This window comes from Acidovorax sp. 69 (assembly GCF_002797445.1).
Taxonomy (GTDB): Bacteria; Pseudomonadota; Gammaproteobacteria; order Burkholderiales; family Burkholderiaceae_C; genus Acidovorax.
Genome location: NZ_PGEP01000001.1, coordinates 585898 through 643226 on the forward strand (window position 1 = coordinate 585898; position 57329 = coordinate 643226).

The following is a 57329-nucleotide window of genomic DNA, read 5'->3' on the forward strand; positions in this document are numbered from 1 at the left end:
TTGAAGTAAGCCGCAAGGAGAGAACCCCACTCTACGCTTTCAATTCGCTTCAACTGGGCTACCAGCGCAGCAGTAGATAAGGCCCAAACCGCGACGGTTCACTTTCGGCGCATCACCGTCAAGCATCTCCATGCGCACGATCCGGCCGTGTTTCAGTCAGGACACTAGCGCGCGGAGACGGAGACAAAACAGGCCCGATCGATTCTCGGGCCGCGAAGACCTCGTTAGAGATCGTCACTCTTTGAAGTTCAGCTTGCCATCCACCGCAATCCGCCGATACACCGTCACGTCCTGCTGCACGATATTCGCCAGGCGCGAGGGAGGGCCGCCAGTGGCGGAGATCCCCATTTCCAAAACTTGTTTCGCGAAAGAGGCGTCACTTACCGCAGCATTGGCTGCTTTATTGAGCTTGTCGATCACCGCTGAAGGTGTGCCTGGAGGAGCGAAAACGCCAAGCCATGATGTCAACACGAACTCGTTCAACCCGCTCTCCGCAGCAGTTGGCACATTGGGCATTCGCGGGTCACGTTGATCTCCACTCACGGCGACGATTTTGACCTTGCCGGCATCTGCATAAGTCTTGGCTGTGGCATCGAAGGTCATGTCCAGTACGCCGCTGGCTACGTCGAGAATTGCCCCTGAGGTGGACTTGTAGGGGATGTGCACCATCTCCGTTTTTGTGAGCATCATGAAAAATTCGCCCGCGAAGTGGGCTCCACTCCCCGCACCGGAACTTCCATAACTCAGCTTGCCAGGATTGTTCTTCGCATACGCAATGAACTCTTGTAGGGAACTGACGGGCAACTTGGCGCTTACAGCGATAGGGAGTCCATACTTTCCTATCAGCGCGACTGGCGCTAACGCCTTGGTGGGGTCGTACTTCACGCTGCTGTCAGTGATGGGGAGAATGCTGTAGCTGGGGTTGGTGAACAGCAACGTGTTCCCGTCCGGTGCGGCACGCATGACCAAATCCGAACCAATTCTCGAGCCGCCTCCTGGCTTGTTTTCAATAATCATGGTCCGGCCGAGTGTCTTTGACATGCGCTCAACCACGCCTCGGGCAACCTGGTCGGAAATACCTCCAGCGGTGTACGGAACAATGACTCTGATGACTTGTTGCGAGTTTTGCGCAGGGGATGTGCCTGCGCACGCGAGCAACACACTGCCAAACAGCAATTTTGAAAATATCTTGTTGAAATAGGTGACCATTTTTGCCTCTTTTTTTATATGTGATTGATGGTGGTCAGTCGTTCGAAAGACCGTCCCAACAGAGGTATTTGATTTCGAGGAATTCGTCTATTCCGTACTGAGATCCTTCACGACCCAGACCACTCTGTTTAACCCCTCCGAATGGCGCGACTTCAGTAGAAATGAGGCCTGTATTGATGCCAACCATGCCCGTCTCGAGCGCTTCGGATGTGCGCCAGATTCGTACCGCGTCCTTGCTGAATAGATAGGCTGCAAGTCCGAACTCGGTATCGTTGGCCATGGCGATCGCCTCGTCATCGGTCTTGAATCGAATCAGAGGGAGGACAGGACCAAATGTCTCTTCGACTGCGATGGTCATATCGGGGGTCACGTCGACAATCACGGTGGGTTGGAAGAAACATCCACCCATTGAGTGATGCTGTCCCCCGGTCAAGACACGCGCGCCGGCATTGACAGCGCTGCTCACATGTTCTGCGACCTTGCCCACAGCGGCGGAGTCGATCAAGGGTCCTATCTGCACACCATCGTCCAGACCGTTGCCGACCAAGAGTTTCGATACGCGGTTGGCCAGCCGTTCTGCAAGCGCGTCATAGATGCCATCCTGAACCATCACCCGGTTAGCCGCGATGCATGACTGTCCTGTGTTGCGAAACTTCGCCACAAGAATGCCCTCTACCGCCAGATCAATCGAAGCATCGTCGAACACGATACACGGCGCATTGCCACCAAGCTCCATCGAGCATTTCTTGATAGTGGATGCAGACTGCTGGAGAAGTAGTCGCCCTACCTCTGTAGACCCGGTGAATGTGATCTTGCGCACCAAGGGGTGAGAGGTCAGCACGCCGCCGATCGCGCGGGTGTCGTTGCCTGTGACAACATTGAACACTCCTGCCGGTATTCCAGCGCGTAGAGCGAGTTCCCCCAAGGCAAGCGCTGTCAGCGGGGTTTGACTTGCTGGCTTCACTACCATGGTGCATCCCGCGGCCAACGCTGGACCCGCTTTGCGGGCGATCATCGCTGCGGGAAAATTCCAGGGCGTGATGGCTGCGCAAACGCCTATTGCCTGCTTGAGGGTAACGATTCTCTGCGTGTCTTTGGACGAGGGAATGACATCTCCGCGAATGCGCTTGGCCTCCTCGGCGAACCACTGGATGAAGCCGGCTGCATAGTCAATCTCACCCCTGGCTTCGGCAATCGGTTTGCCTTCTTCCAGCGTTATCAAGGTGGCCAGATCGTTTTTGTTCTCAACGATCAGTTGCCACCAGCGGTACAACACCTGGGAGCGGTGCTTCGCAGTAGTTGTTCTCCATTTGCGAAAGGCCCTGTCAGCGGCCAGAACGGCGTTGGTGGTTTCCTCTTCCTTGCACCGGGGTAGGGTGGCCAGCAAGTCTCCGTTGGCAGGGTTGCGCAATTCCGTCGTGCCGTGTGGAGTGGCTGCAATCCACTCGCCGTCAATCAACGCTGCCTCGCGCCAGAGCGATGGATCTTTGAGAATGGAGTTCATGGCGGTCTTCAGCATGGGAATCGACCTACCATGAACTCGTTGTCAGGATCGTCGGTCACGGGCAGCTTTGATGCCAGAAGGCCCTGACGCATCTGTTTCATGAACCTGTCTGGAATTCGCATGGCAGGTGCTCGCAAAGGGCCCCCATTGAATCCAGCCAACCAGTCTTGGTATTTCCACATCGTTCTGTTGAGCACGCCGGTCCCGCCCGCGTAGGACTGTGCGCCTGCGCCGTTGGCGTTGCGTGCTGGATTGACTTGCCAGAATAGTTTCATCGCCTCTTCCCATTGACCAGTCCTGGCAAGCTCGAACGCGCGGGGATAGTAGTCGCTCATCCAAGCGGTATTGCTCGTGCCAGAAAACTGCAGGTCCATCAGGCTCATAAGGGGGATTGCATCGCTTTCGATCGGGACGCTGATGACCACTTCGCTTCGGAAATGGCGATACATCTCGGTGGCACCCGCGATCAGCGGAAAACCTTGCTCAGACTTGATCGCCACGATGTTGGGGCAGTCATCAAGTACGCGGCGCACGAACTCCACCGACATGCCAGCGGGGTGAACTCGCTCGAAGCCCCACAACGGGATGGGGAAAAGCATTACAGCGAGATTTGTCGAGTCGCAGAATTTCTTGGTGTAGTCATAGATTTCCTGCTCGCTCGTGGGCCAAAATTGCGAGGGATAGGACAGCAGAACGATGTCCGCGCCAGCTGCTTCGGCCAACTGCGCGGCGAAGATGTTCTCCTCCAAAGTTCCAAATGAGGCGTGGAAGAACAAGCCGAAATCGCTTCCTGCTGTGTCCCGCGCCCAGGCCGTGAATTGGGCGTTTTCTTCTGGCGTGATCGCCACCTCAGAACACAGCAGCGTGTACGTGTAACCCAGCTTTTGAACCGATGCGATATCGTGGCGAATCCCGCGTTCATTGAGATTTTTGAGATCGGACGAGTAACTTGGGATAGTTACTGCTGAGCATCCGACGAGGCGTTCTCGTGCCCAAGCGCGCGCGTCTTTTTTCTTGTAGGAAGCCATAAAGTCTTTCTTTGAATCGTTACTTGGAAACTGGAACAATGCTGCTCAGCAATTCAGTGCCGACGCCTTTTGCGCGGGCCCTTGCCAACAGCATCTCTGCGGTAACTACGTCTTGGAGCGCTGAGCCCACCGATTTGTAGAGAACGATGTCACCAGGCTGTCGGCCTGGCGTGCGACCTCCTACAAAGTCCGAAAGCGCAAACAGCTTGTCGTCGAAGTTCACCCCGGCCTTCTTTGCCGCGATCATGTCGCCGGTGTCGTGCGCTACCTCCTCCACCATGTCGGCTACGATGAGGGCGGCACGAGCGATCACCTGCTCGTCCACTTCGCGCTGCTCTGGCAGCGTGGAGCCTATGGATACGACTGTCATGTCGGGCTCTAGCCATTCGCCGACCAGTACCGGGGATTCATCCCGGCTGCGTGCCGCACACAACACCACGTCAGCCCCGCGGATGGCATCCTGCGCAGAGGTCGATGGATCAATATGGAGCGAGAGATCGTGGCGCATTTCGTCTGCGAAACGTTCGCGGCTTGCAGGCGTTGGGCTGTACACCTTCACATGCGCGACTTCTCGTATTGAGGCCAATGCCAGCAGAAGGCCACGTGCCTCGAATCCGGAGCCGATAACGCCAACCCGAAGTGCCCGGTGGGGTGCCGCGCAGTCGACGGCAACCGCCGCAGTGGCTGCCGTGCGGATTCCTGTCACGCGGTTACCGTCGATCAGCGCAGCCAGTCCCATTGTGGTCTGGTCAAACAAGGAAATGAGGTAGCTCGCCCGACGCATCTTCATTGAGGCGGAGATCAGTTTGCTACCCATGTGTCCGCCGGTTGGGGACACGGCAGACAACCCTCGGAGCCACATGCCGTCACCGCGTGCCATGGAGCGGGGCGGCACCATGCTTGGTGCAATCTCACTTTCGTAAGCTGCTCGCAGAGCCTGAATAGCCGACGGCCAGTCGGCCAAACTGGCAACCTCAGCGTCGGAAAGAAATAGAGTTGGCGGAACGGCGATGGCCGCTTCCGACGAGTGGTTTCCCAAAGCATGTCTCCTGTTGATAGGAGCTCATCCTAGGGAAGAACCTCTCCCTGAGCGACGCTACTGCAGCGAAAGCAGCTATCCGAAATTCGGTTGGCTTCTCATATTGGATCCTGTGATTTCAGCAAGTCCGGAACCCACTCAAGGACAAGGCGAGCAATCTCCCGCGAAGCGTGCGTGGAAGGGCGATGCAAAGTGGTGCCCAGCACAATCGACCGGGAGAAAACAGGTTGCACGATCTTCACAGTTGCCAATCGCTTGCGCTCTAGGGGAGTGAGCTGGCCCGCTGTAATGGCGAACCCGCCACCGTGGGCAGCGATCTCATGCTGAAGGTGGATGGAGTCCGCTTCGGCACCGATTCTCAGCACGGCGCCGTGCTGGCGCGCGAGTGCCGCGATCCGAGCGCGAAACGGATGCGGATCAGAAGGCAGCACCAGTGGCATCTTCAAAACGTCTTCGAATGGGATGGAACGACGTCCTGCCAGTTCGTGAGTGAGTGGGACAATCAAAACCAGGCGGAGCCTTGTCAATACCGGCTCGTCTTTCCGAGCACTATCTTCCTCGCGCAATAGGAACGCCAGGTCCAATCGCCCCTCTTTCAGCCACTCTTCAAGCTGGGCGCTGGACCCTTCCGTGATGTGCAGCTGCACTTCTGGGAACTGCTCTAGCGCCTTCGCATAAAGTCGACCGGCCAGCAAGCCGACCGTCGAGGGGAGCAAACCCAAACGCACTTCGCCCATTGGGATGCCGCGACTCGACCGGATGTCATCGGCCAATTGCTCGGCTTGGCGGATCATGGCTTTGATTCTTGGATACACCCTCTCTCCAAGTTCCGTCAACACGACACCTCGACCCGTGCGGCGAAAAAGGCGGCTGCCCGATTCCGTTTCAAGTTGGGCTATGTGCCGACTGACTACGGACTGCGGCATGTCGAGCGCGGCAGACGCGCGTGAAAGACTGCCAAGCTCGGCGACTTTCGCAAACAGGTGCCACTTGGCGTCAAGGATGGTTTGCACTGTGCCGTTGTCCGTTGTTCAGCGCGTCTGCTGGGCGCATCAAATAGGGGCCGAATATCGCCGATCGGTGTGCCCTCTGGCACGTGAGGCCGTGGTCGCGAGCTACCTGCGGCATTGACAAACGGCGAGATACGCAGGCCCAAGCTTGCGCGCACGCATAGTATTCGGTTCTGCCAACCTCACCTCGGCGATGTCGGCCCTTGCCGGCGAGCGAGTCCGCGACCGGCTTCCAGGTGTGCCCGCTTACAGGGAGGCTATTTGCTTCATTGGGGGAGTCTAGATCGTCTTACCCACCCGCAGTGCCAGCTCTCGCATCCAGGTCAGCGCGGGATCGGCATCTCGATGGCGATGCCATTGAAGTTTCTGTTCGAGGGTGGGGACCTCAAGCGGTGGCTCCCATAGGCGGATGGGCAGAATTGCTTCGGCTTGAATCGCCAATCGCTTGTGCACGGTTGCGATTCGATCCGTGCCAACAACCATGCGGGGAAGTGCGGCCATCGTCGGGGCGGACACTTCGACATGGCGCTTGATCCCAAATCGGTCCAGAAACCAACTGTCGAATGCCGCCCGTTGCTGTCCGGTCGCGTAGTTCGCAACAACATGGCCGCATTCCAGGTAGTCGTTGAAAGTCAACTCCTCCTTGATACGGCTGTTTCCCAACCAGGTCACGCAGAGATATTGCTCTTCGAAAAGTGCTTCGCTCGGATGATCAGGCGACACGTATTGGGCTGGGATGATGAGCAAGTCGGCATCACCCTGCTCCAGTTGCTCAATGGGCCGATCACTCAACATCCGGAGCTCGATTCCGATTCCTCTGGCCTCTTTGTAAAGCGCCTCCAACATGGCAGGGACAAAGACCGCTGTGGTGAAGTCCGAGAGCAGCAAAACGAAAGTCCGCGTTGCCTTGGCGGGATCGAAGACCGGTGGGTTGGTGATCGTGCTGTCAATGCGCATCAGCACCTCTCTAACAGGCTCAATGAGGCCAAGTGCGCGAGGAGTGAGCACCATCTGTCGCCCCTGCGCGGCGAGCAGCTCGTCACCAAAGTACTCGCGCAATCTGGCCAACGCGTTGCTCATCGCCGGCTGGCTTAAGTGCACCCTTTCACCGGCTCTGCTGATGTTGCGCTCCGCGAGTAGTGCATCCAATGCCACCAGCAAGTTGAGGTCAAGTTTGTTGAATCGCATGTCTCAGGGTTTCTATTGATATTTGTCGCGTGGATTCTAGGAATCTAAAGAATCCATTTCAGGAATACAAGCCAATTCTTTAGAGTTCGTCCTTGTCGCACTCGCCACAGAGCTTGGCGGCAGCAAAACAAACATAACGGAGACAAAGCCATGCGAAACAGCGCCGACCCGGCAGGTCGATCCACGTCCGTACGCCCCCGATACACCAGGATTGCAGCGGCAGCGACTCTCGCGATCGCTGGTGCTCAAACTGCGTCAGCCATAGAGATCGACACAGGAAACACCGACTGGAAGCTACGCTGGGACAACACCGTCAAGTACAGCCTTGCTGGTCGCGTGAAGTCGCCTCTTCCCTCCCTGTCGAACACCCTTCCGGTGACGGCGAACCAGGATGACGGTGACAACAATTTCAAGCGCGGGATCGTATCGAACCGTCTGGACCTGCTGAGTGAACTGGACCTCACCGGCCCCAGCTACGGTGCGAGAGTCAGCGCCGCCGCTTGGTATGACGAGGTCTACAACGGTCGTACAGACAACGTTGGCTTCACCTCCAACCACAGCCCGCGCGACGCATTCCCATCGGAAACGCGCGAGCTCATGGGCCGAAAGGCAGAAGTACTCGATGCGTTTGTCTATGGACGCTTCGATCTCGGTGCCACACCGGCAACCGTGCGCATCGGCCGCCACACGCTGCTCTGGGGCGAAAGTCTCTTCTTTGGTGCCAATGGCATCGCCGGCGGCCAGGCACCTCTGGACCTGATCAAATTGCTTTCGGTTCCCAATTCGCAGTTCAAGGAAGTGGCCAAGCCAACTGGCAAGGTCTCTGGCCAAGTGCAGCTGTCGTCCAACCTGGCGGTTGGTGCCTACGTAAATTACGAGTGGCAGAAAACACGCCTCATGCCCGTGGGTGCCTACCTGTCTTCCAGTGATTCATTGGGGCCTGGTGCGGAGCGCATCAATGCGGGACCTACCGGAGCGTTCATTCGCCAGGCCGATTTGGACGCCAAGGATTCTGGACAAGGCGGATTGCAGGTGCGCTGGCGCTCCGATGCACTGGACACTGATTTTGGCTTCTATGCCATCCGTTACCACGCGACCACGCCCAGCAACATCAACAACGTTCTGACAGGGTTCCCGCCGGCGCTGTCCGCCAGCTCCTATCGCTGGATGTACCACGAGGGAGTGCGCGCGTACGGTGCAAGCTTCGCCAAGACGTTGAACGAGTGGAGCTTCGCTGGGGAAGTATCCGTCCGCCACAACACTCCACTGGCAAGTTCTGGGCAGACCACGCTGGCCAACGTGGGGGTGAACGCGGGTCTGAACAACAGCAGCAACCCCGGCTATGCGGTGGGCGAGAGTGCCCACGCCCAGGTCTCGTGGATCGCCTCGCTCGGGCCGTCATTCATTGCTCGTGAATCTTCATTCGTGGGTGAAATCGCTTGGAACGAGCGCACCAAGGTCACGCGCAACGCTCAGATGCTCAATCCAAATGCGGACAAGTCTGCTGTCGGTACGCGGATGGTCTATGCACCCAGCTATCGGCAAGTGGTTCCCGGACTTGACCTGACGCCCTCGATCGGTCTGGGCTACACGTTTGGCGCTTCTTCAGCAGTGGGCCCGGGGTTCGGCGTAGACAAAGGGGGTGACATGAATCTTGGACTCTCCGGCGTCTACCTGGGGACGTGGACCTTTGCACTGAACTACGTGCACTACCTCGGAAAAGCGGCTCCGACGCTTGACGCTGCGAACAACGCGCAGTTCAAGCAAGCCCTGAAGGACCGGAACTCCCTGACGTTCTCGGTGCGCACCACTTTCTGACCTGGAATCCATCGTATGAAGAACACCATGCAATTTGTCGGTGGCCTGCTGTGCCTGTCGACCCTGACCGCAATGGCTGCGGCGACACCCGAAGAAGCCGCCAAGCTCAAAACCGAACTCACTCCCTTGGGCGGAGAGCGTGCTGGAAACAAAGAAGGCACCATTCCGCCTTGGACTGGTGGGTACACCACGGCCCAGGCCAATTTCAAGAACGGTGGCCGCCGTGACAATCCGTTTGCGGGGGAGAAGCCCTTGTTCAGCGTCACAGCCTCCAACATGGCACAGCACGCCGACAAGCTGACCGACGGCACGCAAGCGCTGATCAAGAAGTACCCACAGAGCTTTCGCGTCGATGTGTACAAGACGCAGCGTACCGCTGCGGCCCCGCAGTGGGTCTACGACAACACCGCGAAGAATGCCACCACGGCACGCCTGGAAGGCGAGATCGTGCGTGGAGCTCATGGCGGCATCCCGTTCCCAATCCCCAAGACAGCCAAGGAGATCCTCGCCAACCATGAGTTGCATTGGCGCGGGGAAGCTTGGCAGACCAACTTTCGGGGATACATGGGCACTGCCACTGGTCAACGTGTCATGGCAGTCGAGGGCGTGGGCGACTTTCAAATGCCGTACTACAACAAGGATGGCTCTGCTGAAAAGGCGAATGGCGAATACTGGATGATTCGCCTGATCAATTCGGGCCCTCCAGTGCGTGCTGGCGAAGCGATCACTGGTCGCCAAAACCTGGACCCGGACAAGACCGGCACATGGGTCTATCTCACGGGCCAACGCAGGGTGCGCAAGCTGCCGAACGCGTGCTGCGACACACCGACACCTGCCTCCAACGGCATCGCGAATTTCGATGAAGTCGACGTTGTCTCCGGCCGCAGCGATCGCTTCGACTGGACCATCGTGGGGAAGAAGGAGATGTACATCCCCTACAACGCAAACGGGATGCATGTGCCGGACAAGGACAGCGATTTGCTTCTGGCAAGCCACCTCAATCCTGACCACGTGCGCTGGGAGCTCCATCGGGTGTGGGTCATCGAAGCCAAGCTCAAGCAGGGGCAACGCCACCAGGCACCGCGCTCGCGCTACTACGTGGATGAAGACACATGGGTTGCCGTGCTCGGCGACCGCTGGGATGCGAAGGATCAACTGTGGCGCACCCTGTGGTCACATCCGATGGTGATGCCCGACCTGCCGGCTACCACGCCTCCTCAGCAGTGGGGGTTCAATGACCTGGTCGCCGGCACCTGGTATGCCAGCGGTGTGGTGAATGAGCGTCCGCAGCACTACAAGGTGGTGCCCCGCCGCCCCGACACTTTCTTCACCCCCGACGCCATGGCTGGCGAAGGCGTTCGTTGAACTGCAGGGCAGCCATGCACCATCTTGTTCAAGCTGCAATCCTGGCAGGGATGGCGACATCCGCATGCGCAGTCATTGCTGCCGGTGCTTTGCCTCAAGCAGTCGGCCCAGCCATCGATCGACCAGCGCTTGCCGGCGCTCACCCGGAGCGATCAGTGCTCTTAGGCGCTGCGCTGGCGGGGAAGCGCATTGTCGTTGTAGGAGAGCGAGGAATCATCCTGTGCTCGGACGACGGTGGCGTCAACTGGACGCAGTCGAAGTCGCCGGTCAGCGTCACGCTGACTTCCGTTCGATTCGCCAATGAGAAGGCAGGCTGGGCCGCAGGTCACGGGGGCACCATTCTCGCAACCCAAGACGGTGGCAAAACGTGGGTGCGCCAACTCGATGGCGTAAGGGCGGCAAAGCTGCTGCTCGCTCAGGCAGTGGCGCAGGGAAGCGAGAGGGCCATCAAGGATGCTCAGCGCCTTGTTGCTGACGGAGCCGACAAGCCGTTTCTAGATCTGCACTTCTTTGATGAGCGCCGCGGACTGGCTGTTGGCGCATACAACCTGGCCTTTCTGACAGGCGATGGCGGGGTGACGTGGGTGCCACTCAGTGGTCTCCTCGACAACCCGCAGGCAATGCACCTATACGCTGTGCGTGCAAGAGGCACTACCGTCGTCATTGCCGGGGAGCAGGGCCTGGTGCTGCTCTCCGGTGATGGTGGTGCGACCTTCCGCCGGATTGAAACCCCCTATTCGGGCACTTTTTTTACGGCTGAGATTCTCCACGACGGAGCCATCTGGCTGGGTGGTCTGCGTGGCAACGTCTGGCGCAGTGCCGACGCTGGCGGCAACTGGCAAGCGATGCATGGGCAAAGCAATGCCCCAACCGGTGCGTCGATCACAGCTTCAACGGTTGCCTCTGACGGCATGCTGCTGCTTGGCTCCCAGTCTGGGCAAACCCTGCAGGCTAACAGCGAGTCGTTGCGCCTGCGCCCCGGAGCTCCCGTAGGTCCTGTCACCGGCTTGCTTCCTCTGCCCGACGGGCGGCTGCTTACCTTGACCTTGCGAGGCGCGACTGTGCAAGCGGCGTCCGACAAGGGCTCTCAACACCCATGAACGCCAAAGAATTCGATCCCCGCAGTGGCTCAGCTCTTGAGCGCTTGCTGTTCAACCACCGCGCCGCGGTCGTTGTTTTATGTGCGCTGATCACCGCCATCCTCGGCTGGCAAGTGTCGCGCTTGGCGCTCAACGCCAGCTTCGAAAAGACCATCCCGACCTCGCACCCTTACATCCAGAACTACCTCGCCCACCAGGCTGAGCTGACGGGGCTAGGGAATGCCGTGCGCATTGCCGTTTCCAATCCCCGAGGGTCCATCTACGACGCGGCCTACCTGGACACGCTGCGGCAGCTGAGCGACGACGTGTTCCTGCTGCCAGGTGTTTCGCGCAACCAGATGAAGAGCCTTTGGACGCCGAATACCCGCTGGGTGGGCGTGACAGAAGACGGGCTTGAAGGTGGGCCCGTGATCCCCGATGGCTATGACGGTGGTGCCCAGAGCCTTCAGCGGCTGCAACTCAATGTGGCCCGCTCCGGCGAGATCGGGCAACTGGTTGCCGCAGATGCTCGATCCACGGTCATCTTTGTTCCATTGCTTGCCAAGGACGGCGCGGGCCAGCCCTTGAATTACGGGGCATTGGCCCAGCGGCTTGAAGCTTTGCGCAACGCATACGAGGCCAAAGGCGTCGAGCTGCACATCACAGGCTTTGCGAAGCTGGTGGGCGACCTGATCGAAGGGGTGCGTGCGGTACTGATGTTCTTCGCGTTGGCCGTGGCGATCTGCACTGCGATGGTGTATTGGTTCACCCGTTGCATCCGCTCGACTGGGCTGGTGGTTGCTGCCTCGCTGGTCGCGGTCGTGTGGCAGCTGGGACTGCTGCCGGTGCTGGGCTATTCGCTGGACCCCTATTCCATCCTGGTCCCCTTCCTGGTGTTTGCTATCGGCATGAGCCACGGCGCGCAGAAGATGAACGGGATCATGCAGGACGTGGGGCGCGGCATGGACCAGCTGGTGGCCGCTCGCTTCACCTTTAGGCGACTTTTCCTCGCCGGCTTGACCGCTTTGCTGGCGGATGCCGTGGGATTTGCCGTGCTGCTGGTGATCGATATCACCGTGATACGGGAGCTGGCAATTGCAGCGTCCATTGGTGTCGCAGCTCTGATCTTCACCAATCTGATCCTGTTGCCGATCATGCTCTCCTACACGGGAGTGAGCGCCAGGGCCGCAGAGCGCAGCCTGCGTGACGAGCGAGCCGTCGCCCAAGGAGCATCCGGGCATCCCTTGTGGTCCACCCTGGGCCGCTTCACACGGCGTGGCGCAGCCACAGCCGCGTTGGTTGTGGCCGTTGCCCTTGGCGCTGGGGGTCTCGCTCTGAGCACCCAGTTGAAGATCGGGGATCTTGGTGCGGGCGCGCCAGAGTTGCGCTCTGATAGCCGCTACAACCAGGACGTGGCCTTTATGGCGAAAAGCTATGGCGCCTCCAGCGATGTCATGGCCGTCATGGTCACCACTCCTCCTGGCCAGTGTGCGAACTACGAAACGCTCAATCGCGTCGACGCGCTGGAGTGGCAGTTGAGGCAGCTTGAGGGCGTGGAAAGCACGAACACCCTCGCCTTGCTCAATCGCCGGGTGCTCTCCGGGTTGAACGAGGGCAGTCCGAAGTGGTACGAGTTCCTGCCCAACCAGGACATGATCAACACGGTGACGGCGGGCGCACCACGTGGTCTGTACAACGACACCTGCAGCCTGCTGACGCTGTATGTGTTCCTGCGCGACCACAAGGCGCAGACATTGTCGCGCGTGGTTGCACATGTGGAGTCGTTTGCCCAGGCCAACGATACGAAGGATGCGAAGTTCCTCCTGGCCGCCGGCTCGGCGGGCATCGAGGCGGCCACCAACGTTGTGGTTGCCAAGGCCTGGTGGCAGATGCTGGGGCTGGTGTACGCCGCGGTCGTCGTGCTCTCGTTCATCACGTTCAGGTCCTGGCGTGCCGTGGTCGTGGCCATCTTGCCTTTGCTGTTGACCTCGGTTCTCGCCGAAGCGCTCATGGTGATGCTGGGTATCGGCGTGAAGGTGGCAACCCTGCCCGTGATCGCACTGGGCGTGGGCATCGGTATCGACTACGCCCTGTACATCCTCTCCATCACGCTGGCCCGTCTGCGCATGGGAGAGTCGCTCTCTGCCGCTTACCAGCATGCCCTGCTGTTCACCGGCAAGGTCGTCATGCTGACGGGCGTGACCCTGGCCGCCGGCGTCTTCACCTGGGTCTTCAGCCCGATCCAGTTCCAGGCCGACATGGGCCTGCTGCTGGCGTTCATGTTCCTTCTCAACATGCTGGGCGCCCTGGTCTTGGTACCCGCTCTCGCGCACTTTCTCCTCAGGCCATCGGTGCAACGCGCCACGGCCTCCAGCTCTTCCACCGTTACCGCCGCAGCAGCGGCCTAGTTCCCCATGTTCAAGTATTTCCCAACCAACTACGTCTGGAACCTGTCCGTCGATCTGGCCATCGAAATGGGCGCCCGCATGGGCGAGATCGAAGCAATGTGCGCTCCGTTGCAGGAGGCTGCCAAGGCACCAGACGCAGCAGGCACCGCAGCATTCCGCGAAACATGGGCGCGAATGGCAGACAAGCTGTGCGAACTCGCTGCCGAAGATGAGGCCGCAGGCCGCGCTCTGTCCGCCGGAGAGAAGTACAGCCGCGCAGCCACCTACTATCTGACCGCTGAGCGGTTGCAGGCCCACGGCGCACCTGGCAGGACGGCACTTTACGGCCGCTTTCTGGAGGTATTTGCGAAGGGGCTGCAGCTGGGCCGCGAGAACTGCACTCGTGTCGAGATTCCCTATGAGGGCAAGCACCTGTCCGCGCTCTATGTGCGGGCTGAAGGCGTGAACGGGCCTGCCCCGATCCTGGTGCAAGTCAATGGCCTGGACTCCACCAAGGAGATGAAATACCGCGTTGGCCTGCCAAGTTGGCTGTCGCGCCGTGGTGTGAGTTCACTCATCGTTGATCAGCCTGGAACCGGAGAAGCATTGCGCCTTCACGGCATGACAGCGCGCTTTGACAGTGAGCACTGGGCAAGCCGCATCGTCGACTGGCTCGAACAGCAGCCGGACGTGGACTGCAAGCGGATTGGCCTTGAAGGCGTGTCGCTCGGTGGCTACTACTGCCCGCGCGCGGTGGCGTTCGAACCGCGGTTCGCCTGCGGGGTCGTTTGGGGCGCGAACCACGATTGGCGGGATGTGCAGAAAAAGCGCCTCGCCAAGGAAGGCAGCCTCCCTGTCCCGCACTACTGGGAGCACGTGCGCTGGGTCTGGGGTGCGAAGGACATGGATGACTTCATGCGCATCGCTGAGCAAGTGCATCTGGACGGCGTCCTGGACCGCATCCACGTGCCTTTCCTCGTCACGCACGGAGAAAAAGACTCCCAGATTCCCCTGCAGTGGGCGCACCGGACTTACGAACAGCTGGTCAACAGCCCAAAGCGAGAACTCAAAGTCTTCACCGAGCGAGAAGGCGGCGTCCAGCACAGCAGCTTCGACAACAGCATCAACGCAGGCCACTACATCGCCGACTGGGTGGCCGAGACCCTGGGCGGTCATACCGCCTGAGCCCGAAAAGCAAGACCTAGGAAACACACAGATGAAAATCATCGGACCCGATGCACTCGTATTCGGAGTGGACGACGTAGCTGCCTGCGAGCAGTACCTGACCGACTATGGTCTCACCCGCAGCGACGCGCCGGGGCAACAGGGCCGCTTTGAGGCGCTCGACGGCACATCGGTGGTGGTACTCGCGAAGGATGATCCATCGCTGCCAGCCCCCATGGGCACGGCCAGCATGCTGCGCGAAACGGTGTACGGTGTAGCCAACCAGGAGAGCCTGGATGCCATCGAGGCTGAACTGGCGAAGGACCGGCAGGTCCGCCGCACGGACGGAGTGCTGCGCGCGGTCGATGACATGGGGTTCGCGCTCGCGTTCCAGGTGACCGTGCGCAAACCGATCTCCTTGCCAGCCGAATCGGTGAACGCACCTGGCGCGGCGCCGCAGCGTGGCGCCAATGCGCTGGGCCTTTCGACGGACATGGCGGCCAAGCCGCGATCCCTCTCTCACGTTGTCTACTTCGTTCCCGATGCGGTCAAGGCCGAGGCGTTCTACGAACGGCTGGGATTCGTATGCACCGACCGTTTCACCGGTGTCGGCCCTTTTCTGCGGCCTGCGGGTACCAGCGATCACCACACGCTGTTCATGATCCAGACGCCCCCTTTCATGAAGGGGTGCGAGCACTTCACCTTTCACATGGGCGGGCCTACCGAGGTCATGCTGGCCGGCACCCGCTTCGTGGAAAAGGGGTACCAGAGTTTCTGGGGGCCCGGGCGTCACCGCTTCGGCAGCAACTGGTTCTGGTACTTCAATTCGCCGCTGGGCTGCCATGTCGAGTACGACGCGGACATGGACCTGCACGACGAGGCCTGGGTGGCTCGGGAGGCTCCCATGAGCGCGGACGCTTCGCAATTGTTCTTGTTCCAGCACCGCGAGAAGTGGGCGCCTTCGGGGCCACCTCCAGGAGCTGGTGCGGCAAAGGGCTGATCGTGAGACTGTGCCATCTCCGGGACCTTCCTCGGAATGGAGCGCGCGGGTTCGATCCTCACGGCGAAGGGCAGGACAGCGTTTTCATCGTGATGTGCGAAGGAGAGCCACTCGCCTATGCCGATTCGTGCCCGCACCACGGGACACCGATGGCGTGGCGCAAGGACCAATACCTCAACGCGGCTGGAGATCGCATCGTCTGCGCCGCCCACGGCGCGCATTTCGAGATCTCGACGGGCATATGCACCTTGGGGCCCTGCCTGGGTGATGCGCTGACCCCCATTGAGATCCATGTTGAGCGTGGCGGAGAGATTCACGCCCGACTACAAAACTACAAGGAGACAAGTTCATGAGTTCACTGTTTCGCCGCATCCTGATCATTGGCGGCGGGTTTTCCGGGATGGCCGCTGCCATCGAGTTGCGCAAGCAAGGCATCGCGGTCGATCTGGTCGAGATCGATCCCGGTTGGCGCAGCTACGGCGCGGGCATCAGCCTGGGCGGTGCAACACTGCGAGCCTTTCGCCAACTGGGAGTTCTGGACGAATTTCTTTCTCAAGGCAGTGCCGCGGATGGAGTGCACCTATGCAGCCCCATGGGTGACAGGATTGGCAACTTGCCTACGCCGCGTATCGCCGGGCCCGATGTCCCCGGTGGTGGCGCCATCTTGCGTCCAATACTTGCGAAGATCCTTGCCGATGCAACGCGCGCCTCGGGCGCCGATGTGCGTCTGGGATGCAGCTTTACCAAGATCCACCAGGACGCTGAAGGTGCAGAAGTGCACTTCACTGACGGCCAAAGCCGTCGCTACGACTTGGTGATTGGCGCAGATGGGTTGTACTCCACGGTTCGCGAAGCGATCTTTCCCGACTCAGAAAAGCCGAAGTACAGCGGTCAGGCTGTATGGCGCGCCGTCTTGCCACGTCCCGCCGAGGTGGAGACGGCCACGATGTGGCTGGGCCCTCGGATAAAGCCAGGCGTCAACCCTGTGTCCAAGTCCGAGATGTACCTTTTCGTCACAGAGCCACGGCCAAGCAATGTGCACGTTGAGCCATCGACATTCGCGAGCCATCTGCGTGGGCTACTCGATGACTTCCCGGCGCCGGCACTGCAGCGAATCAAGTCGCAGATCGGGCCTGATTCGCAGATCGTCTATCGCCCCCTTGAAGGCCTGCTTCTGCCGCGGCCCTGGTTCAAGGGGCGGGTGGTGCTCATCGGTGACACCGTCCATGCGACCACGCCGCACCTGGCTTCTGGCGCCTGCATCGGTATTGAGGATGCACTGGTGCTCGCGGAGGAATTGGGCCGTGCTGTGGAGGTCGAGACCGCGCTTGCCTCATTCGAAAATCGTCGCTGGGAGCGCTGCCGTATGGTCGTCGAGAACTCGGCACGTCTGGGTGAGATCGAGATTGCCGGGGGTGACAAGGAAGAGCATTCGCGCATCATGCGCGAGTCGTTGATGACTTTGGCTCAGGCTATCTGAGGGTTTCAACATGGTTGCTACTACTTCGTTTCGAGGCCGTGCCGCCCTCATGGCGGGCCATTGCGCCGGCATGGTGGATCTTGTCGCCCTTCCTGTGTGGGTGGGAGTACTGATCTCTTTCTACCGCTTCGACCCGCAGCAAGCTGGCTTGCTGGCAACACTGTTTCTCGCCGGAGCGGTCGGCGCAAGCCTCTTTCTAGCGCCGATATTCCATCTGCTGGTTGGACGGTGGGTTGCAGCAGTTGGGTTTGGGTTGGCTGCTCTGGGGTTCGCTGTGGCGTCGACCACTTCGAGCTTCGGTGTGCTCGCTGTTTTGCACATCGGTGCGGGCGTGGCTGCGGGTGCTGCTTTGAGCGTGACGCATGGGACGATTGCCAGCAGCGCGAATCCACATCGGATGTTTGCTGTGGTTGGCATGGCGCTGGGCGTTTTCGGGATCGTGTTCATGGCAGCTGCGACCAACCTTGTCGCGGCGCGTGGTGGCGCAACGCTCTTTCAGATCTTCGCTGTGGTTATGGTCGCCGGCGCTGTGTTCGCGCTCCTCGGATTTCCTGAAAAGGACAAGGGGACGCTCGTCTCCCAAGATAAAGCTGCCTCCCTGAAACTGCCTCGCGCCGTCTGGTGGGGCGCTGCAGGCGTCGCCTCGATGGGTCTGGTGCAGTCGATGATGTTCAGCTTCCTGGAGAGGGTGGGGGCGGATCGAGGCTTCTCCGCACAAGCGGTGACGGCTGTGCTCATCGCACTTGGATTCGTCAATTTGATCCCTGCGGCACTTGCCGCGTGGCTGGAGAAGCGCTGGTCCGTCCGCAGCGTCCTGATGGCTGGACCTCTAGCGCAAGCGCTTCTGGTGCTAGTGATAGTCAATGGCTCGTCCTACGCCCCGTATGCAGCCGCTGCATCCGTGTTTGCAGCAGTCATGATCTTCACCCACACGTTTGCTTTCGGAGCACTTGCCCAACTCGATCCGAGTGGTCGAGCACTGTCGGCGACCCCCGCAATGTTGATGGTCGGTGCGGCCATCGGGCCCATTCTCGGCGGGACGCTGGTCAAGCAGTTTGGTTACGAAAGCCTTGGACTCGCTGCTGTCGCTATCGATGCCTTGGCCATCTACGCCTTCACACGTATTCCCAAATCGTCGGGACAAAAGAACCTTATTGGAGCAACCGTATGAGTAAACAACAACACACGACCACTCGGCCGGCATTGAGCCGGCGAGCCCTGCTTGTATCGCTGGCTGGTACCGGCCTGGGCTCCTTTGCCGTCGCCCAAGAGGGGCGCCACGTGACGATCATCGTTCCGCAGCCAGCAGGAAACCCCAGCGACGTGTTTGCCCGAAAGCTCCAGATCCAGCTTCAGAAGTCGCTGGGCCAGACGGTGATTGTGGAGAACATGCCCGGAGCAGGCGGCTCGATCGGAGTCCAAAAGATGCTTAACGCCCCTTTGGACGGACTGACCGCAGTGATGGTGTCTCAGACGGAGCCCATCCTCACACCTGCATCCCTCGCCAGCGTCCGCTACAAGCCCGAGCAGATGAAGCCTGTAGGCCTGCTTGGGCGCACAAGCTATGTGCTTGCCGGCCGGCCCGACCTGGCTGCGCAAAAGCATTCGGAGCTGTTGACCTTGGCGCGAGCGGCGGACAAAACCGGCAAACCCCTCACCTTCGGCCATATCGGACCCGGATCGATGATTCATCTGATGGGCGCGCAGTGGGCTCGCATGTGCGGCGTCCAACTCGTTCACGTTCCCTACCGTGGCGTTCCACCCGCCGTCCAGGATCTGGCAGGAGGACAGATTGACCTTTCATTTGTCCCCCTCGGCGGCCTGGCGCTTGATCTCATCACCACCGGCAAGCTGCGCGCTTTCGGCAGTACTGCGGACCAATCTCCCGCGCTTTTGCCGAAGGTTCCCCCACTGAAGACCCTGGATACTGCTTTGCAGTCGTTCGTCCACACGGCGTGGGGTGCGCTGCTGGTGTCTCGCGCGACGCCGGATGCCGCACTCAAACGCTTGCACCAGGCCTTCGAGGCGGCCATGCGGGATCAGGAAGTGCAAGCGTTCCTGAAAAGCCAGGGAACCGACCCGCAAGCTCCATTGTCACTGGCAGCGCTAGACAAATTTTACGAAGCGGAAGTCCAAAAGCACCAGGCGCTCGCCCGCGCCGTTGGTGTCGTTCCCGAATGACGTACTCCAAAGCATTGCCATGAAGAAGCCTCAGCACCGATTTGTAGACCTGTCGATCTACTTGGAGAACGACGTTCTGTCGGACCCTCCACCACTCGCCCCCAAGATCACGTACCAGAAGCATGCCGAGACGCTGCCGGAGTTCATGGCCATGATTCCGGGCACCACGCCGGAGGACTATCCTGATGGCGAAGCTGCAGCGGCCGAGTGGGTGACGCTTACGACGCACAATGGCACGCACCTGGATGCTCCCTGGCATTTCCACTCCACGCAAGACGCCAAACTGGGCGGATCACGCCCTTCGATAACGATTGACCAAGTCCCGCTTGAATGGTGCTTCCAGCCCGGGGTCAAGCTGGACTTCCGCCACTTCCCCGACGGCTATGTGGCGACGGCCGCCGATGTCGAGGCAGAGCTGCAACGCATAGGGTATGAGCTGCAACCACTGGACATCGTTGTCGTCAACACCCGTGCTGGAAGCCGATACGGCCACCCGGATTACCTTGGCGCTGGCTGCGGCATGGGGTACGAGGCGACGATGTATCTGCTGGAGCGCGGAGTACGTCTGACCGGCACGGATGCCTGGAGCTGGGATGCCCCGTTCTCGTACACGGCTGCCAAGATTGCCGAGACTGGAAACAAGGCGCTGATCTGGGAGGGCCACAAGGCTGGCCGCGACATTGGCTATTGCCACTTGGAGAAGCTGCACAACCTGGAGTCAATTCCCGCCACGGGCTTCACCATTAGCTGCTTCCCGCACAAGATCCGTGGCGCGTCTGCCGGATGGACCCGCGCGGTTGCCATTTTCAGTGAGGAGTCGGCGTGACTCTGCCCCCCATTCACCGCGTGGTCACCGGCCACAACGCGCAAGGCCAGGCGGTGGTCAGCAGCAGTGGGCCGTTGCCTAAGGTGGTCGAGCTCGATGCGGTGCCCGGCACCGTATTTCATGAGGTGTGGAGTACTTCCGAGACGCCGGCCCGCATTTCGAACGGCGCTGATCCCACCACTGGATCGTTGATCCTGCCTCCGCCAGCGGGCGGCACTCGCATCAGGTTTGTCGACATTCCGCCGGACACCGAAGAGTTCCTGTCGCGTGGCGCAGAGCGGATGCAGCAAGCGTTCGAACAAATCGGCGACGTGGAAGCTTCCACCGTGAAGCACAACTCTCCCCATCCCTTGATGCACCGGACTGAATCCGTCGACTACGGGGTGGTGATCGAGGGAGAGCTTACGCTGGTGCTCGACGAGGGCGAGGTGCAACTGCGCGCGGGGAGCGTGGTTGTCCAAAGAGGAACCAACCATGCCTGGGCGAACCGGTCGGATCGCATTTGCCGAATGCTATTTGTGCTCATCGCTGGTGAATACGAAGACGAAATTGGCGCTGCCTCGAAGGTAGCTTGAAAACAAGGTGGCAAGGCGAGGCCGCAACTTTGTGGCCTGCCCTGCAGGTCTGCAACAGCAGCTAAGGCCAAGCGCTCCACAACACATACAGGAGAGCAACAATGAACCCGAACCCCATCCGCCGTTCCATGGTGCTTGCAGCCTTGTCGGCGCCCGCATGGGCCGCCGCTGCATGGCCCACGAAGCCGGTCCGCATTGTGCTGCCCTTCGCTTCGGGGGGCAGTTCCGATGTCGTTGCACGTCTTCTGGCTGACAAGCTGACAGCCAGCCTGGGCAAGCCAGTGATCATCGAAGCGAAGCCCGGCGCGAACGGAATCATCGCCACTGAGGCTGTATTCCGTAGTACAGACGGCCATACGCTGCTCATGACCAGTGCCGCGCATGCCATCAATGCGAGCCTCTATCCGAAGCTGCCCTACGACAGCTTGCGGGACTTTGCACCGGTGTCAATGGTCGCCAGCCCTGGCCCGTTGGTGTTGGCAGTTCATTCAGGACTTCCGGTCAAAAATCTTGCAGAGCTGATCGAACTGGCCAAGCGTGAGCCTGGCACTCTGAGCTATGCGTCTGCCGGCATCGGCAACGTGTTGCACCTGGCCGGCGAAATGCTTTCACAGCAGGCGGGAGTTCAGTTGCTACATGTGCCCTACAAGGGCGCCGCACCAGCCTTGAACGACCTCGCAGGTGGCCAGGTCAAAATGATGTTCAACAGCGCCCTGGCATTGGCTCCCATGGTCAAGGATGGACGAGTGCGGCTTTTGGCGCAGACGGGTGACCGCCGGTCTGCGGCGCTTCCTTCGACATTGCCGACGGTTGCCGAGACCCGGAGCTTGGGCGGTTTTCAGATCAGCGCGTGGTTTGGCCTCCTCGCTCCTGCGTCGCTCCCGAGTGCCGCAGTGGGTGAACTGAATGCAGCGTGCGTGGCTGCGCTCGCGCAACCGGACATGATGGAGAAGCTGGCTTTGCTCGGTAGCGCTGAACCTGCGAAGCAGACCCCGCAGGAGTTCGGCAGCTTCCTCTCGGCTGAGATCGGGCGCTACTCGCAAGTCGTCAAGTCGGCGGGCCTGAAGCTCGATCAGCCTTGAGCGGTGCAGGGCCTCATACCGTGGCGCCCCGCCGTAAAATGCATCGATGACGTTCGACAAGGCTTATCGTGGTGCGCGCCCGCGAAGTGGTGCGATAGAGCTCGACGAGCGGCGTTGGCGAGCCGCTGAACACATGTACACGGAAGAGCCTCTGGATGCGGTCCCCTCAGAGCAGATCCGCAGCTCCAGCAAGGGGCGGCCCTGGCACGGGATGTCCCTGTGGCACCAGCTTGCGGGCAACGATGATCTGTACATTCCCGCGGCCGGAAAGCATTGCATCATCGTGCGGCGTGGTCCTTCTACGGGACTCATGCAGCGCCACGGTTCCGCTACACATGTCAGCCAGTGGAATACGGGTGAGATCGTCCTGCTGCCCGAGCGTACCCCGAGCTTCTGGCGCACGGAGTTGGACCGTGACAATATCCATCTTGATCTTTCCCCCTTGTGGCTTGAACGGGTGCAAGAGGGTGAAGGACGTGCCGTAGCGCTGCGTAGTTGCTTTGGCGCAAAAGACCCGCTCCTGAGCCGGATGGTGCACATGCTGATGCTTTCGCTCGATGACAACAGCTCCATGCAGCCTCGGTTTGCAGAAGGTATCGCCACCAGCGTTGCGGTGCATCTCCTTGAGCACTACCGGGATTCAGATCCTCAGACGGAGCGAATCGCCTTGCTGTCGGCCCGGCAACTGAAACGGGTTGAGGATCTCGTCGAGTCTCAGATGGATGAGGCAGTCCCGTTGGAGGCCATGGCAGCACAGACCGGCCTCAGCGTCTTTCATTTTTCCCGCTGCTTCAAGGCAACGAGCGGCGAGACTCCCCATCAGTTCGTACTGAATCGGCGCCTGGACCGCGCCAAGACGCTGCTCTTGGATTCACAACGATCTGTTGCCGAGGTCGCTGCAGCGATCGGCTTTTCAACACCGTCCCATTTCGCACAGGCCTTCAAACGGCGGTGGGGAGCAACACCGGGGCAGTTTCGTCGAGACCACTAGTTCGACCGCAGGTTTCAGACAAAACCCGCAAGATATCGATAGTTGAAAAGGTCAGGGTTCCCATACTGCTGTTCGCGCGCCAAGCTTATCGGTCCGGCATCCATGCTCGGGCGATGTGCTGGCGCCACAAGAACTTCATTTGGGGACATACATGATTTCTCGACGTGCTCTTCTGCAGTCTTCCGTCGCACTGCCATTCGCAACCAACACGCTCGCTCAGCCAGCATCCGCATTTCCTCGGAAAGCGATTACATGGGTGGTGCCTTATCCAGCTGGTGGGTTTGGTGATGCCGTGTCCCGAGTGCTCACGCAGCATTTGGCGACCACGCTAAAACAGCCTGTGATCGTGGACAACCGCCCTGGCGCGGGCGGGCAGATTGCTGCGGCCTACGTGAAGCAGCAACCGGCTGATGGCCACACGCTGTTCTACGGAGACATCGGGCCGTTCGCAATGAATGCGGCTCTCTACCCAAAGCTGAGCTACGACACTCTCAAGGACTTCGCGCCTTTGACGCGCCTGCTCACTTCTTCGCTCATCCTTGTGGTGCCCGCCAACAGCCCCTTCAAGACGCTGGACGACCTCATCAAGGCCGCAAAGTCAGCCAAAGACGACAAGAGCCTGATGTATGGCTCGTTCGGTATTGGCAGCCAGCCGCATATCTGGGTTGAGATGCTGAAGCGGGAGACCAAGGGCAAGTTCCAGCATGTGGCCTACAAGGGGGCGGCCCCTGCTGTCCAGGACCTCATGGGCGGCCACATCGACATGATGTTGGATGTGACGGCCAACAGCATGCCGTACGTGTTGGAAGGCAAGCTGCGGGCGCTTGCAGTGGTCGGCAGCGAAAAGCGGCTGGAAAAGCTCCCCCAGGTGCAGACCTTGTCTGAGCTCGGCTATCCGGCGCTCAACATCCCCGGTTGGACGGGCGTTGTTGTTCGTGCGGGCACGCCAACGGACATCATGACGCAGCTGCACACGGCCGTGGCACAGGCGGTTCAGTCGGATGAGATCAAACGCCGGTTTGGCGACCTCGGCGTTGTTCCAGCACCCCAAAGTTCGGTGGACTTTGCACGCTACATCCAGACGGAAACTGAGCGCTGGGGTTCGGTGATTCGGGGCGCTGGTGTGGTGCTTGAATAGGCGGGGGATCTGATGAGCTCCACGCTGTTCGACCTCAAAGGAAAGGTAGTACTGGTCACCGGTGCAACCGGCGGTCTCGGTCTGGCCATCGTTCAGGCGATGAGTGAACATGGCGCGATCGTCCTCGTCTCGGATCTGGACCCTGTGCTGTGCGCCAGGTCGGTAGATAGGATCCGGCGTGCGTGCGGTATCGCGCACGACTTGCCCGCTGATCTGTCGAGGCTCGACGCGGCTGCGGAACTCGCGGCTTCTGCACTGGCGCTATACGGCCGGGTAGACGTTCTGATCTGTAACGCAGGCATGCAGGGCCCTGCGGGGCCAATCGGGCAAGCATCACCCGCTGACTGGCAGCGCGTTGTCGACCTCAATCTACGAGCATCTGTGGAGTTGACGACTGCCCTGCTACCAAAGATGGCCATGCACCCTGGCAGCAGCGTCATTCTGATGTCGAGCATCGCTGGCCTGCGCGGGAACAAATCTATCGGCCTTTACGGCGTCTCCAAGGCAGCTCTTGCACAGTTCGCGCGTAATCTGGCAGTGGAGTGGGGGCCTCTTGGTGTTCGTGTGAACTCCATCTCGCCAGGCCTGATTCGCACACCTCTCTCGGCCTCGTTCATCGACAACCCCTCTGCCATTGAGCGGAGGCTGTCGCTCACGCCACTGCGCCGGGTTGGGGAGCCGCACGAAATCGCTGGTGTAGCCGTGATGCTGGCCAGCCCCGCAGGTGGCTTCATCACCGGGCACAACCTCGTCGTTGATGGTGGAACAACCATCAGCGACGGAAACTGAACGCACAGGACAACAGATCATGAAATTTGCAACTTTGAAATCAGAGAGTGAGGACGGGCGCCTGATCGTCGTCTCACGTGATTTGAAACACGCCGCCGACGCGTCCGCAGTGGCGCTGAATTTGCAAGAGGCTGTTCGCAACTGGGACAGCTGCGTCTCGCAACTGCGAGCGCTCTACGAGCAGCTCAACGCGGGTAGCCTTGCGAATGCATTTGCGTTCGATCCGAAGCAGTGTGCCGCTCCATTGCCGCGTTCTCCTCAGTGGTGCGATGCCTCGGCGTTCTTGAATCACGGTCGTTTGATGGAGCGTGCTTTCAATACGGCGCCCATTCCTGACATGGACACGATTCCCCTCATGTACCAGGGCGCGAGTGATGACTTCCTCGGCCCTCATCAGGACGTCCCGCTTCCCAGCGAGTCGGATGGCATCGACTTCGAGGGCGAATTCGGCGTCATCGTTGGGCCCGTCGAAATGGGTGCCACAGCGGAAAAAGCTGAGCAATCGATCCGGCTTCTGGTGCAGATCAACGATTGGAGCCTGCGCGTGCTGGGGCCTCGCGAGATGCGCACGGGCTTCGGGTTCCTTCAGGCGAAGCCGTCCTGCAGCTTTGCACCTGTCGCCGTCACGCCGGACGAGCTCGGCGATGCCTGGCGCGAGGGTCGGGTCCAGTTGCGGCTCCACGTCGCATGGAATGGTGAGCGCTTTGGCGAGCCGCATGGTGGGGAGATGAACTTCAGCTTCGGTCAGCTCATTGCCCATGCAGCGCGGACGCGCCGCCTGTCCGCGGGAACCATCGTTGGTTCGGGAACAGTTTCGAACGTCGAGCGAGGGGCTGGCTCAGCGTGCATCGCCGAGCGGCGTGTCATCGAAATGATCGATCAAGGGAAGGCGGAGACCGGCTTCATGAAATTCGGCGATCGGGTCCAGATGGTGGCCAGGTTCGCCGACGGTACTGCAGGGCCATTCGGCGAGATCGACCAGCGTGTCGTTGAGTTCTCTCGATGAGCCACGTCATGGTGACAGGAAGCCAAGGCTTCATAGCGCAAGTTCTGATCAGGCGGCTGTTGAAGGACGGTCTGGGGGGGCAATCCGTCACACGTCTCACTGCGGTCGATATGGCATTCGAAGAAGGCATGGTCGATGACTCCCGCATTGACCGAGTCGCAGGCAGCATTCATGACCAGGCTGTGCAGTTCGCAGCGCTTCGGGAGGCACCGGACGTCATCTTTCACCTGTCAAGCGTCCCTGGTGGCGCTGCAGAGCGCAACCCTGACCTTGGGCGCCGGGTCAACTTGGACGCGACACTCGCGTTGCTCGAAAGCTGCAGAACGCTTGCGCGACCACCGCGCTTTGTCTATGCGAGTTCAGTCGCGGTGTATGGCGAGCAGCTTCCAGCGTCCATGGATGAAGACGCACCGCCTGCCCCGGCGTTGACATACGGCGCGCACAAGCTCGCATGCGAAATCCTGCTTGCCGACGCAAGCCGTCGTGGCTGGGTGGATGGCTGCTCGCTCAGGCTGCCGGGCGTCGTGGCGCGGCCAGGGGATGGCGAGGGCCTGATGTCTTCCTTCATGAGCCAGATTTTCTGGCGCCTCGCGAATGGCGAGCCCATCACGCTTCCCGTCTCTGCGGGCGCAACCTGTTGGTGGATGTCGGTAGGTGCTTGCGTCGATAACTTGCTGCACACCGCTGCAATGGACTCATCAAAATGGGGTGCTCACAGGTGCTATCAATTGCCCGTGCTGCATCTGAGCATTGAGCAGGTGGTGGTCGGCCTGGAGGCGGAGTTTGGCCGCCCCGTTGCCGGCCTCGTGCAGTACGAGCCGAATCCGCTGATTGAACGTCTCTTTGGGTCTTCACCTCCAATGCGTACGCCATCGGCTGAAGCAATTGGCCTATGCCACGACGGAAACCTCTCGCGTCTGGTGCGTCGCGCCGTGACCCATGACTAGTCGCATGGACTAACCATGGCGATGAGAGGTGCCACCTCTCACCTCGATCCTTTAGCTGCACGACTCGTTTAAATCGGCAGCCTGTCTTCAGCAACTTCGAAGGAGTCTTCTGCATTGGCACGCAGAAGGCTCCTTCGTGTTTTCCAACGCGTCTTTCACGCTGACTATTTTGGGTCACGCTGCCGGGAAAACCCTAATAAGTTGACATTGCAACTGGTTGGCAAAGCAACCATAATTTGACGCATATCAACCGACTTGCGGCATCCTTTCCACGCAAGCGCCAAACCCTGGAGACTCTCCATGAACCCCATCCGTCGCACTGTCACCTGCGCGCTGCTTGCAGCGTCCGGCCTGGCCCTGGCATCCACTCAGGCCCTGGCGCAAAACACCGCCGTCAAGGTGGGGGTCGTGGGGCCGTTCTCGGGCCCGTTCGCGCACTACGGCGCACTGTTCAAGGCCGCGGCCGAGGCCTATGTGACCAGCCAGGGCGGCAAGCTTGCGGGCAAGGACATCGAGTTCATCTACCGCGACACGGGCGGCCCCAACCCCGGCCAGACCAAGACCCTGGTGCAGGAGCTGATCGTGAAGGACAAGGTGGACTACCTGGGCGGCTTCGTCTTCACGCCCAATGCACTGGCCGTGGCGCCGCTGATCCAGCAGTCGCAGACGCCGACCGTCATCTTCAACGCCGCGACCTCGGCCATCACCGAAAAATCGGAGTACTTCATCCGCACCAGCTACACGCTGTGGCAGGTCACGGTGCCCATCGCCCAGTGGGCGGCCAAGAAGGACATGAAGAAGGTGGTGACCGCCGTGACCGACTACGGCCCCGGCATCGACGCCGAGACGGCTTTCAAGGCCGAGTTCACCAAGCAGGGCGGCGCGGTCGTAGAGAGCATCCGCATGCCCATCGCCACCACCGATTTCGGGCCCTTCGTGCAGCGCATCAAGGCCAGCGGCGCGCAGGCGGTGTACACCTTCCTGCCCGGCGGCCCGCCCAACCTGGGCTTCGTCAAGGCCTACAACGAGAACGGCCTGGCCAAGGCGGGCGTGCAGTTCCTGGGCACGGCCGAGACCGACGAGTTCGACCTGCAGAAGTTCGGCGACTCGGCCCTGGGCCTGACCACCGCGTTCCACTACTCGGGCGCCCACGACTCGCCCGAGAACAAGAAATTCGTTGACGCCCTCAAGAAGCGCGACCCCGCCGCCGTGGCCAACTACGCCACGGTGGGGGCGTGGGACGGCATGTATGTGATCCACAAGATGATCGAAGCCACTGGCGGCAAGAAGGACGGCGCCAAAGCCCTGGCCACCGCGCGCAGCCTGCAGTGGGAAAGCCCGCGCGGCCCGGTGCGCATCGATGCGAAGACGCGCCACATCACGCAGAACGTCTACCTGCGCAAGGTGGAGCGAGCAACTGGACAAGGCGGCCAACTGGTCAACAAGGAGGTGCAGAGCTTCGGCCCGCACGGCGACTACGGGCTCGATGCCAAGTAAGGCACCGGTACCTGGGGCCCCATTGGATCAGCCGTCACCGTGAACACGCTTTTCAACATCCTCATCGACGGGCTGGCCTACGGCATGGTGCTGTTCGTCATCGCCGTCGGCCTGTCGGTCACGCTGGGTCTGATGCGCTTCGTGAACCTCAGCCATGGCGCCTTTGCCATGGTGGGCGGCTACTGCGCGGCCTGGCTCACCCGGGAGGCGCAATGGAGCTTCTGGCTCGCCGTGCCGCTGGCGATTGCCGCCACCGGGCTGCTGGGCGCCGTGCTCGAATCGCTGGTGCTGCGCCACCTGTACCGGCGCAAGGAGCTGGACCAGGTGCTCTTCACCATCGGCCTGAGCTTCGTGCTGATTGCCGCCACCAATGCCATTGCCGGGCCCCAGGTGCAGCTCATCACGCTGCCTCCGCTGCTGGCCGGCTCGGTGGACCTGGGCTTTCGCACGCTGCCCGCGCAGCGCCTGCTGGTCATTGCCGCAGGCCTGGCCGTGGCGGCAGCGGCCGCGTGGACCGTCGCACGCACCCGCTTTGGCGTGTGGCTGCGCGCCGCGGTGGACCACAGCGGCACCGCCTCGACCCTGGGCATACCGATCCGCACCGTGCAGTGCGCCAGCTTTGCGGCAGGCGCCGCGCTGGCCGGCTTCGGCGGCATCCTGGGGGCAGAGCTCATGCCGCTGGAGCCGTACTACGCCCTCAAGTACCTGGTGCTGGTGCTCGTGGTGGTGGCCGTGGGCGGCATGGGCAGCATCGCGGGCTCGCTCGCTGCGGCCGTGCTGCTGGGCACCATCGAGACGGCCAGCCGCTACCTGGCTTCCGAATGGGGCAGCCTGTTCTTCTTCGTCGCCATGGCCGCGCTGCTGGCCTGGCGCCCCCACGGTCTCCTGAAACGATGAACCCCACCATGCAAAACCCCGTGCAGGCAGGCGCTGCCGTGGCCGCGCCCGCGCAGCCACCCGCCGACCCTGCTGCGCCGCGCTGTGCGCCGCCCTGGCGCGCACCCCTGTTGCTGCTGGTCGCAGGCCTGGCGGCCTGCGCTCTGTTCCCGGACCAGTTGGGCCTCATCACGCGCATCTTCATCACCGGCCTGTTCGTGCTCTCGCTCGACCTGGTGGTGGGCGTGGCCGGCCTGGCCACGCTGGGGCATGCGGCCCTGTTCGGCCTGGGCGCCTATGCAGCCGGCATCTTTGCGCTGCATGCCCATGCCGATCCGCTGCTGGGCCTGGCCGTGGGCATGGCGGCCGGGGCGCTGCTGGCGCTGCTGTCGGGCGCCTTCCTGCTGCGCTACGAGGGCTTCACCTTCCTCATGCTGACGGTGGCGATCTCGCAGATCGTGCTCAACCTGGTGCAGAAGGCCCGCCACTGGACGGGCGGGGACGACGGCCTCTCGGGCTTCACCATGGCCCCGTTGCTGGGCCGCTTCACCTTCGATCTGGAGGGCAAGGTGGCCGCGGTGTATGCGCTGGTGGTGCTGGTGCTGCTGTTCTATGTGGCGCAGCGCTTCGTGCAGTCGCCATTCGGCCTGGCCGTGCGCGGCATCCACGAAAACCGCGCCCGCATGGCGGCCCTCGGCACGCCCGTGTTCCGCCGGCTGTGGCTGTTGTACACGGTGGCCGGTGCCCTGGCGGGCGCGGCCGGCGCCCTCTCGGCCCAGACCAACGCGGTGGTGGGCACCGACAGCCTGTCGTTCGCCCTGTCGGCCGAGGCGCTGGTGATGCTCGTCCTGGGCGGGGCAGGGCAGCTGACCGGTGCGCTTGTGGGCGCCACGGTGTTCACGCTGCTGCACCATACGGCCGCCTCCATCAACCCCTACCACTGGCTGTTCGTGGTGGGTGGGCTGCTGATGCTGGTGGTGCTGGTGCCGCCCGCGAAGGCCTGGGGCTGGCTGCGCCGCCTTGCAGGAGGTGTGCGATGAGCGGCGCTGCCACCATGGCCACACCCACCTTGCTCGACGTGCAGGCGCTGGATAAGCGCTTTGGCGGGCTGCACGTCACGCGCAAGGTGTCGTTCCAGCTGCGCGCGGGCGACCGTCTGGCCTTGATCGGCCCCAACGGTGCGGGCAAGACCACGCTGGTCAACCAGATCAGCGGCGTGCTGGCGCCCAGCGCCGGCCAGATCTGGCTGCGCGGCGCGGACGTCACGCGCACCAGCCAGGCCGAGCGTGTGCGCGCCGGCCTGGCCCGCACCTTCCAGATCACCACGCTGGCACCGCACTTTCCGGTGCAGCGCCAGGTGGAGCTGGCACTGTTTGAGCGCGAGGGCCTCACCGGCCGCCTGTGGCGCAGCATCGACGCCTACCCCGCGCTGGAGGCCGAGGCCCAGGACATCCTGGCCCGCTTCGGTCTGCGGGCGCATGCCGCCACGGCCACGCAGGACCTGGCCTATGGCGAGCAGCGCCTGATCGAAATGGCCTTGGCCCTGGCATTGCGACCCCAGGTGCTGCTGCTGGACGAGCCCATGGCCGGCGTGCCCAAGGGCGACGGCGCCCGTCTGCTGGCCGCGCTGGACGCGCTTCCCGTCGACCTGGCCGTGCTCATCATCGAGCACGACATGGACCTGGTGTTCCGCTTTGCCACCCGCATCGTGGTGCTGGCCGAGGGCGCCGTGCTGGCCGACGGCTCGCCCGACGAGATCCGCCGCGACCCGCGTGTGCGCGCCGCCTACCTGGGAGGTTGAGAACCATGACCACGACGACCACAGCTCCTCCCATGCTGAGCCTGCGAAACGGAGTGGCCGGCTACGGCCCCACCACCGTGCTGGACGGCCTTTCCTTCGACGTCCACCCCGGCGAGCGCCTGGCCATGATCGGCCGCAACGGCGTGGGCAAGACCACCGCGCTGCGCGCCGTGATGGGCCTGGTGCCCCTGCGCAGCGGCAGCCTGCACTTTCTGGGGCAGGACATCGCCAAGCTGCAGCCCCACCAGCGCGCCGACCTGGGCCTGGGCTATGTGCCGCAGACCCGCGACATCTTCCCTTCGCTGACGGTGGAGGAAAACCTGCTGGCCGGCCTCAAGCGCCGCCCACGCAGTGCGCTGGACGAGGCCTACACGCTGTTCCCGCGCCTGGCCGAGCGCAGGCGCAACGGCGGCACGCAACTGTCGGGCGGCGAGCAGCAGATGCTGTCGGTGGCGCGGGCGCTGCTGGGCCGGCCCCGCCTGCTGCTGCTGGACGAACCCCTGGAAGGCCTGGCCCCGCTGATCCGCCTGGAGCTGTTGCGCGCGTTTGCGCAGATGGCCGAGCAGACGGGCATCGCCACCATCATCGTGGAGCAGCAGGTGGACGAAGCCCTGCAATACGCCCAGCGCGCGGTGATCCTGGACCACGGCACGGTCGTGCACACGGCCCCTGCCAATGAACTGTTGAACGACGGAGATACTCTGGAGCGATGGGTCGGCATGGCCGTCCACTGAGCAACCACCGATCTCGAACTGACTGAACATGAGCAAAAAGAAAGCCAGCAAACCTTCCGACGTGCAACTTCCCGACGCGCAGAGCGTGGTGGACCTGGAACGCTACGTTCCGGCCTACCTGACCTGGATCGCCAACAAGCTCTCGCGCGGAGCCTCGCAGTACTACCTGGACATTTTCGACGTGGGCATCGAGACCTGGCGCTGCCTGGTGCTGCTGGCCATCGAGGGCTCCATCTCCGCACAGCAGGTGTCCAAGGTCATGGGCATGGACAAGGGCTCGGTGAGCCGCTGCTTCAAGGGCATGCAGGAGCGTGGCCTGATCACCACCGAACTCGACAAGACCGACGGCCGCCTGCGCATTGCCGTGCTCACGCCCGCCGGGCGCGCGCTGCACGGCCAGATCTTGGGCATGGCGCTGGAGCGCGAACGCGCCTTCCTATCCGTCCTTGGCGCGAATGAGGTGGACATGCTGATCGGTCTGCTTCAGCGCCTGCACGAGAACTTGCCTGCCGTCGAGGTCGCCACGCAGGCGTATGCGAAGAAACATTTCCCCAAGTCCATCGGCACAAGCCTGCGGAAAGCCGAGGACTGAAGGCCTCAAGAACGTTTGAACGCGCATCCCATCATGAATCCATTGAAAGTCATCGTCCGCAGCCGGCGCGCAGAAGCCGAAGGCATCTGCAGCTTCGAGCTGGCTCACCCTGAGGGGCTGCCCCTGCCGGCATTCACTGCTGGCGCGCACATTGATGTGCACGTGACCCCCGAGATTGTTCGCCAGTACTCGCTGTGCGGCCAGTCTGCAAATGGTGACTTCTATCGGATCGCTGTTCTTCTGGAGGCGGAGTCACGAGGCGGTTCAGCCGGGATGCACGAACTTGTCCAGGTCGGCCAACTGCTGACCATCAGTGCGCCGCGCAATCACTTTGAACTGGATAGGACGGCGCAGCACAGCATGCTCTTTGCTGGCGGTATTGGCATCACCCCGATTCTGGCAATGGCAAACGACCTTCATGCGCAAGGTAAGAGCTTTCAACTGCATTACTGCGGCAGGGCTGCAGACAGGATGGCGTTTCTTGCTGAGATTTCGCACAGCTCATTTGCTTCGCATGTCTTCGTGCATACCAGTACTGACGCCCAACGCTTCAACGCAACGCCGATCTTGGTGAACCCCCAACATGGCGGGCATCTGTATGTCTGTGGCCCGGTGGGCTTCATGGAGCATGTTCTTGATGCCGCTCGCGCCAGTGGTTGGTCTGAGGCTCAGTTGCATCGCGAGTTCTTCGCGGGAACGGCGAAACCCCTCGACACCGATGGCACGTTTGCTGTGCGTCTTGCCAGCTCTGGAACCACGTATCAGATTCCCAAGGGGAAGAGCGTGATCGAGGTACTTACCTCTGCAGGTATTGATGTGCCGTATTCGTGCGAATCCGGCGTTTGCGGTACCTGCCTCACCCCTGTGCTGGAGGGAGTTCCAGACCACAGGGATACCTTTCTGACAGAGGCTGAGCGTGCCGCCAACGACCAGTTCACACCTTGCTGCTCGAGGGCGCTGACTCCCCTGCTTGTGCTTGATCTGTAGCCGCGACTTTCAATACCAAACGACATTACAGGAGCCTATCGATGACTTCCACAGCCTGTGTCCCTCTTGCTGAGATCGGCAAGACACCCTCCAAGTCCAGTACCCCTGATCCAAGCCGCTTCCCGCTGGACCAGTGGTACGTCGCCGGCTTCTCTTCAGAGCTGACTGACAAGCCAATTGCGCGCACTTTCCTCGGTCAGAAAGTGGTGCTCTTTCGAACTGGTGACGGGGTCGTCGCTGCTTTGGAAGATAGATGCTGCCATCGGTCGCTTCCATTGTCGTGCGGCACGGTGGAGAACGCTGGTGTGCGATGCGGCTACCACGGCATGCTGTATGCGCCCAGTGGCCAGTGCATCGAAATTCCTGGACAAGAGCGCATTCCGTCAAAAGCCAAAGTGAAGGCTTACAACGTGATGGAGCAGAACCAGATCGTCTGGATCTGGATGCCATTGGTTGACGGAGCTGAGCCTAAGAGCTTGCCACCCCAATATCCGCACCATGACGATCCTCGCTACAAGTTTGGTAGCGGCAACTACCACTACAACGCGCCATGGCAGCTGATCCACGACAACCTGCTGGATCTTAGCCACCTGGGTTATGTGCACCTGCAAACCATCGGGGGCAATGCTCGGTTGCATATGAATGCAGAGATGAAGGTGACCTCTGAAGGTGATCATGTCAAGGTGGTGCGTTTCATGCCTGGCTCGGCGCCGCCCCCCACTTACAAGGCTGCATGGCCCTTTGGAGAAAAGATCGACCGCTGGCAGGAGATCGAGTTTCACCTCAGCCATCTGCGCATCTGGACCGGTGCCGTAGAGCCCGGAACGGACGCGATTGATGATCCCTCGCGCGGCGGCTTTCACATGCGGGGGTTTCATGGCGTCACGCCCGAGACGGATGAAACTGCGCACTACTTCTGGAGCATGGCCAGCAATAAGCATCCAGACATGCCCGAGAACATCGATGCGGTCGTACAACAAACTGCCTTCACATTCGATGAAGACCGTGCGGTGATTGAAGCCCAGTACCAAACATGCTGGAGTTCGGCGACAGGGCTACATGGACGGATATCCATGTCGACGTCGGTGCGAACCGGGCGCGACGCATCGTCGCCAAGCTGCTGCAGCAACCCAACTAACCGTCAAAAAGCGGGATTCCAGTCAGCCTTACCTGTCTGGATGAGGGTGATCCCTTTAGAAAAATTCAACCGATGGAGACAAAACGATGGCTACAAACAGAGGTGTTGTTTACGTATCGCAGGGCAAAGTTGAGGTGCGCCCAATTGATTTCCCGAAGCTGCTCAATCCAAAAGGTCGAACGGCGAATCATGGTGTCATCCTAAAAGTCCTCACCACCAATATCTGTGGTTCGGATCAGCACATGGTCCGCGGCAGAACGACGGCTCCCGAGGGGCTGGTCCTTGGGCATGAGATTACCGGCGAAGTAATTGAAGCAGGAAAGGATGTTGAAACCCTTTCGGTGGGCGACATCGTCTCTGTCCCCTTCAACGTGGCTTGTGGCCGGTGCCGACTTTGCAAGGAGCGGCAGACCGGAGTTTGCCTTACGGTGAACGAGTCTCGGCCAGGTGGCGCATACGGCTACGTGGACATGGGCGGGTGGGTGGGAGGGCAGGCCGAGTACGTGATGATCCCGTATGCCGATTTCAATCTTTTGAAGTTTCCTGATCGTGAGCAGGCCATTGAGAAGATCCGCGACCTCACTTGCCTCTCTGACATTCTGCCCACCGGGTACCACGGCGCAGTCACTGCGGGCGTCGGACCAGGTAGCACGGTCTACATTGCGGGAGCTGGCCCTGTGGGCTTGGCCGCCGCCGCGTCGGCCCGTCTGCTTGGCGCTGCAGTAGTTATCGTCGGCGATGTAAACCCGGCGCGCATTCAACACGCAAAGAGTGTGGGGTTTGAAGCCGTCGATCTATCTCTGGATACGCCGCTAGGCGACCAAATCGCGGGTATCTTGGGCGTGCCGGAGGTCGACAGCGCGGTGGATGCGGTTGGATTCGAAGCGCGTGGTCACGGCCATGAGGGTGCACAGCACGAAGCGCCTGCCACGGTCCTGAATTCGCTGATGGAAGTAACCCGAGCTGCGGGAAAGATCGGAATTCCTGGACTGTACGTTACCGATGATCCAGGTGGTGTCGACAGCGCCGCGAAGAAGGGAGCACTCAGCATTCGTCTTGGCCTGGGCTGGGCAAAGTCGCATAGCTTCATGACTGGTCAAACGCCGGTCATGCAATACAACCGCGCACTGATGCAAGCGATTCTTTGGAATCGCATTGATATTGCCAGTGTCGTGGGCGTCAAACTGATATCCCTCGATCAAGCGCCTGAAGGATACGCGCAGTTCGACGCAGGTGCGCCTACGAAATTCGTGATCGATCCCCATGGACAGCTCTCGCGCTAACTAGGCGGGACTTTCGATCAGCCACTTCATGTGGGTGGCTTCGGCAGTTTGAAAGCGTGCGCATGCACGCTTGGCTGTCTTTTCTCAAAACCAATCTCTGGCTGGAACTGCTTCACGCGGTCTCGGCTTGGGTGCCTGCGTCTGTCGTGGACTCGGCGTCGCACACCCTTATCCCAAATTCACAAAAGGAGACAAAATGAAAACGGCCTACAAATCCATTGGGAAGTCCCAACGGGGACTTCTTCCAGTTGCTGTCCTGGCATTAGCAGCAACGGCTTCGCCAAGCATATATGCGCAAGCACCGAGCGGGTCGAGCTTGCACCTGTACGGTTTGGTCGATGCGGCATTTGGTAACTTTGAGGGGCCAACCACCGGCGTGAACGCGCAAGACCGGGCGGTACGCAAAATTGACGGTGGAGCTATGTCTACCAGTCATTGGGGTGTGCGGGGGAACGAAGATCTAGGCGACGGGCTATCTGCTTCCTTCGACTTATCTTCTTTTGTGAGAAACGACAGCGGTGCGACAGGGCGCAGCGATGCGTTGCCTGCACCGGTCAACGTTGCTGCAGACCCCGTTTTCTCTCGAGCTGCCTGGGTTGGTTTAGCCCACCCAGCATGGGGACGTGTGCGCCTAGGCAACATCACTTCGCTGTTTTTCGTCAACAGTGTCAGCTCGAATGCCTTTGGCGACTCGACAGTTCTTGCGCCGCTGAATCTCATCACGTTCATCGGAAGCCCGCTCTCCGGCGGCACTGGCTGGACCAACTCCGTAGCCTACGATAGTCCGTCGTGGGGAGGGATGAATTTCTCAGCGACGCATGCGATCTCTGAAGGACAAGGTGGTGGCAACACTGCTGTCCGCGCGGCGTTCAGCCAAGGTCCTTTTTCAGCCTCGATCGTTGGGCAGAGCGTGAAGAAGAATCCGCTCACGTTTGCGGATGGCACGTCCTCGAACGACACTCGAGCTTGGCAGCTTGCTACTTCGTATGACTTCACCGTGGTGAAGGTGTTTGCACATTTGGGGGGAATTGAGAATCGAGGAACCGCCGCTGCACCTCTCGATGCATCCTATCGACTCTGGGACTTGAGCGCCGCCGTGCCACTGGGAGCAGGACGCGTGCTGGCTGGTTACGCGTCTCGACGCACCAATGACAAAGTGGGTGCGGTTCCCGCAACTGCCGCGGGAGGCAACTTGCAACGTCGCGTCCTAACAGTTGGCTATGACTACTTCTTGTCCAAGAGCACGGACTTGTATCTCATGGCTATTCGTGATCGGACGGTCACGCAAACCTTGGGAAATCCGCAAGCGATGTTAGCCACTGGTACCGGTTTGGCGGTAGGCATGCGCCACAGGTTCTAGTCCGCATTGAGGCTGACTGCCACAAAGCGGCCGTTCCAAGCTGGCTTGAGCGAAATACCATGCAGGCCTCTTTATGATGACCACCACACCATCAGACTAAGGCTTACGCCAATACCTGACCGACCAGACCAGCGCACGATGCCAGTCGTGGTTGCCAAAGCGTCGCAATGACACCTGCACTCCGCCAAGCTTCAGATCCACTGCGAGGCCACTTTGCATAGACGAAGTGCGCTACGCCTCGAAACTGAGTTCGAGGCATGAGCATGCTTCTCTCCGGTTTAATCCGAGTCGATTTAGAGTCTTAAACAAGCTGGTTGCGGTCGCTCATTTTCCGGGATTGAATGTCGGCGGCTGCATAGACCAGCCACCGGAAATCCGTCTTGCCAAGTGACAACCGTGCACTCGGTACCCGTCATTCGGAGCTTTTGACACGGGCTAATAGGAGCCAGCAGCCGCTCTCGATTTCCGCAGACGATTTGGATCGTCCGCAGCGGTTGGAATGCGCCCATCCATCGGGCTGCGATACCACGGGATTTAATTTTTTGCGCAGCACCGCCTACGTGCATCTTCCTGAATGAGCGTGCACAGACCCTCATCCAACCATTGAAAGGTGCAAATAGCAATAGTCAGGCTTTCACTTCTGAACACTTATCCCAATGAGGCATTTGGGATAGTCTCTGACAGTTGGCTGCCCCATCGCTTGGTCCCCACAAGTTGTCAATGGAAGAGGCTAGCCATGCTTTCCGCTAGTGCCGCCTCGAGCCTTTGGCTCGCTTTCTTCACGTCTGGAATCCCAATCAGCGTTGCTGAGAAAGTGACGCAGCCCCGTGTGTCGAACTTCGCGTTGATGGTCAACTTCATCTCGAGCGATTCACCGAGCGAAGCCGCCAGGGACGCGAGCAACCAGCCCACGTCGTCAACGAGTGCCACGTCAAAAACCCTGACGCCAGTGTCTTTCTCGGTGAATATTGAGGAGGGCTCGGGCAGGGACGCAAGGCGCAAGCGGCATGACCGCGTCGCCTGATCTACACTGACCACCCGTCCGATCACTCGATGCACTTCAGCGCCATGAACTAGAACGGATTTTCTGGGCTGGTCGCTCGTCCCCGCGTGGATGATCGCGGCGCCATCGCTGATCGGATCCGAGCCGCTTGCCAAAGAAGCAAACGCTGCTCGGGCACGAGCCGGATCAGCTTCTGCAGAAAGTGCTGAGCACAGTTGTTCCGTTGTAAGTTGCCTCGCCTGGAAGCGATCGATCAACGGGGCTATCCGATGAACGAGGGCCTTGGCGGCCTCACGCTCAGTTTCAGTTTCTTCGGCAAGGTCGCCATCCAGACGCCGTTGGCGACCTGCCTTGCGCGCTACGAACACAGTCAAAGCCTCAGCATCCTCGGTGCGCACGCCCACAATGGTCAAGTCGCGCGGGTGAGCGTGGACCCCTTGCAGTTTGCGTTCTGCGTCTTTCAAGAGCTGGATAAGGTGCTGAACCGGAAGCAGGCGTGTGGCCCCTTCCTTTAGGGCAAGTTTTGATTGCCCAAGATATTCATCTTGCAATACTTCGACATTCGAGTTTGTTTGGATGTGGGTCTCAAAAGTCGTGCAGAAGTCGCCATGGTTCGGGCAAATTTCAGTTTGCATACTTATCCTTTGTATACATGTTGGTGGTGATAAATAGAGCAGCCCTCAGCACAGCCGTCAGGCGCGCGGAGACGACCTGGTTTTCTTTTGCCCTGGGTGCCAGTGAGACAACTGGGCATTCGCCAATGCTTTCATCCACTTTCAGCTTCAACTGACCGTCGAAGCTGCGGAGGAAGCGAAATTCTTCTGGGGTTAGATGCGCCTTTCCCCTTCGGAGCAAAATGGAAAAACGCGGCGGCATCGACTCGACGACGGGCTGCCACATGCGGTACTTGTTGAAACTTGCTGATCCCGCGTGCTCACGCAACGCGCACAGCCGAAAGAACTCGAGACTGGATCGATCCATACCGACGAGCCAGTCGACTATCTGAATCCCATCTTCTGATCGAGCAACTTTGATATTTGCTTCAACCCCCCGCTCCCGCGCGGAGCTTCGGGCGCGCCGGGTGAGTTCTGCCTTGGTATCGTCATCGGGCACCGCACCCTCCAGTTCAAGCGCCACCGAAATTGGGATGCCCGTGCTCTCGACAGTCCGATGTTTTGTCAGTCCGAGTGTTCGCAGAACGAGGTACTGGATCGAATCTATTCGAGATACACGCTGCGGGTTGGACCGCTGCAGTGGCAATGACAATGGCGATGCTGTTTGGGTTAAGTGCTTGGGCTGCTGCTGTGGACTCACCATGCGGCGCAGCAAGCCTTGCCGCAACCATGACCAGCCGTCGAACGGCTGATGCGCCGCTGCTCCAGAGAGTGCACCACGGGACCGCGCTTTCCTCAACGCACCTGCGTTCAGGCCAACCTGACGCACGAGACCCGGACCCAACGGCTGACGCTGAAGAAGAGACTCCGCAGCCATAGCCCGAATGACCGGCCAGCCGGCCAGGTAGTTGCCGAGGGCGGAACGAAGGTCTCCGTGGCCCGCCACTACCGCCGCGCTCGCCGTGCGCGTCCATTCAGATTGCAGCGACTTAATCCATCGTTCAAGTCGCTGAGGATCTGAGGTGCCTGTCGACAGCCACTCCGCCGCTGCCTTTTCCCACCCAGGCCAAGCCCTTTCCTGCAGCGCCGCTGCGCGGACACTGTGCGGGCGCGCCTTGGGATCCCCGGTCGCAACCTTGAGAGCGGCCGACCAGATTTCCATCAGCTGGGAGTCGCGTAACCCCGCATCATCAGAACCGTCAAGGCGGAGCAGAAGGTCGTTCGCCCCGGTGTAACTTACTAGCTCCGCGCGCAGTGAGCGCAACTGGGCGGCACAAGTAGCGCTGACGGGGGCGACGCGGATCGCGTTCTCCGTTTTGTGCTGGTTGTAGCCCTGGCGGCTGATGACGACACCGCCGCCAAGGGTCAGGCAGTCCCAGGCCAAGCTAGAGAGGTCGCCCGCGCGGAGGGGAAGCTCTTGACTGAGCAAAGCCCGAATTTCTACGAGCAGAGCCTCGACAGGCGACTCTGCAAGCCAAGAGCGTGCTATCTGCAAAGCTCGGGAAAGGTCTGCGTGAAGTACCAACACGCTAGAAGTGGAGCCGCTGGGGTGCGGATCTGCGTGCTCACGAAGCTGCGCCCAGACACTCATTGGCACGTGTATCTGGCGACGGCGGAGACTGTGAATTAGCGCGAAGGCCGCGTGACGAACGCGCTCACACAGCCCATGCGCCTCCTGGTTCAACGAGGGGCTTGCCAGTTGGTGGGTCCATTCCAAAAAGCTGCTCCAGTCGCCTTCAGTCCAATCCTCGGGAGCGCCAAGGAAATGCACCCTGCGTCGAGCAAGGCTGAGGGTCGAAAAATAGGTTGCTATGGACGAGATCTGGTACCGGCCTGGGACGTCGTCTCGGGTCCGCACAAGCTCTTCGCAGACCCAGTCGCGCAGCCACCCCGAAAAAGGCGTCCAGCGCACCTCTGCCCCGGAGATATCGCCGCGGCACTCAATGGCGCGGCTTAGTAGCTCACCCAGCCGTAGCGTCTGGTTTGAGTACCTGTTCAGTGCCTTTGATATGGCCTCCAGGCCTTCGTCCCGTGAGTTTGGGCGGCTTTGGCGGTACCAGCGTGGCGGGTGTGTGTTGGGAGAGAGCTCATCGACTTCCTCCCCTGAGAGCCTTCTGAGCGAATGCAGGGATAGTGCAGGAGCGGGTACGCTGGCCGAACTCGCAGCTACGAGTGAAGGTGGTAGTTCAAGCCGGACGAAGCTTTTTGCGGCATCAAGGATGAAGGTGAAGCGACCATCAACGGACCTTGGCCACTGGACGAACGGTAGTGCCTGAGCAACGGCTACTGTTGTGTCTCTGATCAGATTTTGTCGGGTCGTGCAATCGCCAGCAGCCATTTGCAACAGGCGCCAGGTGGAGACCTGAATAGGTAGCCAGGTTGGCTCAACAAAGTGGGGGCGCCTCCACATCAGACCCCAACGACTTCCCACCAGGTGCACGTTCTGTGTCTTGGACAAAATCACTGTTTCGATCGCGAGCTCGGTGTCGACAATCAGGTCGACAAAGATCAGATGCAACAGCGCAATTGCCGCGGGTGGGGCCTGCACTGCTCCCTGTGCCAGTGCTGACCGCATTTTTTCGGCCATGGCCCAGCCCATGAGGCAGACGTCGTCGACCGGCTGCAATACAGTGCGGGGATCCGGCACCTTTTCCCCGGGCTGCGCGGGGCGCACATCGAAACTGGCAGGCGCAAACCCGCATGGTGTCCAGGTGTGCCCTGAGTGTTGAACTGTGGCAGGGCCGAAGACCTTATGACCGGTGTTCTCCATGGCCTCGCGCAGTCGGTTGGCCGCGACCAAAGGGGGCACGTCAAGGTACGCGCCGACGGTACGGCTCACGTCACGGGCGTGACCTGTCAGAGCACGGATGAGCCAGCGGTCCACACCGTCGCGATCCAGGCTGGTAACCCACTGGCTGCGGCCGAAATTGGCATCACTGGCGAAAAATTGCAGAGCATGCAGTGCGATGTGGGCAGATCGCACCGGCGTGGCCATACCGTCGTCCGACCAGTAGACGAAAACACTTTCGGCTGCTCCGGTCGACCCTCTCGCTCCTGCACGTTGGGCTACCGCATGACATTCAATCGCAGCAGCGAGCAAGTCTTGGATAGCCTTGGTCACGGGCACAAGGCGCGGCTGAGCACGTTGTCCGACAGTGTCGTCTTTGTCAAAAATTGATAGCACTCGGCTGGACGAGAAAAGTGAGCCGAAAGTCAATCTTTCCAGCCGGGTTGCACGGTGCCCGGCTTGAACGACAAAGGCGAAGCACACCAGACTCATCCATTGATTCAGGTATGCCCATCCCGCGTCCTCTGCTGCCAGAGCTGCCGCCCGAGCCATGTCGATCGCCGCCACAAGCGAACTCCATCCGGCGATGCACTCTTCGTCACTCAGTACTTTTGTGCAGCCTTGACGCGCGGACGCCAGTCCCTGCACTGCCGCCGGGCCTAGGCCGAGCCACTCGAAGACCTGGTTCATTCGCGTTTTGAGTAGTTCGCGCTCAGGGCCGTAGTAAAACAGCGCGGCGGGTGCCGCCGCCTCAAACCGACCAGTCATCAAGGCGGCGGTCATGTCCGAACCCGTCAACTGCAGCACTACAGGCATCAGTGATCGAGCAAAGCGTGCTCGATGAGCTGGGTGTGCCGTGTCGCCGCATCCCCTTAAAAATCTGCGGAACGCTTCCAAATCAATATCAGCCACGCACTGATGTGCAGCGAGAAGTGCTCCTAGAGTTTCCGCGGAGGCAACTGCGGTCCTCATGGAGCGAAGCTTTTTGGAAACGACCTCCGGCAAGGGACAGTGGATCGACTCGAGGTTCGATCCTTCACCGCTGCGACTGCCACGGTACGCGCTGAAGTCCCACCCCCAACTATGATGGTCCAGATCCAACCAGATCGAGTGGCGTGACTCAAACTCAAGTTCGAGCGCAACCGAGTCGGTGCACCCGGTGACCAAGCTGACCAAGGCCAAGAGTGCAAAACTCTGCTGGACAACGTCGTCGGAACTCAGGTGTTCTACTAATCGCTGTGTGACGCTCCGTAGGTCTTCTGGTAGCAGTTGATCGCGGTGATAAAGGCCGAGCTTTTCTCCGAAGCTACAGAAGTCGGCCGCCGCGATCCGGCGCGAGATGTCGGGTTGACTCGCTTTTTCGTCCTCCTCGGTGTCGCTGGAAGGTTCGCAAGGATCTAGACTCTCCGGCATATCCGCAAATTCGGGGGACAGCTTCAAGAGCGTCGTTTCCGTCTCACCGGTGCCAGATTCCATCACTTGGTGGTAGGTTTGTGGTCCAACACACGAAGCGCGTGCTGCCTCCAGCAAATGTGTAACCAATCCGAATGCGGGACTGGTCGGAGCCATACTTTCCCGAATCGCTTCGAGCTCTCGGGTTGATGCAAGGTCGACGGTGAGCAGCATCTCCCAATCTCGACCGCGCCGACCTTTTTGCTGATGAGCTCTACGGAGGGTCAGCAATCCGGCGACTAACTGCGCTTGAAGAGCCGATCGTTGTTCTGCTCCCACTGCAATGGACCGACCTATGATTGCGGTGAAACCGAACTCAACGCCTTCCGTCGCCGAAGGACCCCAGTCCAAGAAGCTTTTGAGAAGCTGCGATATTTCAAGTGGATGGTTCGATAAACGAACTGCCCATTTTTGATCGATAGCAGCTATATTGTTGAGCGAACTGGCTAAATCGTCTGCAATGCGCAACCACTCCTTCAGCGGAGCGTCTGGCCAATTTTCAGCTGCGGCCTTTAAACAAGTTCTGATTACTGACAGAGCGGGGCGAGCACCTTCGTGCGATGCGGGGACGCCAACTGCGACCAATAGTGCCTGCGCATCGGCGGTAATTGACGGGTGACCTGAGACTGCTTCCATGCGAAAGATTTTCGCGAAAGACCCCTTCAAAACGGGTGTCGAAATGCGCCCGCATTGGGCGCATTTCGACGGAACTGTCTTATCGAGGCGTCGATCAACGTCTTTTGACGCCGTTTGGGGTGGATTCTCAAGTGCCTGGATTCCGCTCCGAGCAGCGTGACAGCTGCCTGCCTCGGAGGGAGATTGTCCCGACTTCAAGGAACAGGCAGGTATTGGAAAGCGGGGCGCGTTCCGCTTGAATCGGCGACGGCGAGAGGGCTTGAACGGCTGCCCAAAGGTCGGGTTCTTGCTGATGCCAGTGACGTGCTCTATGAGGCACAACGTGACAGTCTTCGAGGCTGCGAGGGGTTAGTTGGTGAGCCGTGTCACGCCTGACGTCCCCATTTACAGAGGAAGAGCACGCAATGCCACGATTGAAACCGAACGACCTACTCGCACGGTTTGTCGCCTCATAACCCAAAGTTCTCGCGCAACCAAAAAAATAGCAAAATCTGCTAAACAAAAACGCTCACTTCATAGTGGGCGTTTTTGTTTGTGCCCCTGAACAATGGCTCAGGGGCCGCACCCAGTTTCCGTTTTTCTTCGTTGGGGGCTGCTGGGTTGCTCCACACGCCTGACAGGCTGCATATAGCCATCCTGCAGGTGCCGGTGTGCTGCGGCTCAATATGCGAATCTCCCCTATCTCCCCGGAAAGCATCGCTGCGCAGGCTTCCCAGGGTGTATGGGGAGAGCAATGCTCTGCGGTGTAGCAGCCTCGTGCATTTCACTCAGCTCGCAAACAGGTCTGCCTTTGCGGCTTTGGTGATTGCCACCACACAAGGGTGAGTGATTCGTCTCTCGATAGAGATGGCAAAGAACTCTTCCACTAACTCTGAAGACCGGCCAATGACTTCGACGCCGAATTGGGCGGTGGTTTCCTCGTCCAATACGGTCGGGGACGTAAAAATGCCACGCCCCTCGCGGCCAAATGCATTCATCAGGGCGCTGTCGTCGAACTCGCCGACCAAGCGGGGCTGGAGGTGGTGCTTGTTGAGCCAGTGGTCCAACTGCTGCCGCACGGACGACATGGGCCCCTGAATCAACATAGGAGCGCCGTGCAGGCATTGGGGAAAGACCCCTTCCAGCTGCCTTCGCAGGGCAGGGGCACACAGAAAGCTCATCTCGCTGGTCCCCAGGGGGTGGTTAAAGGCCTTCACACCGATCTTCTTGGAGACGGGCTCGTCTGCAAGGACCAGGTCGAGCTTGTGCAGACTCAGCTGCGCAATCAGCTCGGGAAATTTTCCCTCGTGGCAAGTCATGTGCACGCGTTGGGTCATGCCCAGTGCGGGCTCCAGCAGGTGGTAAGCGACCGATTTGGCAATGGAGTCGGCTACTCCCACGCGGAATTCCAGCGGTTTCTCCTGCCCCCGTGACAGACGGATGGATTTCTCCAGCTCGTCGCCGAGCGCAAAAATCTGCTCGGCATATCCCAGGGCGACACGGCCTTCGCTGGTCAGTTCCAGCCCGCGCCCCCGTTTCCTGAACAGATCGTGGCCGAGCCACTCTTCCAGCTGCTTGATTTGCCCGGAGAGTGTTTGGGGCGTGGTGTGGAGTTGTTCGCCGGCGCGCATCACGCCGCCGGCCTTGGCCACCGTCCAGAAATAGCGAAGGTGCTTGAAGTTCATGAAAAGTCCCTGAAACACTTCGAAAAAAACGAGCAATAAAACTCAATAAAACGAATATACGCGAAGTGTTTAAACCTCTACATTGATGACTTGGCCCAGGCCCGTGGCGATTTGCCCGCGGCCAGGAACTGTCAACGCTCACAAGGAGTAGCAACGATGCGGATCACCACCAGAGGACAACTTGCAGTATCGGCAATGACCGATCTCGCACTGCGCCAGAAGATGCGGCCGGTGGCGCTGTCCACCATCAGTGCGCGCCAGGGCACTTCACTTTCGTACCTGGAGCAGCTGTTCAGCGCCTTGCGCCGTGCCGGGCTGGTGGACAGCACGCGGGGCCCTGGCGGAGGCTACACGCTGGCCCGCAGGACGGACCAGGTGTCTGTAGCGGAGATCATTCTTGCGGTCGAGAACCTCAAGGCCGATGATCTGCAAAATTTGGGGACGGGCCAGGCCGCACAGGTGAAGACCATGACCGGCGAGTTGTGGACTACCTTCAACTCGCGTGTGATGGAGTACCTGCAGTCGGTAACGCTGCAGGACCTCGTGGCCCAGCAACTCGAAAAGGGCGGGGTGCCGGATGAGGCCGCGCTCCCGGCCGCAGCGGCGAAGCCGAAGCTCGCGCCGAAGCCGCGACCCTTGATGGCGCGGGTGGGCGTGCCCAACTCGGTGTTTGCGCTGGGCTCGATGCCGCTGCTGCAGCGGCGTTAGTTCGCCACTTGGGGCTCAATGGCCGGGCCCGTTCTGAGGGGGCCGTCCTATAGCTGCTGCGCGAGCTGCTTGATCCCCCGGATCAGCATTTCCACCGAGATGGCGACCAGGATCAGGCCCATCAGGCGCTCAAACGCCATCACCACGCGCTCGCCCACCAGGCGCTGAATGCGTTCTGCCATCAGCAACACCACGGCACACACGGCCATGGTGACGCACAGCGCACCCACCCATTCCCATCGGCGTTCGGGAGCCTGGGCCACCAGCAGCATGACCGTGGCCAGAGCCGAAGGGCCTGCCAGGGCGGGAATGGCCAGGGGCACGATCAGGGGCTCGCCGGGCAGTTCGGCCTGCGGGCCATCTGCCGTGGGGAAAATCATGCGCAGCGCGATCAGAAACAGCACCACGGCCCCCGCTATCTGAAGCGATAAATCGCTCAGGTTCATCACCCGCAGAAATTCCGCCCCGAAGAACAGGAACACCAGCAGCAGCGAAAACGCGATCAGCACCTCGCGCAGGATCACCCGTGCACGGCGCTCCGGTGCCACGCCGCGCAGTGCATTGGCAAAGATGGGGATGTTGCCCAGCGGATCGGTGATCAGCAGAAGCAGGATGGTGGCCGACGCGAAGGTATAGCTCACGTGGCGTACACACCGTCCAGCGAACGGAAGCCCTTGATCTCGATGGGATTGCCACTGGGGTCGTGGAAGAACATCGTCCACTGTTCGCCCGGTTGGCCTTCAAAACGCACTTGAGGCTCCAGCACAAAAGCCGTGCCCGCCGCCTTCAGCCGTGCGGCCAGTGCATGCCAGTCGGGCAGCTCCAGAATCGCGCCGAAGTGCGGCATCGGGACCAGATGGTCGCCCACGTGGCCGGTGCGCGCGCTGGTGAAAGGAGTGCCCAGGTGCAGCGAGATTTGGTGGCCAAAGAAGTCAAAGTCCACCCAGGTGTTGGTGCTCCGGCCTTCCTGGCAGCCGAGCACGTCGCCATAAAAGCGACGCGCAGCATCCAGATCGGTGACGTGAAAGGCAAGGTGAAAAAGGCTGCGCATCCTGCAAAGGATAGCAGCCGGAACCCCGTGATGGGGTTGCGAGGTGAACGGATTAAGCGAGAGACGGGTCGACCGCCATGTTGTCAAACTTCTTGAAGTACTGGCGCGCCATGGCCACCAGTTGGGCGTCCGTGGGGTGGTCTGCTGCCACGGAGTCCACCACCACCTCGGCCACGCTGGCGTGGTGCTTTGCCGCCCAGTCGCGGAATTGGTTGCGCACCAGCCCGGGGCCCGCCAGCAGTACTTCGCGGGTGCTGACCAAAGCCTGGGCGATGTCTGCAAAGAACGCGGTGAGGTCATCTGCCTTGCCCTGGTGCTTGTGGTGGCTGCGGGACTTGATGCGTTGGGCCTCGGTATGTTCGCGGTCAAACATCACCACGTGGGCTTCGGAGTGGTCCATCCAGACAACGGCGTGAAAAGTGCTCATGAAACGGCTTTCTTGAAGTGATGAAAAAATGGGGCGGGGATCGGGTGGGGTTCACGCCGCCCGGCGATGTTGCTCGGCCTTCTCCTGGCAGTGCACGCAGCGGGGTGCCTCGGGGGTCGCTTGCAGGCGGGCCGCCGTGATGTCGGTGCCGCAGTCCGTGCATTCGCCGTAGGTGCCTGCATCAATACGGGCCAGTGCGGCTTCGACAGCGGCCAGATGGGTGGTTTCGCGCTCGTCCAGCGCGAACTCCAGTTCGCGCTCGGCGGCCAGTTGGGCGCGCGGGTCTTCGGGCTGGCCAAAGTGATCCGCAGCGGCCTCGGCCCGGCCGATGACTCCGCCGCGTTGCTCGGCCAATTGCGCCAGAAGCGCAGTCTTTTGTGCCAGCAATGGCTGGCGGAAGGGGGCGGCTTGGGTGGTATCCATGCGAAGTCTCCGGGGTGATCGAATACCTTCATGGTGCGCCCGCACGCGGCTCTGTGGGTTGACCAAGATCAAGTGCCGGAGCAGAGGGGGGCGCTTGCATTCCGGGGTTCTATGGATGGCATGACCAAAGGGTGCCGCACCACAATGTCTTCTCCTGTCACTCAAAGCCGCCCAGCGCGCACGTTGCCATGCCCACACCGACGCCTTTGCGCGACTACCAGCGCTACGAAACCCTCCGCATTGCCCGTCGTGGTGTTGACGGCGCCGTGCTTGATATCCAGATGCGCGCCCTGAACGGCAAGCTACCCACCGCAGGCCATGTAGGCCACCGCGAGCTGTGCGAGATCTGGCGGGATGTGAATGCCGACGACAGCGTGCGCTGCGCCGTGCTGAGTGGCGAGGGCGCGGGCTTTTCGGGCGGCGGCGACCTCGCCATGGTGCAGGACATGACTGAGGATTTCGAGGTGCGCTGCCGCATCTGGAAGGAGGCGCGCGATCTGGTCTACAACCTCGTGCACTGCGACAAACCCATTGTCTCGGCCATCCACGGGCCGGCCGTGGGCGCGGGGCTGGTGGCGGGATTGCTGGCCGACATCTCCATTGCGGCCAAGGGGGCGAAGATCGTGGACGGCCACACCCGCCTGGGTGTGGCCGCCGGCGACCACGCGGCCATTGTCTGGCCCCTCTTGTGCAGCATGGCCAAGGCCAAGTATTACCTGCTGCTGTGCGACCCGGTGAGTGGCGAAGAAGCCGAGCGCATCGGCCTGGTATCGCTGGCGGTGGACGAGGCCGAGCTGCTGCCGCGTGCCTACGAGGTGGCCGACCGCCTGGCTGCTGGCTCGCAGACGGCGATCCGCTGGACCAAACACGCACTTAACCAGTGGCTACGCCAGGCGGGGCCGATGTTCGAGACCTCGCTGGCCCTGGAATTCATGGGCTTTGGCGGGCCCGATGCGCGCGAAGGTGTCGCGGCCCTGCGTGAGAAACGCGCACCCCGGTTCTGAGTGATTGCACAGGCCATCGCGTCCACGCAATCGCCTCCGGCGCAGGCGCCGTGAAACCGGCGTACCGTAAATAACGGCCCACGCCACCGGTGATTCCCCCTCCGGGCGGGAGAGGGCGACGCCTCGCCGCTGCTTTGGCGGCGATTATTTCTTCGGCCGCGCCAGCATTTCCGCGGTGTTGGTCTTGCGGTCGGCGTTCACGCGCTGCACATGCGGGCGCTCGCCCATGCGGGTGAGGTATTCGCGCACGGGCAGGTCGGCCAGAAAGTCGCGGCCATAGATGATCTTGGTGGCCGAGCTGACCAACGGCAGGTGCACGATGGCGGCGCAGTCGGCCAGGGTGAAACTGTCGCCACCCACGTAGGGGCTGAACTTCGCCAGCTGGGCGAAGGCGGCAATGTTCTTCTCCAGCTGTGCCCCCACCTTTTCCTTGGCAGTTTCGCTCACGGTGCCGCCAAAAAAGGCCTGGGGATACAGGTTGCGCGCCACCAGTTCCAGGTGCAGTTCCAGAAAGGTGATCAGCTCGCGCACCTTGGCTGCCTGGTAGGCGTCGGCCGGGATCAGCGCGTGTTCTGGGTGCACCGCTTCGATGTAGTCGGCGATCACGGCCGATTCGCACAATGGCCCCTGGGGGTGCGCAGATAGGGCACCTTGCCCAGCGGGCTGGCGCTGCGGTCGGTCTCGCCCACCCAGGCCCGTTCTTCGGTGAATGGCAGGCCTTTTTCGAGCAGGGCGAGCTTGACCTTGTTGTAGTAGTTGCTGGCCGAAAAGCCGCAGAGTGTGAGCATGGTGTTGTCTCCGATGTTGTGATGAATGCAGCATGCATCCTAGGTGCGGGCGAGGGCGCAGTCCGTCGCGCAGATGACCCCGGTCAAGGAGTTCGCCCGCAGGCCCCCTACAATCCGCAGCCATGCCATGCCTTCAAACCATCCGCAGCCTTCGTTGGCTCGCCCGCCTTGTGCTGGCATGGTTTGTGTTGTCCATCGGTGTGGCCGTGGCGTCGCCTCTGGTCAACCCGCAGGCCATGGAGCTGATCTGTTCGGGCTCGGGCGCCATCAAGGTGCTGATCAAGACCGATGACGGTGCCCAGGAAATGTCCAGCCACACGCTGGATTGCCCGCTGTGCGCGCATGTGGGTGCACCACCTCCCGTGTCTCAGGCCCAGCTGCCCGTGGTTCACCCCCTGGCGCATGCCCTGCGCCCCATTCCTGCCGCGCACATTGCTGCGCGCATCGCCGCGCCGCTGCCGCCACGCGGCCCCCCGTTTTTCTCCTGAAATTGCTATTTGTTTGATAGCTGTTGGCGCATGATTTGTATGCGCTGGCGGCCTATTTGGCTTGAAATTCAGGAGTTCCCATGCGCAAAAGCCGCAGGGCGCTGGCCGTGGCCAGTGCCTTTCCCATCGCCCTCACCTTCGCGTTGACCGGGGCCGTGCCCGCATTCGCCCAGACTGCCGACACCGCCAACGCGCCCGTCAAAGAGCTGGGCGTGGTCACCATCCGCAGTGGCCAGCCCACCTCGCTGCCCACGCAGATCCCCACCACCATCGAAGGCGTGACGCGCGAGCAGATCGAGCACTCGATCAACGCCACTGACAGCGAGGACGCCCTCAAGTACCTGCCCAGCTTGCTGGTGCGCAAGCGCTACATCGGCGACTACAACCACGCCGTGCTGTCCACCCGCGCCTCGGGCACCGGCAACCCGGCGCGGTCCATGGTGTTTGCCGACGGCATCTTGCTGAGCAACTACCTGGGCAACGGCCCCACCAATGCGCCGCGCTGGATGCTGGTCACGCCGGAAGAAATTGAGCGCGTGGATGTGCTTTACGGCCCGTTCTCTGCCGCCTACGCAGGCAATTCGGTGGGCGCGGTGGTGGACTACGTCACGCGCATGCCCACCCAGTTCGAGGCGCACGGCAAGGTCAGCACCCAGCACCAGCCGTTTGACCTGTACGGCACCAGCACCAGCTACGCGGGCAAGCAGGTCAGCGCATCCGTAGGCAACAAAAATGGTGACTGGTCTTGGTTCCTCAACTTCAACAAGACCGACAGCGAAGGCCAGCCGCTCACCTTCCCCACACGGCTGGTGTCTGCGGGCACACCGAGCGGAGCGGACACATCCGGCAACGCGGGCACGCCCGTGACCGGCGCCGTGCTGGGCAACAACCGCAGCAACCAGCCCTGGTACCTGCTGGGCACAGCCACGCAGTACCACACGCAGCAAGACCACATCAAGGCCAAAGTCGCCTACGACTTCTCGCCCACCGTGCGGGCGGCCTACACCTTTGGCTGGTGGCACAACGAATCCGAAGGGCGGCCCAACAGCTACCTGCGTGATGCCAATGGCAACGCGGTATACGGCGGCACGGTCAATATCAATGGCCGCTCGTTTGCGCTGGCGCCCACCGACTTCAACGTCTCCAACGAAGACCTCACGCACTTCATGCATGGGCTCTCGGTCAAGAGCAACACCAAAGGTGTATTCGACTGGGAGGTGGCTGCCAGCCTGTACGACTACCAGACCGATACCCTGCGCGCCGCCACTACGGCACTGCCCGCAGCGCTGAACGGTGGTGCGGGCCGCATCGTCAACAGCAAGGGCACGGGCTGGAACACGCTGGCCGCCAAGGGCACCTGGCGGCCCGACGGCGTGCAGGGCGCGCACATCGTGGACTTTGGCCTGCAGCGCGACAGCTATCAGCTGCGCACCATCGAGAACGCCACGGCGAACTGGATCAATGGCGCTGCGGGCGTCCGCAACCAGGCGTTCAACGGCGACACGCAATTGCTGGGCCTGTGGGCGCAAGACACCTGGAAGATCGCGTCAAAGTGGAAGGCCGTGCTGGGCGCCCGTGCCGAGCGCTGGAGCGCCAGCAACGGCCAGACGGGCAACGCCACTGCTACGCTCAACCATCCCGAGCGCACTGAAAACTACCTGTCGCCCAAGGCCGCCGTGGCCTACCAGGCCAGCGACCTCTGGGTGCTGAAAGCCTCCACCGGCCGCGCCGTGCGCACGCCCACCGTGGCTGAGCTGTACCAGGGCGGCATCAGCGGCAGCGGCACGCTCATCAACAACGACCCGAACCTGAAGCCTGAAAAGAGCTGGACCACCGAGCTGACGGCCGAGCGCGACATGGGCAATGGCCTGCTGCGCCTGACCGCCTTCTTTGAGCGCACGAAGGACGCGCTGTACTCGCAGACCAATGTGCTCGTCACGCCCAACGTCACCAACGTGCAGAACGTGGACGCCATCCGCACCAAAGGCATCGAGCTGGCCTACCAGGCCGCCAATGTGGGGATGCGCGGGCTCGATATCGGGTCTAGCCTGACCTGGACGGACTCCAGGATCACCCGCAACGACAAGTTCCCCGCCAGCGTGGGCAAATGGCAGCCGCGCATCCCTGCATGGCGCGCCAGCGCAGTGGCCACGTACCGGCCTGACGCCACCTGGTCGTACACCCTGGGCGCGCGCTACAGCGGCAAGCAATACAGCACGCTCGACAACACCGACGTGAACGGCTTTGCCTACCAGGGCGCCAGCCGCTACTTCACCACCGATGTGCGCGTGCGCTACCAGATCACCAAAGAGGTCAGCGCCGCCGTGGGCATCGACAACCTCAACAACTACCAGTTCTGGAACTTCCACCCCTACCCGCAGCGCACCTACATGGCGGAACTCAAGGTGGACCTGTAAGCCCCCTTAGCGGCTGCGCTACCTCCCCTCCAGGGCGGCGCCGCCAGCGGCCCGGAAAAACCGGTTCCGCAGTGGCACTGGCCTCAGCGCCGCCAGTTTTTAAGGCAATGAATCGTTGAAACGGAAAGGTCAAAATATGAAGACGAAAACTATCAAAAAGATAGCTGCTACCGCTTTTTGGATAAGCGCCAGTGCCACTTTTGTGCCCGCATCGGCCCATGTAGTGCTTGAATACCAGGTGGCCTCGGCGGGCGCCAGCTACAAAGCCAGCTTCAAGGTCGGCCACGGTTGCGGTGCCTCGCCCACGCGGCAGGTAGCGGTCGATATCCCAGCGGGCATGCGTGGCGCGCGCCCCATGCCCAAACCGGGCTGGACGCTCGATGTGCAGCGCGACAAACTCGCCCAGCCCTATGCCAGCCACGGCCGCAGCATCACCGAAGACGTGGTGCGCATCACCTGGACGGCCAAGACACCCGAGGACATGCTGCAAAGCACCCACTACGACGAGTTCGTGCTCGTGGCCCAGGCGCCCGAACAAGCGGGCACCGTGTACTGGCCTGTGCGCCAGGTTTGCGCTGAGGGCCGCAACGACTGGACCGAAGTGCCCCGGGCCGGCCAGACACTGTCGGACCTGAAGTCCCCTGCGGCAGCGCTGGAGATTCTTCCCACCGGTGGCGCCGCTGCCCACAATCATTGACAGTCAGGCCCATCGCCTGCGCATTCTTCTCCTGAAACTCGAAAGACATCCCTCATGAAAAAGCTGCTTCACACCGCCGTGCTTGCTTCTACCCTGGCTGCTGCATGGGCCAGCGCCCCTGCATGGGCACAGACCGCCGCCGTCAAGGTCGAAGGCGCCTGGGCCCGGGCCAGCGTGCAGGGCCAAAAGGGCACGGGCGCGTTCATGCGCCTCACCGCCAAGGATGGCGCACGCCTGGTACGCGCCGAATCGCCCGCTGCGGGCGTTGCCGAAGTACACGAGATGAAAATGGAAGGCGACGTCATGAAGATGCGCGCCGTGCCCGCGCTGGAATTGCCCGCAGGCAAGACGGTGGAACTCAAGCCCGGCGGCTACCACGTCATGCTGATGGACCTGAAGGCGCCTCTGGCCAAGGACAGCTCGGTGCCCCTCACCCTGGTGTTCCAGGACGCCCAGGGCGTGGAAAGCAAGCTCCAGTTCAACATGCCCGTGGCGACGACGGCCCCCGGCGGTGCCACCGCAGGCAGCATGATGGATGGGCACAAACACTGAGGCGCCCGCCGCCGCAGCGCCTTCGCGGGCGCAACGCATTGGAGTAAGCTGTGCGCTCACCACAGACCCACCTCTTGCGGAGCGGCCATGAGCGACACATCCAACTTCGGTTTCGGCAAATTCGTCCCCGGTTTTGATTTTCTGCAAAGCCTGGCCAAGGGGGCGTCCACCAGCATTCCGCAGTTGCCCAACCTTTCCAACTGGGTGGCACCCACCATCAGCGTGGAAGAGCTGGAAAAGCGTATCGACGAACTGAAGGCCGTGCAGTTCTGGCTGGAGCAGAACTCGCGCGCGCTGGCCGCCACGATCCAGGCGCTGGAGGTACAGAAGATGACGCTGGCCACGCTCAAGGGCATGAACTTCAGCATGGGCGATGTGGCCAACGCCTTCAAGCTCAAAACCGCCGACACCGTGATGAGTGGCGTACAAAAAGCAGCCGATACCGTGAGCGGTGCCGCCGAAGCCGTGGCCGGCGCTGCAGCCCGCGTGACGGGGCGCGCCAGTGCGGCCGAGGAGCCTGAGGACGCAGCCGCTGAGGCCGAGCCCACCAAAGCCAAAACAAAGGGCAATGCATCGTCTGCGGCCGAGCCCGCCGTGGTGGACCCGATGCAGTGGTGGGGTGCGCTCACCAGCCAGTTCCAGCAGATCGCCGCCAGCGCCATGAAGGACGCTGCCAAGCAAACTGCCATCGATACCACCAAGAACATGGCCACCGGCCTGGCCAAGGAAGCCCTCAAGACGGCGACCGGCATGGCCACCCAGTTTGCCGCCAAGGGCATGCAGACCATGCAGGGCGGAGCAAAACGGGCAGCAGCAGTCAGTGCCACCGCCAAAAAAGCACCCGCTGCCAAGAAGCCGGCGGCCCGTAAAGCCGCTGCGAAGCCCGCCGCCAAAAAAACCAGCACCACCCGCAGCCCAGCGGCCCGCAAGCGAGCGGGCTAAGCGGCCGCGCCAACGGGGGCGGTGTGGGTCGTCCGCACGGTGGCTTGCCACCTCACCGCCACCACCCTGGCATGGAGATCACCACCATGAAACTTTTTCCTACCGGCCATGCCACCCACCCGCAATGGCGCATGGCTGCCGCGCTGGTGCTGGCCCAGTTGCGCGCCCAGATGGCGCTTCCTGACTACGCATCGGCGCCCACGCTGGGCCTGCTGTACATCACTGACCACTACGCCAATGACGCCCAGGCGCTGCTCGACTACCTGAGCGGCGAGCTGCCCGAAGTGACCGACTGGAGCGGTACCGTGGGTGTGGGCGTGTCGGCCAACAACGCCGAATACTTTGACGAGCCCGCGCTGTCGGTCATGCTGCTCGATGTGCCCGCCGACCAGTACCGCGTGTTCTCCGGCGTGGCGCCGCTGCCCACGCATGCGCAGCACCCGGGCGCGGGCTTTGTGGCCCACACGGCGCTGGTGCATGCCGATGGCCATACGCCGGAACTGGCAGAACTGCTGACCGAAATGGCGGCACGCACCGACACCGGCTACCTGTTTGGCGGCCTCTGCGCCAGCCGCACGGCCAGCGTGCAGTTTGCGGTGGGCGGTGACGGCAACATGGCTGGGCAGGGCGGTGCCAGCGGCGTGTTTGACGGCGGCCTGTCGGGCGTGGCGTTTGGCGCCGGGGTGTCGCTGGTGTCGCGCGTGACGCAGGGCTGCCAGCCCGTGGGCGCGCTGCACACCATCACCGCTGCGCAGGACAACGTGGTGCTTGCGCTCGATGGCGAGCCCGCGCTGGATGTGCTGCTCGATACGCTCGATGTGTCGCTGGACAATGGCGACCCGCAGCCCGCCCTGCGCAAGGTGCGTGCCACGCTGGCCGGGCTGGTCAGCGCGGGCGAGCAGCCGCAGGGCCAGCGCCGCACGGGCCATTTTGGTACCGACACCCGCGTGCGCCACATCCTGGGGTTGGACGGATCTCGCCGGGGCGTGGCCCTGGCCGACCATGTGGAGCCTGGCATGCACCTCGCGTTCTGCCAGCGCAATGTGGCCGCTGCGCGGGCCGACCTCATGCGCATCTGCGCCGAGATCCGCGAAGAGCTGTCGCCCGAGGAACTGGAGCCTGCGCCGATGCCGATGGTGTCGTCTGATGCGCAGCATGGCGTAGCGCCCACACCCGGTGCGTCTGCCGGGCGCGTGCAGCCGCAGACGGGGCAACGCATTTGTGGTGCGATCTATGTGAGTTGCTCTGGCCGGGGCGGCCCCCATTTCGGAGGCCCCAGTGCTGAGCTACAGATCGTGCGCCATGCACTGGGTGACGTGCCGCTGGCCGGCTTTTTTGCCGGGGGCGAAATTGCGCACCACCATTTGTATGGTTATACCGGGGTGCTGACCGTTTTTGTGGACGGCGAGACCGCCTGAAAACGTTATCGCAGCGATGGCAGATCGCGCGCAGCCCGCCGCCGTCACCAAGGCCGCGCGGTAGCAAGCGCCCCGGTGGGCACCCTTGGCGTCAACCGGCGGGGTAGTCCTCGGCGTCGGCTTTTTCCTGTTCCGTCAATCGCGTGGCCAGGATCTTGTCGATGGTCTTGCCATCCATGTCCACCACTTCGAGCTTCCAGTCTTCCCACTGCACGGTGTCGGTCACCTTGGGCAGGCGGCCGGTCAGCAGCATGATCATGCCGCTCAGGGTGTGGTAGCGGCCACGTTCTTCTTCGGGTACTTTGTCCAGGTTCAGGCGGTCTTTCAACTCGGGCACGGGGATGTGGCCGTCCAGCAGCCAGCTGCCGTCCTCGCGCTGCAGCGCCCACGAGGTTTCCGGGTCGCGCGGCTGGAACTCGCCGGTGATGGCCTCGATGAGGTCCTGCAACGTGACGATGCCCTGCACTTCGCCGTACTCGTCGATGACGAACGCCATGTGCACGTCCGACAGACGGAAGTTGTCCAGCAGTTCCATGCCTGTGATGGTTTCGGGCACGTACAGTGCGGTCTGCAGCGGCTGGTCGGCCAGGCCGCCGTGGGCCTTGTCGCGCAGCGTGCGCGACAGCCACTGGCGCGCGTTGATCACGCCCAGGATGTTGTCCATGCCACCCCGCACCACGGGGAAACGCGCGTGGTCGGATTCCTCGATGCACCGGAGGTTGTCTTCAAACGGTGCATCGATGTCCAGGCACACCACATCGCCGCGGGGCACCATCAGCGAGCCGATCTGGCGGTCATCCAGCCGGAACACGTTGCGCACCATGGTGTGCTCGTGCGACTCGATCACGCCGGCGGTGGTGCCCTCCACCAGCATGGCGTGGATCTCTTCTTCCGTCACCGGGCTACCGCTGGTTTCCTTCACGCCCAGGAGGCGCAGCAGCGTGCGGGTGGACGTGGACAGCAGCAGCACAAACGGCTTGGTGGCCAGTGCCAGAAAGTTGATGGGCCGCGCCACCAGGCGTGCAAAGGTTTCGGGGTACGACTGGCCGATGCGCTTGGGCACCAGCTCTCCCACCACGATGGAGAAGTAGGTGATGAGCACCACCACCAGCCCTGTGGCCGCATAGCCGCCGTAAGGCAGGGGTACACCCAGCGATTCGAGCCAGGCGGCCAGCGGTGCGGC

General features: G+C 61.4%; 49 protein-coding genes and 2 pseudogenes (1 of these 51 running past the window's edge). 36 read left to right on the forward strand and 15 right to left on the reverse strand.

Annotated features, from left to right (window positions below):
* Nucleotides 1-234 precede the first annotated feature (234 nt).
* The 6 genes from CLU85_RS02745 to CLU85_RS02770 form a co-directional block, all read right to left on the reverse strand.
* Complete coding sequence (locus CLU85_RS02745) at nucleotides 235-1209, reverse strand: tripartite tricarboxylate transporter substrate binding protein (RefSeq protein WP_100408940.1); 975 nt, start codon at nucleotides 1207-1209, stop codon at nucleotides 235-237.
* A gap of 34 nt (nucleotides 1210-1243) precedes the next feature.
* Nucleotides 1244-2713 carry an NAD-dependent succinate-semialdehyde dehydrogenase gene (locus tag CLU85_RS02750; RefSeq protein WP_100412336.1) on the reverse strand — a complete coding sequence of 490 codons (1470 nt, stop codon included), beginning with the start codon at nucleotides 2711-2713 and terminating at the stop codon, nucleotides 1244-1246.
* 8 nt (nucleotides 2714-2721) lie between these two features.
* Nucleotides 2722-3741 (reverse strand): dihydrodipicolinate synthase family protein, encoded by a 1020-nt coding sequence (locus CLU85_RS02755; protein WP_100408941.1) that lies wholly within the window; start codon nucleotides 3739-3741, stop codon nucleotides 2722-2724.
* 19 nt (nucleotides 3742-3760) lie between these two features.
* The gene (locus CLU85_RS02760; RefSeq protein WP_232727705.1) at nucleotides 3761-4558 is read right to left on the reverse strand and encodes an ornithine cyclodeaminase family protein; all 798 of its coding nucleotides are present in this window, start codon (nucleotides 4556-4558) and stop codon (nucleotides 3761-3763) included.
* 320 nt (nucleotides 4559-4878) lie between these two features.
* Nucleotides 4879-5793 carry a LysR family transcriptional regulator gene (locus CLU85_RS02765; RefSeq protein WP_100408943.1) on the reverse strand — a complete coding sequence of 305 codons (915 nt, stop codon included), beginning with the start codon at nucleotides 5791-5793 and terminating at the stop codon, nucleotides 4879-4881.
* A 276-nt stretch (nucleotides 5794-6069) separates the two neighbouring features.
* Entirely contained in the window at nucleotides 6070-6978 is a 909-nt protein-coding gene (locus tag CLU85_RS02770; protein WP_100408944.1) for a LysR family transcriptional regulator, read from the reverse strand.
* Nucleotides 6979-7128: 150 nt separating this feature from the next.
* Between CLU85_RS02770 and CLU85_RS02775 the strand changes: the two genes are divergently transcribed.
* The 28 genes and pseudogenes from CLU85_RS02775 (at nucleotide 7129) to CLU85_RS02910 (ending at nucleotide 37074) form a co-directional block, all read left to right on the forward strand.
* The gene (locus CLU85_RS02775) at nucleotides 7129-8796 is read left to right on the forward strand and encodes a DUF1302 domain-containing protein (protein ID WP_100408945.1); all 1668 of its coding nucleotides are present in this window, start codon (nucleotides 7129-7131) and stop codon (nucleotides 8794-8796) included.
* A gap of 15 nt (nucleotides 8797-8811) precedes the next feature.
* Complete coding sequence (locus CLU85_RS02780; protein ID WP_100408946.1) at nucleotides 8812-10161, forward strand: DUF1329 domain-containing protein; 1350 nt, start codon at nucleotides 8812-8814, stop codon at nucleotides 10159-10161.
* A gap of 14 nt (nucleotides 10162-10175) precedes the next feature.
* Nucleotides 10176-11261: a YCF48-related protein gene (locus tag CLU85_RS02785; protein ID WP_100408947.1), complete on the forward strand. Its 1086-nt coding sequence runs from the start codon at nucleotides 10176-10178 to the stop codon at nucleotides 11259-11261.
* Nucleotides 11258-13648, forward strand: coding sequence for an RND family transporter (locus CLU85_RS02790; protein ID WP_100408948.1), 2391 nt, complete (start codon nucleotides 11258-11260; stop codon nucleotides 13646-13648). The genes CLU85_RS02785 and CLU85_RS02790 overlap by 4 nt, the downstream gene beginning before the upstream one ends.
* 6 nt (nucleotides 13649-13654) lie before the next feature.
* Entirely contained in the window at nucleotides 13655-14812 is a 1158-nt protein-coding gene (locus CLU85_RS02795; protein ID WP_100408949.1) for a S9 family peptidase, read from the forward strand.
* A gap of 31 nt (nucleotides 14813-14843) precedes the next feature.
* Complete coding sequence (locus CLU85_RS02800; RefSeq protein WP_100408950.1) at nucleotides 14844-15791, forward strand: VOC family protein; 948 nt, start codon at nucleotides 14844-14846, stop codon at nucleotides 15789-15791.
* A 2-nt stretch (nucleotides 15792-15793) separates the two neighbouring features.
* Nucleotides 15794-16144 (forward strand): Rieske 2Fe-2S domain-containing protein, encoded by a 351-nt coding sequence (locus CLU85_RS02805; RefSeq protein WP_100408951.1) that lies wholly within the window; start codon nucleotides 15794-15796, stop codon nucleotides 16142-16144.
* Nucleotides 16141-17271: an FAD-dependent oxidoreductase gene (locus CLU85_RS02810; protein ID WP_100408952.1), complete on the forward strand. Its 1131-nt coding sequence runs from the start codon at nucleotides 16141-16143 to the stop codon at nucleotides 17269-17271. Before CLU85_RS02805 ends, CLU85_RS02810 begins: the two co-directional genes overlap by 4 nt.
* 10 nt (nucleotides 17272-17281) lie before the next feature.
* Nucleotides 17282-18442, forward strand: a complete 1161-nt coding sequence (locus CLU85_RS02815) for an MFS transporter (RefSeq protein ID WP_100408953.1) — start codon at nucleotides 17282-17284, stop codon at nucleotides 18440-18442.
* On the forward strand, nucleotides 18439-19452 hold the full coding sequence (locus CLU85_RS02820; RefSeq protein ID WP_232727706.1) for a tripartite tricarboxylate transporter substrate binding protein: 1014 nt from the start codon (nucleotides 18439-18441) through the stop codon (nucleotides 19450-19452). Before CLU85_RS02815 ends, CLU85_RS02820 begins: the two co-directional genes overlap by 4 nt.
* A gap of 19 nt (nucleotides 19453-19471) precedes the next feature.
* A complete protein-coding gene (locus CLU85_RS02825) occupies nucleotides 19472-20278 on the forward strand; it encodes a cyclase family protein (protein WP_100408954.1) in 807 nt (268 codons plus the stop codon).
* The gene (locus CLU85_RS02830) at nucleotides 20275-20853 is read left to right on the forward strand and encodes a cupin domain-containing protein (RefSeq protein WP_100408955.1); all 579 of its coding nucleotides are present in this window, start codon (nucleotides 20275-20277) and stop codon (nucleotides 20851-20853) included. The genes CLU85_RS02825 and CLU85_RS02830 overlap by 4 nt, the downstream gene beginning before the upstream one ends.
* Before the next feature lie 101 nt (nucleotides 20854-20954).
* Nucleotides 20955-21935, forward strand: coding sequence for a tripartite tricarboxylate transporter substrate binding protein (locus tag CLU85_RS02835; RefSeq protein ID WP_100408956.1), 981 nt, complete (start codon nucleotides 20955-20957; stop codon nucleotides 21933-21935).
* Between the two features lie 46 nt (nucleotides 21936-21981).
* Nucleotides 21982-22926, forward strand: a complete 945-nt coding sequence (locus CLU85_RS02840) for a helix-turn-helix domain-containing protein (protein WP_100408957.1) — start codon at nucleotides 21982-21984, stop codon at nucleotides 22924-22926.
* A 292-nt stretch (nucleotides 22927-23218) separates the two neighbouring features.
* Nucleotides 23219-24064: a tripartite tricarboxylate transporter substrate binding protein gene (locus tag CLU85_RS02845; RefSeq protein ID WP_232727707.1), complete on the forward strand. Its 846-nt coding sequence runs from the start codon at nucleotides 23219-23221 to the stop codon at nucleotides 24062-24064.
* 12 nt (nucleotides 24065-24076) lie between these two features.
* Entirely contained in the window at nucleotides 24077-24853 is a 777-nt protein-coding gene (locus CLU85_RS02850) for an SDR family NAD(P)-dependent oxidoreductase (RefSeq protein WP_100408959.1), read from the forward strand.
* A 19-nt stretch (nucleotides 24854-24872) separates the two neighbouring features.
* The gene (locus CLU85_RS02855) at nucleotides 24873-25859 is read left to right on the forward strand and encodes a fumarylacetoacetate hydrolase family protein (RefSeq protein ID WP_100408960.1); all 987 of its coding nucleotides are present in this window, start codon (nucleotides 24873-24875) and stop codon (nucleotides 25857-25859) included.
* Entirely contained in the window at nucleotides 25856-26806 is a 951-nt protein-coding gene (locus CLU85_RS02860; protein ID WP_100408961.1) for an NAD-dependent epimerase/dehydratase family protein, read from the forward strand. Before CLU85_RS02855 ends, CLU85_RS02860 begins: the two co-directional genes overlap by 4 nt.
* Before the next feature lie 300 nt (nucleotides 26807-27106).
* Nucleotides 27107-28303 carry an ABC transporter substrate-binding protein gene (locus CLU85_RS02865; protein WP_100408962.1) on the forward strand — a complete coding sequence of 399 codons (1197 nt, stop codon included), beginning with the start codon at nucleotides 27107-27109 and terminating at the stop codon, nucleotides 28301-28303.
* Nucleotides 28304-28342: 39 nt separating this feature from the next.
* Complete coding sequence (locus tag CLU85_RS02870) at nucleotides 28343-29200, forward strand: branched-chain amino acid ABC transporter permease (RefSeq protein ID WP_100408963.1); 858 nt, start codon at nucleotides 28343-28345, stop codon at nucleotides 29198-29200.
* Nucleotides 29197-30219, forward strand: a complete 1023-nt coding sequence (locus tag CLU85_RS02875) for a branched-chain amino acid ABC transporter permease (protein WP_157803907.1) — start codon at nucleotides 29197-29199, stop codon at nucleotides 30217-30219. The genes CLU85_RS02870 and CLU85_RS02875 overlap by 4 nt, the downstream gene beginning before the upstream one ends.
* Nucleotides 30216-30980: an ABC transporter ATP-binding protein gene (locus CLU85_RS02880; protein WP_232727708.1), complete on the forward strand. Its 765-nt coding sequence runs from the start codon at nucleotides 30216-30218 to the stop codon at nucleotides 30978-30980. Before CLU85_RS02875 ends, CLU85_RS02880 begins: the two co-directional genes overlap by 4 nt.
* Nucleotides 30981-30985: 5 nt before the next feature.
* Complete coding sequence (locus CLU85_RS02885) at nucleotides 30986-31714, forward strand: ABC transporter ATP-binding protein (protein ID WP_232727709.1); 729 nt, start codon at nucleotides 30986-30988, stop codon at nucleotides 31712-31714.
* Between the two features lie 28 nt (nucleotides 31715-31742).
* Nucleotides 31743-32306 (forward strand): MarR family winged helix-turn-helix transcriptional regulator, encoded by a 564-nt coding sequence (locus CLU85_RS02890; protein WP_100408966.1) that lies wholly within the window; start codon nucleotides 31743-31745, stop codon nucleotides 32304-32306.
* 33 nt (nucleotides 32307-32339) lie between these two features.
* Nucleotides 32340-33293, forward strand: coding sequence for a PDR/VanB family oxidoreductase (locus tag CLU85_RS02895; protein ID WP_100408967.1), 954 nt, complete (start codon nucleotides 32340-32342; stop codon nucleotides 33291-33293).
* 41 nt (nucleotides 33294-33334) lie between these two features.
* Nucleotides 33335-34431: pseudogene (locus CLU85_RS02900) on the forward strand (Rieske 2Fe-2S domain-containing protein).
* Between the two features lie 86 nt (nucleotides 34432-34517).
* A complete protein-coding gene (fdhA, locus tag CLU85_RS02905) occupies nucleotides 34518-35714 on the forward strand; it encodes a formaldehyde dehydrogenase, glutathione-independent (RefSeq protein ID WP_100408968.1) in 1197 nt (398 codons plus the stop codon).
* A gap of 196 nt (nucleotides 35715-35910) precedes the next feature.
* Entirely contained in the window at nucleotides 35911-37074 is a 1164-nt protein-coding gene (locus CLU85_RS02910; RefSeq protein WP_100408969.1) for a porin, read from the forward strand.
* Between the two features lie 717 nt (nucleotides 37075-37791).
* Here the strand turns inward: CLU85_RS02910 and CLU85_RS22895 are convergent.
* From CLU85_RS22895 to nhaR, 3 genes are all read right to left on the reverse strand, one after another.
* Nucleotides 37792-38712: a hypothetical protein gene (locus CLU85_RS22895; protein ID WP_157803908.1), complete on the reverse strand. Its 921-nt coding sequence runs from the start codon at nucleotides 38710-38712 to the stop codon at nucleotides 37792-37794.
* The gene (locus CLU85_RS02925; RefSeq protein WP_157803909.1) at nucleotides 38702-43567 is read right to left on the reverse strand and encodes a hypothetical protein; all 4866 of its coding nucleotides are present in this window, start codon (nucleotides 43565-43567) and stop codon (nucleotides 38702-38704) included. The genes CLU85_RS22895 and CLU85_RS02925 overlap by 11 nt, the downstream gene beginning before the upstream one ends.
* A 767-nt stretch (nucleotides 43568-44334) precedes the next feature.
* Nucleotides 44335-45231 (reverse strand): transcriptional activator NhaR, encoded by an 897-nt coding sequence (nhaR, locus tag CLU85_RS02930; RefSeq protein ID WP_100412339.1) that lies wholly within the window; start codon nucleotides 45229-45231, stop codon nucleotides 44335-44337.
* A 156-nt stretch (nucleotides 45232-45387) separates the two neighbouring features.
* Here nhaR and CLU85_RS02935 point away from each other — a divergent pair, with 156 nt between their 5' ends.
* Nucleotides 45388-45939, forward strand: coding sequence for an Rrf2 family transcriptional regulator (locus CLU85_RS02935; protein WP_100408973.1), 552 nt, complete (start codon nucleotides 45388-45390; stop codon nucleotides 45937-45939).
* A gap of 47 nt (nucleotides 45940-45986) precedes the next feature.
* Here the strand turns inward: CLU85_RS02935 and CLU85_RS02940 are convergent, their stop codons facing one another.
* The 4 genes from CLU85_RS02940 to CLU85_RS02955 are packed head-to-tail and all read right to left on the reverse strand — an operon-like array spanning nucleotide 45987 to nucleotide 47840.
* The gene (locus CLU85_RS02940; protein ID WP_100408974.1) at nucleotides 45987-46580 is read right to left on the reverse strand and encodes a MarC family protein; all 594 of its coding nucleotides are present in this window, start codon (nucleotides 46578-46580) and stop codon (nucleotides 45987-45989) included.
* On the reverse strand, nucleotides 46577-46990 hold the full coding sequence (locus CLU85_RS02945) for a VOC family protein (protein ID WP_100408975.1): 414 nt from the start codon (nucleotides 46988-46990) through the stop codon (nucleotides 46577-46579). The genes CLU85_RS02940 and CLU85_RS02945 overlap by 4 nt, the downstream gene beginning before the upstream one ends.
* Before the next feature lie 52 nt (nucleotides 46991-47042).
* Complete coding sequence (locus CLU85_RS02950; RefSeq protein WP_100408976.1) at nucleotides 47043-47417, reverse strand: hypothetical protein; 375 nt, start codon at nucleotides 47415-47417, stop codon at nucleotides 47043-47045.
* 51 nt (nucleotides 47418-47468) lie between these two features.
* Nucleotides 47469-47840, reverse strand: a complete 372-nt coding sequence (locus CLU85_RS02955) for a TraR/DksA family transcriptional regulator (RefSeq protein ID WP_100408977.1) — start codon at nucleotides 47838-47840, stop codon at nucleotides 47469-47471.
* A gap of 188 nt (nucleotides 47841-48028) precedes the next feature.
* On the opposite strand from CLU85_RS02955, the gene CLU85_RS02960 reads away from it, so the two are divergent.
* Complete coding sequence (locus tag CLU85_RS02960; RefSeq protein WP_100408978.1) at nucleotides 48029-48844, forward strand: enoyl-CoA hydratase/isomerase family protein; 816 nt, start codon at nucleotides 48029-48031, stop codon at nucleotides 48842-48844.
* 144 nt (nucleotides 48845-48988) lie between these two features.
* Here CLU85_RS02960 and CLU85_RS02965 read toward each other — a convergent pair.
* A pseudogene (locus CLU85_RS02965) lies at nucleotides 48989-49632 on the reverse strand (glutathione S-transferase).
* Nucleotides 49633-49754: 122 nt separating this feature from the next.
* Here CLU85_RS02965 and CLU85_RS02970 point away from each other — a divergent pair.
* The 6 genes from CLU85_RS02970 to CLU85_RS02995 all read left to right on the forward strand — a co-directional run bounded on the left by CLU85_RS02970 (nucleotide 49755) and on the right by CLU85_RS02995 (nucleotide 56146).
* A complete protein-coding gene (locus CLU85_RS02970) occupies nucleotides 49755-50120 on the forward strand; it encodes a DUF2946 family protein (RefSeq protein ID WP_100408979.1) in 366 nt (121 codons plus the stop codon).
* 80 nt (nucleotides 50121-50200) lie between these two features.
* Nucleotides 50201-52537 carry a TonB-dependent receptor gene (locus CLU85_RS02975; RefSeq protein ID WP_100408980.1) on the forward strand — a complete coding sequence of 779 codons (2337 nt, stop codon included), beginning with the start codon at nucleotides 50201-50203 and terminating at the stop codon, nucleotides 52535-52537.
* A gap of 136 nt (nucleotides 52538-52673) precedes the next feature.
* Nucleotides 52674-53234: a YcnI family protein gene (locus tag CLU85_RS02980; RefSeq protein ID WP_232727710.1), complete on the forward strand. Its 561-nt coding sequence runs from the start codon at nucleotides 52674-52676 to the stop codon at nucleotides 53232-53234.
* Between the two features lie 54 nt (nucleotides 53235-53288).
* On the forward strand, nucleotides 53289-53786 hold the full coding sequence (locus CLU85_RS02985; protein WP_100408981.1) for a copper chaperone PCu(A)C: 498 nt from the start codon (nucleotides 53289-53291) through the stop codon (nucleotides 53784-53786).
* An 87-nt stretch (nucleotides 53787-53873) separates the two neighbouring features.
* Nucleotides 53874-54728, forward strand: coding sequence for a PhaM family polyhydroxyalkanoate granule multifunctional regulatory protein (locus tag CLU85_RS02990; protein WP_100408982.1), 855 nt, complete (start codon nucleotides 53874-53876; stop codon nucleotides 54726-54728).
* Nucleotides 54729-54814: 86 nt separating this feature from the next.
* Nucleotides 54815-56146, forward strand: a complete 1332-nt coding sequence (locus CLU85_RS02995) for an FIST N-terminal domain-containing protein (RefSeq protein WP_100412341.1) — start codon at nucleotides 54815-54817, stop codon at nucleotides 56144-56146.
* A gap of 91 nt (nucleotides 56147-56237) precedes the next feature.
* Here the strand turns inward: CLU85_RS02995 and CLU85_RS03000 are convergent, their stop codons facing one another.
* A protein-coding gene (locus tag CLU85_RS03000; protein ID WP_100408983.1) for a hemolysin family protein crosses the window boundary here: on the reverse strand, nucleotides 56238-57329 show its 3' portion. The gene runs 234 nt beyond the window's last position; 1092 of the gene's 1326 nt are visible here — the last part of the coding sequence; the start codon falls outside the window, past its right edge — the gene reads right to left on this strand; it ends in the stop codon at nucleotides 56238-56240.

Bases quoted from the DNA above. Each gene is read 5' to 3' on its own strand.
- CLU85_RS02790 (WP_100408948.1), top strand. From the start codon at position 11,258: ATGAACGCCAAAGAATTCGATCCCCGCAGTGGCTCAGCTCTTGAGCGC.
- CLU85_RS02925 (WP_157803909.1), bottom strand. From the start codon at position 43,567: ATGGAAGCAGTCTCAGGTCACCCGTCAATTACCGCCGATGCGCAGGCA.
- CLU85_RS02860 (WP_100408961.1), top strand. From the start codon at position 25,856: ATGAGCCACGTCATGGTGACAGGAAGCCAAGGCTTCATAGCGCAAGTT.
- CLU85_RS02745 (WP_100408940.1), bottom strand. From the start codon at position 1,209: ATGGTCACCTATTTCAACAAGATATTTTCAAAATTGCTGTTTGGCAGT.
- CLU85_RS02810 (WP_100408952.1), top strand. From the start codon at position 16,141: ATGAGTTCACTGTTTCGCCGCATCCTGATCATTGGCGGCGGGTTTTCC.
- CLU85_RS02750 (WP_100412336.1), bottom strand. From the start codon at position 2,713: ATGAACTCCATTCTCAAAGATCCATCGCTCTGGCGCGAGGCAGCGTTG.
- CLU85_RS02890 (WP_100408966.1), top strand. From the start codon at position 31,743: ATGAGCAAAAAGAAAGCCAGCAAACCTTCCGACGTGCAACTTCCCGAC.
- CLU85_RS02950 (WP_100408976.1), bottom strand. From the start codon at position 47,417: ATGAGCACTTTTCACGCCGTTGTCTGGATGGACCACTCCGAAGCCCAC.
- CLU85_RS02985 (WP_100408981.1), top strand. From the start codon at position 53,289: ATGAAAAAGCTGCTTCACACCGCCGTGCTTGCTTCTACCCTGGCTGCT.
- CLU85_RS02855 (WP_100408960.1), top strand. From the start codon at position 24,873: ATGAAATTTGCAACTTTGAAATCAGAGAGTGAGGACGGGCGCCTGATC.
- CLU85_RS02990 (WP_100408982.1), top strand. From the start codon at position 53,874: ATGAGCGACACATCCAACTTCGGTTTCGGCAAATTCGTCCCCGGTTTT.
- fdhA (WP_100408968.1), top strand. From the start codon at position 34,518: ATGGCTACAAACAGAGGTGTTGTTTACGTATCGCAGGGCAAAGTTGAG.
- CLU85_RS02850 (WP_100408959.1), top strand. From the start codon at position 24,077: ATGAGCTCCACGCTGTTCGACCTCAAAGGAAAGGTAGTACTGGTCACC.
- CLU85_RS02875 (WP_157803907.1), top strand. From the start codon at position 29,197: ATGAACCCCACCATGCAAAACCCCGTGCAGGCAGGCGCTGCCGTGGCC.
- CLU85_RS02820 (WP_232727706.1), top strand. From the start codon at position 18,439: ATGAGTAAACAACAACACACGACCACTCGGCCGGCATTGAGCCGGCGA.
- CLU85_RS02760 (WP_232727705.1), bottom strand. From the start codon at position 4,558: ATGGGTAGCAAACTGATCTCCGCCTCAATGAAGATGCGTCGGGCGAGC.
- CLU85_RS02770 (WP_100408944.1), bottom strand. From the start codon at position 6,978: ATGCGATTCAACAAACTTGACCTCAACTTGCTGGTGGCATTGGATGCA.
- CLU85_RS02945 (WP_100408975.1), bottom strand. From the start codon at position 46,990: ATGCGCAGCCTTTTTCACCTTGCCTTTCACGTCACCGATCTGGATGCT.
- CLU85_RS02835 (WP_100408956.1), top strand. From the start codon at position 20,955: ATGAACCCGAACCCCATCCGCCGTTCCATGGTGCTTGCAGCCTTGTCG.
- CLU85_RS02995 (WP_100412341.1), top strand. From the start codon at position 54,815: ATGAAACTTTTTCCTACCGGCCATGCCACCCACCCGCAATGGCGCATG.
- CLU85_RS02800 (WP_100408950.1), top strand. From the start codon at position 14,844: ATGAAAATCATCGGACCCGATGCACTCGTATTCGGAGTGGACGACGTA.
- CLU85_RS02865 (WP_100408962.1), top strand. From the start codon at position 27,107: ATGAACCCCATCCGTCGCACTGTCACCTGCGCGCTGCTTGCAGCGTCC.
- CLU85_RS02780 (WP_100408946.1), top strand. From the start codon at position 8,812: ATGAAGAACACCATGCAATTTGTCGGTGGCCTGCTGTGCCTGTCGACC.
- nhaR (WP_100412339.1), bottom strand. From the start codon at position 45,231: ATGAACTTCAAGCACCTTCGCTATTTCTGGACGGTGGCCAAGGCCGGC.
- CLU85_RS02975 (WP_100408980.1), top strand. From the start codon at position 50,201: ATGCGCAAAAGCCGCAGGGCGCTGGCCGTGGCCAGTGCCTTTCCCATC.
- CLU85_RS02970 (WP_100408979.1), top strand. From the start codon at position 49,755: ATGCCATGCCTTCAAACCATCCGCAGCCTTCGTTGGCTCGCCCGCCTT.
- CLU85_RS02825 (WP_100408954.1), top strand. From the start codon at position 19,472: ATGAAGAAGCCTCAGCACCGATTTGTAGACCTGTCGATCTACTTGGAG.
- CLU85_RS02895 (WP_100408967.1), top strand. From the start codon at position 32,340: ATGAATCCATTGAAAGTCATCGTCCGCAGCCGGCGCGCAGAAGCCGAA.
- CLU85_RS02960 (WP_100408978.1), top strand. From the start codon at position 48,029: ATGCCCACACCGACGCCTTTGCGCGACTACCAGCGCTACGAAACCCTC.
- CLU85_RS02980 (WP_232727710.1), top strand. From the start codon at position 52,674: ATGAAGACGAAAACTATCAAAAAGATAGCTGCTACCGCTTTTTGGATA.
- CLU85_RS02775 (WP_100408945.1), top strand. From the start codon at position 7,129: ATGCGAAACAGCGCCGACCCGGCAGGTCGATCCACGTCCGTACGCCCC.
- CLU85_RS02935 (WP_100408973.1), top strand. From the start codon at position 45,388: ATGCGGATCACCACCAGAGGACAACTTGCAGTATCGGCAATGACCGAT.
- CLU85_RS02910 (WP_100408969.1), top strand. From the start codon at position 35,911: ATGAAAACGGCCTACAAATCCATTGGGAAGTCCCAACGGGGACTTCTT.
- CLU85_RS02840 (WP_100408957.1), top strand. From the start codon at position 21,982: ATGACGTTCGACAAGGCTTATCGTGGTGCGCGCCCGCGAAGTGGTGCG.
- CLU85_RS02755 (WP_100408941.1), bottom strand. From the start codon at position 3,741: ATGGCTTCCTACAAGAAAAAAGACGCGCGCGCTTGGGCACGAGAACGC.
- CLU85_RS02880 (WP_232727708.1), top strand. From the start codon at position 30,216: ATGAGCGGCGCTGCCACCATGGCCACACCCACCTTGCTCGACGTGCAG.
- CLU85_RS02955 (WP_100408977.1), bottom strand. From the start codon at position 47,840: ATGGATACCACCCAAGCCGCCCCCTTCCGCCAGCCATTGCTGGCACAA.
- CLU85_RS02795 (WP_100408949.1), top strand. From the start codon at position 13,655: ATGTTCAAGTATTTCCCAACCAACTACGTCTGGAACCTGTCCGTCGAT.
- CLU85_RS02815 (WP_100408953.1), top strand. From the start codon at position 17,282: ATGGTTGCTACTACTTCGTTTCGAGGCCGTGCCGCCCTCATGGCGGGC.
- CLU85_RS02785 (WP_100408947.1), top strand. From the start codon at position 10,176: ATGCACCATCTTGTTCAAGCTGCAATCCTGGCAGGGATGGCGACATCC.
- CLU85_RS02885 (WP_232727709.1), top strand. From the start codon at position 30,986: ATGACCACGACGACCACAGCTCCTCCCATGCTGAGCCTGCGAAACGGA.
- CLU85_RS22895 (WP_157803908.1), bottom strand. From the start codon at position 38,712: ATGCAAACTGAAATTTGCCCGAACCATGGCGACTTCTGCACGACTTTT.